Genomic DNA, 57,671 nt, shown 5'->3' with positions numbered 1-57,671 from the left:
CTGTTAAAAAGGGAATAATCAGTGGCTTCCAGCTTCGGTACTGTACGTCCAGCTGCAGTTTTACTCTGGTATGAAACTCTTCTGCAAAAGCGTCCGACATCTTTTCACAAAAGTCAGCCTTCTCCGCCAGGGTTAAGTCAAACACAGATAACCAGGCATCTATATTCTTAAGTGCGGCTAAAAATCTAATTTGCTGATCTTCCACAAAGGTTTCATCTTCTAAACAAGTAAGAAATAAAGAGCTGTCATGAAAAAAGAGTTCCTCACTATTTAATATTTCATCTTCACCGTAGCGCTCTATTTCTCTTTCATAAGTATCCATCTGCACTCTCCATACCGTTTCATCAGCAACACAGGGATGAAGCAGCTGATAAACATGTTTAACCGCATGTGCATACTGCAGCTCATTTGCACCATCCAGCAACAGCAAACGCAGGCGGAGATGATGATGCGGGTCAGTGTACCGTATGAAAAAGGCCTTACTGATAATTCCTTCTTTTAAGAGTAAACTGATCACCGGACTGATCACCTTTAAAAGGATATCATCTGCTACATAAGCACCGCAATATATTTTAAAATACAGCCATTCACTACCAGGTTCAAAGGTCCGTTTGACATTTTGTTTCTCAATAAGTTTTTTTGCCGGTCGTATGTGCCCGGGATTCTTTTTGTACAAAGGTAAAATGAATTGCTGTATAGTCGTTGCACCTTTTGTCTCATTCTCAATTGCCCCTCCATGTAACCATTCAACAAGTTTGACCAGTTTACAGGCTTTTATTTCGTTCAATAAAAGTGACAGGTAACTGTCGTTTAATGTATCGATAAACAGTTCATTATCTCCCTCTGTAAAAGAGACAAATCGTGGGATATGCCAGTTTTTTAAAAATGAGCGGATTACCGTTAAGGGATTTTCAGCCTGGATGATTTGATTGATCTGCGTTTCACGTAAAAACCAGCAAGCAGGATGTAAAATAAACTTTTTATAGCTCAAACGGGGTAAAAAGTATTTGGTATGAATATCTGTACCCCAGTTAATTTCAAAGCCCTGCATTCCCTGATGCTGAATCGATGCCAAAAATTTATAAACAGAGACTGTACTATTGTGATAATTATGTGCATTGGATAATCTTGGAATAACCCTTTTATCCTGTTTTTTTGACCTGAGGATAATTTCATCCTGCTGTACAGATACCAAAAGATCTTCGAGGGCTAACTGATTCTGTGCATCCAGGGTACTGGATGCGAGATAGGGGATCTCATACTTTGAAAGTACAGGCCTTCGCGCAATATTACCAACCCTTCCTTCAGGGATGTGTATGATTTCGGCAAAAATGACCTCTTTGTTTCTTTCTGCTTCCAGGTCTGCAATCTCTTCACATAGGTTTCGCATTTCGTCGCTCATGTACCCAAACCTGCCCAGCAATACATTGGCATGCGATCCGCCAACGCTTTGCAGCAAAGTATATCCCGTAGGGATTACAGTTCCCATTACTGCAAAATGATTGGCGAGCTGAGTGGATTTGTCAGTAAATTCTTCCAGATCCTTGTCGTTTATGAACAGCCCTTTCTCAAAAATTTCTGCACTTAACTGCGCAGTTTTATGTTGTAACCAGGGATGGCATTTCCCGGCAGCTGCTTTTCCGGAGGTCTTAGACAGCACATCCAATTGCTCTATTAATGAATTATGTATACTATTGCCAATGCCATCACCCGGGGGGAATCCGATGCCAAATTCAGCGTCCAATGCTTCCGCCAGTGGAATTTCCCTGCCGGCATATTTTTCTTTAAAAAGTGATTTAAAACGTACAATTTGAGTATCCTGTGCAGGATGAGTTGTAGCCAGTTTACTCAAAATACGGATAGCTTTATTCAGCTCTTTCAAATCTGTGTTTGGCAAATAACGATCAGGAATGAGGGCTTGCTTTAAATCCGCATGAAAAAGGTGGCCCTGCATCGGCTCAATGCCCATTTCGCCCAAAATATTTTCCAGAGCATTGATCTCTTCCAGTGGTAAAACACCTATAGGCAGCTGCTCAAACTGCTTAATTATAGCCGAAATAAGCACAAAAAGATCAACATATCTTCCTGCTTCAGCAACACCCCGCTGCATAAGCCTCTCTACTATCTGCTGCAGTCTTTCCAGCTCATCTGCTATCGTCAGTCCTAACCTTAACTCACTCGTTAAAAATTGCGTGTCTATAAGCCCTTTTACAAATGCTTTTGATTCTTCATATTCAACTTCCCCGGGCATCAAAGCAAAAATATTATCCATATTCAGCAGCCCTGTTTTGGATAGTTCGATAATTTCCTCCAGCACCTCTGTCCGCTCAATAGAACTTACCTGATACTGGCGTTTTTTACCTTCAATTGCCGATTCTAAAAAGCGGTATTGATTTGGAAGGGGATACCAGGAGTTGTTGATATGATAATGCAGGTGAGGCCATATTTCATGATCAGCTTCTATATGGCGGACGATCTGCTGTAACAGTCCTACATCTATCCTGACAATCCGTACTTTTATTTCTTCAATGGATGATTTGTCATTGATACCAATGCTGGCTACGTTGCATCCTGCATATATGCCATAAGGCGTACACCTTGTGCTCGCACGGAGGGCATATTTCTTCAGGGTCATCAACAGCCTGGTTTTTTTTAAAGGACTGACTATCCCGTTTTTAAAATCCAAAACGGTCTGATGTAGTTGTGGCGAGCTCCAATAAATACCTTCAATAAAAACAGGGTCTTCCAGCAGCTCCGAAACCAGGTCATCCAAGTTAATCGTCTTGCCCTCCGAGCGGAACAGGCGCTGATAGGAGTATAAGGGAGATCTGATAATAACTTTGCCAAAATCCTGATATATTGTTTCCTGCATATTGATAAACCCATTCCATTAATCACGCTCTCAGGCCAATAATACTAATAATAATTAGTATTAAAAATACCAAAGACACCTGAATTGTCATTTTAGTAAAAGATACTGCCAAAAATCCTTTGAAATATGCTCCGGTCGTTTAAAAGTATTTCTCCGTTTCCTTCCATGACCGGCACAATGGGAATTTCTTTGTTTTCTGAGGTAATTATTTTGTTACTGTTCAGTGTCACGTTAGCCTGATGCTCACTGCCAATCTGAACGGGAAGGATCGAGCTTACCCGGCCTTCCAGAAAACCATACTCGCTGCTTGGAAAATCATTCAGTTCTATTTTTACCGATTGTCCAACCTTCACATTTCCAGCCCCTTTATTTGCATATTTTATCCTGACTTCTACCCTGGATGCTTTAGGTACTACCCATATCAGCTGATCAAGCGTATTTTTTTCGTCTATTCCTTTTGAGATGTAGATTTTCCCTGCCATCGGTGTGATGGTTGCAATGCTTTTCCGGGTGTTTTTATCAAGGTGGGTCAGTAAGGTATCTCCAGGTACAACCTGATCACCTTCTTTTACGAAAAACTTAAATTCCTGACTCGCGTCTTCTTTTCTTACCGTTACTTTTCCCGGCTGTTCGGTGGCCTGTACCAATGCCTTAGCCGCCAAAGTATCCGGATAATGTATTAAATTGGATATAAACAAACCCAATACTGCAACTGCAAACAGAACAGTAATACCCCACTGTATGATCCATGAGGGCACACTGCCTACAATTTCTTCCATTTCATTGCTTCTTACTTCTAATGAGGAGTTATTTTCCGGCATGTTTTCTATAGTTTAAGCGTTACCTAATTCCAGTTGATTCTTAACCAGTTCAAAATAATATCCCTTTTGCATTGTTAACTTATCATGGTGTCCTTCTTCCACAATTTTGCCATCACGCATCACAATTATCTGGTCGGCATTTTTTACCGTACTTAGCCGGTGAGCAATTACCACCACCGTTCTCCCCTGGTAAAATTCATTTAAGTTTTCCATAATTATTTTTTCATTATTAGCATCCAAAGCGCTTGTCGCCTCATCAAAAAACAAATATTTGGGATCCTTATACACGGCCCGGGCTATAAACATCCGCTGTTTCTGGCCACCGCTTAAACCAGACCCGCTATTTCCTATGCGTGTATTAAAACCTAAAGGGAGTTTGGATATATGGGTATGTAAATTGGCCACACGCACTGCATCATATAGTTTTTCCTCAATAATGCGTTCTCCGTCTACTGCAATATTTCTTGCTATAGAATCAGAAAACACAAACCCATCCTGCATCACTGTTCCCGCATTTTGCCGCCACAGCTGGGCGGAAATATCTTGTAAATTCAATCCGTCAATTAAAATTTGCCCGTCCGACGGCGGATAAAATTTCAGCAGCAATTTCAGCAGGGTTGTTTTCCCACTGCCACTGGCGCCAACAATTGCCGTTACCTTACCCTTAGGGATATGCATACTGATATTATCCAGTACCAGCGGACTCTTTGGTGAGCCATACCTGAATGACAGATTTGCTATTGTAATGCCTTCACCCACATTTTTACGGATGTTTTTGGTAAAAATTTCATGGTTCAGGTAAACAGGGTCAGAATTGTTTTCCGATTCTCTCGGGAATTTATTCTCATTGTATCCAATCAGGTCTTCACTGGCTTCCTCATCCGGCTGACTATGAATTTCATTCAGCCTGTCCAGACTGATTTTTGCATCCTGAATGCTTTTTATAAATAATATAATCTGATTTAACGGGCTGTTCATTTGCCCCACGATATAAGAGATACTCAGCATTACCCCAATCGTGATTTGCTGGTCAATAACCAGGCGGGCAGCTAAATAACTAATCAGTATATTCTTCAGCTGTGTGAAAAAAGATGAGCCTATTTCCTGGTATTGCTCCAGTGCCAGACTCTTGATATTTACTTTAAAGAGTTTTGCCTGGATACGTTCCCATTCCCACCGGCGTGCTTTCTGACTATTATACAGTTTGATCTCCTGCATTCCGGTAATGATTTCGAATACACTGTTCTGATTCTCTCTTGACCGTTGAAAACGATTGTAATCGATATTTTTTCTTCGCTTTAGAAACATGGAAACCCAGAGCACTGATAAGATACTGCCGGCAGCAAAAACGAGTAACAGGCTAAAATTATAAATGGATAAGATAAAGGAAAAAACAAAAAGATTGATTACTGAAAACAGAGTGCTTAAAGTAGATCCTGTCAGGAATGATTCGATCCGGTGGTGGTCATTGATACGCTGAGAGATATCACCTATATTTTTTGATTCAAAAAAGTTAATAGGCAATTTCATCAGCTTGATCAGAAAATTAGAGATAATACTGATGCTGATACGCGTACTGATATGCAGCAATATCCAGTTCCTGATCAGATCAACTGCTATACCTCCCAAAAACAAAAGTAATTGAGACAGGAGTATCAGGTGAATAAAGCTTAAGTTTTTCCGGTTTACACCAAAGTCCACCAAACTTTGGGTAAGGAACGGAAAACACATGCTGATCAGACTGGCCAGCACCATGCCTAAAATCAGCTGAATGAAGTAGCGTTTATATGGTCTTAAATATTGCAGTAAAAATCCAAATCCGTTTTTTGTTTTTTGTACACCTTCCTCATTGCGATAAAAATCAGGCGTAGGCTCCATCAACAAGGCAATTCCTTTTTTATCTGCCGAACTGATCCAGCATTTCTCAAAAACATCTTTCTCCACCCGCACCAGGTTATGTCCGGGATCGGCTATCAGTACCTTCTCCACGCGACGGAAAAGGGATTTTTTTTCAATAGCATAGATCACTACAAAATGCTCCTGATTCCAGTGCAGCACACAAGGCAGGGGTACATGCTCTACCAGCTGCTCATAGGTAAGCTTCGCGACCAGTGTTTTAAAGCCTATCTTTTCAGCGGCCTCACTTAACCCCAATAAACTCACGCCATTTTTAGTGATATAGGAGTTTGCCCTGAGGTAATCCAGAGAATACTCTTCACCATAAAAAGAAGCAATCATTCGCAGACAGGTTGGACCACAATCCATGTAGTCCAATTGCTTATAGAATCTAAATTTTTTACTGAAAAATGCCATGGTTCAATGTCTTTGATTAAGCTGTTGAAGTTTTATGAACCAGTTGGCCAATGGGTGGCCACCGATCCGTCATCTTCGTTGTTTTTTCCGCCGGTAATATGCTCGCCATCAATTTCTTCTATACCTTTTCCGGTCAGATCTTTGGTAACGCCGAATTCCTTTAATTTTTCAATATCTACCAGTCCCTTTTTAAGGTCGTCAGGTTTGTTTTTGTCTTTCTTTTTCATGATTTGTGGGTTTTAAGTAGGAGTGGTATTGGTTAATAAATCGGTGGTTTTAAAAGAGCGGTCGTTTGCATTATCATATTCATAAATAGGAGGCTTATATTCTTTGAAGCCGCCGAAGAGCGTATTTGCATCATCTTTTTTTACTTCAAAATCGCTGCACTCTTCCAGAGTCGCCGGTTCTTTTTTGATAAAGAATCTGATTAAATTTTTCATATCTATTTATATTTTAGGTTAATAAATCTCATAAATTCCAATCCGGCCGGTGGTTTGGCCAATTAAATATTCAGGCATTTGCCACCAGCAATGCTTTTTCATTCTCTGTGATGCTGAAAGTGATATACTCATAAAGCACTCCAGATAACAGCCGGTCTACCTTACTCTTTTCAACAAAAAGCAGATTTGTATAATCAGGTTCATCCTTATTTACTATCGTTTCCTGCAGGAATGAAACCAGTGCGTCAATATGTTTATAGCGATAATCAGATGAGAGGCGGGCGAATTTTAGGGCCGACAAAGGTTCGGTAAATTTCCTCAGCCAGTAATCCAGTAAAACTGTATCGGTTTTAAATGTTCTGAGTAGGCGAATGAAAGTTTCTGTCATGACCTGCACAATCACTGCATATTGCAGGTCTGTTATAAGATATGCTTCTGAGATGCCATTCATCATCATGCCCGGCTTCCAGTGTGCGGCATGTTCATAAATGCCGAGCAGACAGTCAAGGCTTAAGCCAACTCCCTTTTCCGTCTCATTCAGCGAAAAATATATCCTGCTCAAATTATGCAGTTGTTGTATCTCAGATAAGTACATTAGCTGGTAGCCTTTCTTTTGCAGCAATTGGTTAGCCCCAATCAGCTTTTTTGTCGCCAGGATAGCAGTGGCATAATCTTTTGTTTTATAATTATAATAAGATAACCTGGGTTCACATAAGGCAGTAACCCATTCAGCAACAGCAGGATCCAGTTTCTCTCTGAGCGCACAACACTGTTGATACGCAACTGCTGCTGCTTCAGCATTATTTTGTTTGGCAAGCAGAAAGCAATGATCGTAGGCATCTGATGCCTCGGTATAGGCTCGCCGTTGTGCAGCATTAAAAATTGTTTCCAGAATAAAATCTCTGTAAAAAGGATAGGCTCCTTCTTTAAAAGAGGTTTGGTTGATTGGGTCTGACTTTTCCATAGCGGTATGAATTAGAGATTAACAGATCAGGCAACACTGTTCTGCAGTAGATTGATATATTTGTTTAAAACCACATTCTTCTTTCTTTGCTCATCAAAATCGTACATGCAATAATCCTGACCCTTGTGCTCTATCGCTTCCTGCGAGCAGCCTCCGTTACATATTGGCAGTATAGGACAGGTCAGGCAGGGTTTGTTTTTAAATTTGCTGTCCAGCCGGTCATAAAATTTCTGACTCCAGCTAATTGATCCGTCCTCATTCAGCATTCCTTCTTTTGCATCTGTCGAAAAGTTTCGGGCAGTACATTTGAATACTTCTCCGTTATAGTTGATCGTTGCATGGTTTTTTTTGTCGGCATAACAGGAATTCCTTAATCCGTCCGGCATGTCCATATCTGCGAATGTGGCTCTGAATCCATTGTTTCTAAAAAACCGGTGCAGTTCTCTTATTCTGCCCGTCAAGGTCACATCTGTTTCCTGCCATACTTTATGGAAAGAGATCAGCATATACTTTCTTGCGTCTTCCTCTAATGGTAAAAAATCGTACAGGATACTTTCAAGATTTTTTAAGTTCGATTTCGTATAATTTATTCTGATGGAAACATTCATTTTATTCCTGCATAAGGCAAAAACATTAGCCAGTATTTCATCATAAGACCCTCTTTTGGAACTTACAAACCGAACCGCATCATGTGTTTCCCTGTCCCCATCCAAAGTGATTTGAAAATTGGTGATATTAAAAGAAGGAAAATCAGCTATCATTTTCTCATTGATCAGGAATCCGTTTGTGGTAAAGCCTGTGCTGAACTTACAGCTGCGGTCCCTGAAGAACTCTTTCACATAATCCATTACAGGTACGATGACCTGATCATAATAGAGGAGTGGTTCTCCGCCAAACCATGAGATATTGAAAAACTTAATGTCCGGCATACTTTGCACTACATTACTGATATGTTTCTTGACATGCTCAATGGTTGGATTAGACATTTTGGAACCTTTCTCATGAGCCTCATAACAATACCAGCATTTGAAATTACAGTTCATGGTAGGATTAATGATCAGGTGATACTGACTTTCGTCTTCCATATCTACTTTCATCCGCATCATTTTCACCGATTCCAGTTCATCCCGCTCATTATCTACTATAAAGCCGTTTGTTACCAGGGCGGTATAAAATGTCGGATGATAGCCGATCAGATCATCAATATTATTTTCAGCCTTTGCTGACTCGATTAAATCGTTCAGCAGGGGATCCACTAATAAATAGCGGTTGCTAAAAGCATTATATAATACAACAGATTCATTATAGGGAACCACATTGTTAAATTGACTGAGTTTCATCTTTTGAAGAATTAATGGAGTGATTTATAATTGAAGGCTAAATTTGTTTTGAAAAAATGCGGCTATTCCAAAAACTGGCCGAGTAAATGAATTACACTTTTCAGTGAGGCCATTGCCCCGTAAACATCCTCTCCTCCAACCGCTTTGCCCTTTTCCGGCTCCAGCACATGGTATCCGTACGCTTTTAGCTTTGCTACATTTGCCTGGACAATGGGGTTAAACCACATGCGTTCATTCATCGAAGGCACAAAAAGAACGGGCGATGCAGCGGCTACAATGGCGGTGGAAATTAAATCATCACTGATACCATGCGCAGCCTTAGCCAGGATATTACTTGATGCCGGCATAATTACCGTCAGGTCCGCATCCTGGGTCAGCTTAATATGAGGTACCAGCAAATTATCTCCAAGATCATAAGTATCGGTAAACACCTCATTTCCTGAATATATCTTTAGCGCAAAGGGAGTAACAAACCGCGTTGCATTTTTTGAAACCATAACGGTTATCCTGCAATCCAGTTCCTTTCTCAGGTGCATAATAAATGATGGCATTGCCGCTGATGATACAGCCGCTGTTATCCCTATTGCTATGTTTTTCATATCATTGATTTATTCCTGTTTATCATTAAACTGATGCGCATGCGCTACACTAACTCTTCTGCGTTTTCCAGCGCATAACCTAATGCAATGGCGTAAACACAAGATTTATTCATGTTCTTTTCCTGCATCATTTCTTCAAATCTGGAGCTGGTCACCGCTGCGGTTGGCGAACCGTAAAAACCCAGTTCATTAGCCGCTAAAATGATATTCTGAGCAATATGCCCGGCCTCAATCATTATTGCCTTGTAGCCTACAGGATGTGCGTATTTCCACATCGTTCTATCAAAATTTGCTACCAGGAAGACTACTAATGCAGCTTCATCTATCCATAACTGTTCAGCCAGAATAGCTGCCGGCGTAGGTGAATTCTGATCGTTCACCAATCCAAGGGAATGTTCAACTGCAGAATAATGATACAGCCCATTCGGTAAGCCGCTTATATTCCGGCATTGCACATAGGCATCAAATGGATTTCTTCCTCCGCCGGAAGGGGTCATTTTAAAAGGCATTTCTCCCATAGGCCGGATGCTTTTAAACTTGAGGATACCCAGGCCAGCGTAAAGACAAGTTGTAAGGTCAACCTGCGACACAGGTCTTTCCACATCAAAATGCCTGATTGTTCTTCTGCGTTTGATGGTCTTAAATATGCCCTTGTCAAAATCCGGAACAGTGTAGGCATATACTTTATCGTATTTATTTTTATTGAGGGAGAAAAGTACCGGACTAGGATCTTCCACGGTTTTTTGCGCAATCTGATCCGCAAATTCCCTCATCCCTTCAGAATTTGGTGTCAGGAATTGTGTGTTTTTCAGTGCAAAGTGATACGCACCTGCCTTTAATCCCCAATCCCAGTTTTCTTGATAATGGACATCTTCTTCCTGGGTTTCTTCAGTAAGAATTACGCCACATACGATTAACTTATATATGATGTTGATAATATCTTCTTCAGTAATTTTACCATTCAGTACTTTTGCCAGGTGTTCTACATCAACCCAATGCTCCATGGCCAGTATAAGGCTAAATTCTTGCAGCGTTACACTTATAATTTTGTTCTTCAGAAAATTCTGGATACATATTTCCTCGTTCTGTATAGTTATATAAATTGATTGGGCCCTTCGGAATTTCATAAGATTGATAATTAATAAAAGCGAATAATTACTTTTTTTTACTGTTACGCCGAACACGTACAAATGATAATTAATAGGAGAGTCTAAATTTTATGTGTAGAATGGAAAGGGATTTGCAGATTCAACAAATCCCTTTCTTTTACCTGCCGGTCCCTGTTCATCAGGAACCAGAAACTGTAAGATTGCTTTAAGGTTTCATCACCAAAAAGCAATCTCCAGTCGGCTTTTTTAGCAAGCGATAACATTTACGTCAAGAAAAGGAGCAATTTCACTATTGTCTTTTATCTCAGAAAATCCACCGCTTATTTTGTCTAAACCTTCAGAGAAAGTAGGATCTTCTTTTAAGGTTTCAATAAGTTTAGTTAGCTTGTCTTTAGCTGTTTCTAATTCTTCGATTCTTTTTTGGTTGTTTTGGTCTTGTGACATGGTCTTAAGTTTAATAATTGAATGCCTACTCGTTTTACTGGTTTTCGGCTTCCCCATTTTTGTTGCAACAAATATTTTTATAATCTCCCGCGTTCATCCGCGTTACTGCTTTCCATTTTCTTTACGGTAAATGCTTTACCTAAATTGAAATTGTAGATCAGTGAAAGATTGATGGTCTGTGTCTGTCTTTTCTGCTCCAGTCGCCCGATATTGACGTTACTGTAATAGATATCTCCGTTTATTCTCAGGGTATTAAAAAGGTCATTCATGGCCACCTTTGCTATGAGTTTATTTTTAAGCATCTTTTTCTGTACACCAACATCCATTGTGAAGATGTGATCCAGTACATAATTCCCCATGATAATATGTGAGAAATACATCCCGTTGAGGTTAACACTAAACTGCTTTGGCAGTGTAAATACCTGGTTCATCTGCAGAGAGAATATGGTTTCTTTGATATCAATGTCCTGCAAGGTGATGCTTTGACGCTGCAGACTTAAATTGTTATTCCAGGCCCACCATCTGCTCAGCCCAAAGGGTGCGTATAACCTGATGCCTGCGTTTGTTCTTTTTCCAAAATTCTGACGCGTATAAATCGTGATCAGCGAATCAGCAGGTGATTGTATCGCATATTGTGCGATGATATCCTTTTGTTTGTCGTACGCGGCGGTAATGCTATATTTATTGCGTAAGGTAAAGCCAAGCTCCAGCGAATTGGTATAAGAAGGCGTTAAATATGGATTACCTCTGCCAATAGAATAATTGTCTGCATAAGTTTCATAAGGATTCAGGTCATTATAAGAGGGGCGTTCGATCCTTCTCCCATAATAAAAGTTAAGGTAATTGCTATTGTCCTTATTGGTACTGTGCTTTAGAAATACAGTTGGAAACAAATTGAAATAATTCCGTTTGGTATTTATATTCGAGGTGATCAGGTTACCCTCTGTACGGGTATTCTCGGCACGTAAGCCTAGTTGTATGCTGGTATTCAGCAAGCGTCCGCTGTAGTTCATATAACCTGCAGCTATATTTTCCTTATAATCATATAAGTAGTTTAATGCTGTTTTATTTACCCAGGTATTGTTTTCAAAGCTTTCATACACAGCACTGTTATCAATACGACTGGCGGTGAATTTTGCACCTATACTGAAGACATCCGTTTTATTGAATACTTTGCTGTATTTGGTGTCCATCGTATTGATTTTAGCCCTGCTTGGCGTCTGATTTCTAAAACTGGTGTCGCCCAGAAATACATTGTTACTGTTATAAAAGTTACTCTGTGCCGAGCTGAATACCTTCGCATCATTATCCGTATAATCATACAGAAACACCAGGCCTGATCCCGCACTATCTGTAGTGAGATGATAATTTAAACCGATATTATGGTAATCTCTTGAATTTGACCGCGGATAACTGCCATTTACACGCTGGTTGTTACGAATCGCCGGATAGGCAATATTGATATCGGAGCGATAAGGAGAGGTGCCATCCGTAAACGATCCGGTATAATCCAGTCCGATATATTGTTTACTGTTGATATCATAAATCCCGCCAACATGCACACGGTGAGCGGTAGCTTTATTGATTCTATCCGCCTGTGAGCGATAATATATGCTGTCATTGATAGTTCTTGACAAACGGGAGTCTTCGTAATCCTTTGTTTTATCAAAGGAATAACTTCCGAACAGTGCCAGTTTATCTTTCTTGAAATTCAATTGCAGTCCTTCGTTCGTACTTGCATACCTTCCCTGTGAATAGCCCGCATTCACACTGCCGCTGAATCCTGCAACCCGCTGTTTTTTCAGCACGATATTGATGAATCCTCCGCTGCCCTGTGCATCATATTCCGCAGGCGGATGGGCGATGATTTCTACAGATTGTATCTCATCAGACCGTAAGCCATTCAGGTAATTCGTTAAATCGTCACCGCTTAACTGCAGGATTTTGCCATTCACCATTACCCTTGTACCCGGATTGCCATTGATAGCTATCATGCCGTTATTTACAAACACACCAGGGGCGAGGTTCATCAGTTCCAATGAGGATTTTCCGGCGGCAAGTGCGTTATTTTCCACGTTCATCACTATCCGGTCTATTTTTTTGGTGATCATAGGGGCCTGAGCCGTTACCGCTACCAATGCCAGCTGATTTTCTTTTTCCTTTAAAACAATCGGCTCTACATTCATAGCGCCCTTCACGTTTATTTCTCTGGTAAAGTCATTGAATGAGGTGCAGCTTGCTTTGATGATATAAGTACCCGCGCTGTCGACCATTAATTTAAAGGAACCATCCTCACCGGTCATTTTTCCTGTGATGCGGTTATGGCTTGTTCCGTTTTGTTTAGTAACAAAGACCGAGGCGAAAGGAACCGGTCTGCCGCCTTCATCCGTTACCTTTCCGGTAATGGATAGAATCTGGGCTTTCCCGCTTTTTGTCAGGACCATACTAAATAAAAGGATTACCATATACTTCATAAAAATTTTCCTCCGGTGTTGATCAGAAATAAATTCTGTTTTCTTTATACATCGAATATCTATAGAGAAAAAATAAATTAAAATTTTATTCGACGATGGTCCGGGGAAAATACGACCAATGATAGGTCTGGTTCGACGAAGATATAAAGGAGAGCCGGCGCCGTTAACAATATCTCTTCGATTGTGTTAACTTGGCATTTAGAAAAAAACTAATCTATCATGAAATTAGTGAAAATTATCGCCTCCGGATTTATCCTGCTGATGGGTTCGCTTGCGCTTATCTTTTGTATTTTAGGCAAAGTTCATGATGATCACATCAGGAGACTGGGCTTTAAAACGGAGGCTGTTGTGGCATACCTTTAAAAAGAAGTCCGTAATAGCAATGAGGGGCGGCCAGGAAAGTCCCAAAGCAGCTATTGCGAGGCACAAAAATAAACATTATGCATTTTAATAAATCAAACCATATTGCAGTAACCGGTGCAGCAGTCTTAAGATTGAAGTGTGCGAACTTGCGCACCGCTTTTTTAGCCTTTGATATGCTATTCTGGCTGTTTATTCTAATAATGCTTTTTCAACTTGCTGCTCATAGCAGCATACCTGAGCTGAGTTCATTCGCGAAAAATACCAATGATTTTTTCGGAAATAATTCAAAGGCATTTATGGCAGGCCCAGCCATTATAGGAATTACCATACTGTATTTCATTTACGGCAAAAAAACGCTTACCTGGAATGATGGATTACAGATTGATGGCAAGCCTGTATTGCTAACTTCTTATGCTATCAGACAAATTATGGGTGGCACTCCAATACTCTATTTACAAGGCGAAAGCAGGCGTTATATAGTTTTCCCGGTTACCACCCAGCATGGCAGAAAATTCCCCGATGTGAAAATACTTAAAAGGGAAAATGCTGAAAATAGAAAGTTGGTAGAAATGCTCAAAATAAAACTTGTTGCGTCAGGGGTGGAGGAAAGGCGTTGTTGGTTTTTTACCTGGGATGTCCCTGTATCTTTCCTGATATTGATCTTTGTAATTGCCTTTTTAGTGGTTTAATCCAAAATGTTCAAGGTTAAAACTCCTGGATAATTTAATTTTAGCCGGATTAACCCGGAATCCTTAAGATCCCGGATTAGTAGCCCATACATTTATTTCCGGGATCATAGCAACCCCGTTTAAGGCAAGCGTAGATACGATTACCTGGGCAATTTCCAGTCCTTTCAACTTGGTTTCGGGTGCTGAAGACGTGTAGCCGATCTTTTCTGAAAACGAGGTAATTACCTCACTCGGATTGATCTGTGTAACCCTGATATTATATTTCCGGAGTTCTGCCCGCCAGCTGTTCGTCAGCCCGGTAATAGCTGCCTTGCTTGAGCTATAAGCAGAACCATTCGCAAAACCATTTACAGCCGCCATAGAAGCAATATTGATGATATTTCCTTCATTCTGCTGAATAAAATGTCTGGCTGCCAATTGTCCACATACAAATATGCTGCGGGTATTGGTGATCCAAATGTTTGTAAAGTCTTCTAAACTGGTGTCAAGTAAAGAACCGATATGACCTAATCCGGCATTGTTGATCAGTACATTCAGACCGCCCATTTTTTCAATCGCGAAGGTGAACATGGCTTCGATCTCTTCCACATTGTCTACATCCGCTTTAATACCAAATACGTCCAGTTCTGCCGCAGCAGATTTCACGGTATCTTCGTTTCGGCCACAAATCACTACACTTGCACCCTGAGCGCGTAATAATTTTGCAGTTTCATAGCCTATACCTGTAGTACCGCCCGTAATCAGGACTTTTGCTTGATCTATATTCATAATGAATCTTTAATAATCTTGTTCTGTATTAAAATGGTTTTAGCAGAGGATTTGTTTTTAATCAAGCTCAATTTTTTTGGCTACAACAATAATAGATTTGGCTTAATTCACCAGTTTCAATCTGCTGATCTTTGAAGTCTAAAATCTATAAAAATGAAAATTATAATTACAGGTTCCTTAGGACATATCAGTAGTCCATTGATCGCAACATTGGTTCAATCCGGACATACCATTACGGTGATTAGCAGTAATCCTGCAAAACAAAGCGAAATAGAAGCAAAGGGTGCATCCGCAGCCATAGGTTCATTACATGATGTTGAATTTTTAACGGAGACTTTTAAAGGAGCCGATGCTGTTTATACCATGGTGCCTCCGGGAAATTACATGGATCCGGATCTGGACTTATTAGCTTATTATATTGGTCTGGGTAACAAATATGCACAAGCCATTCTGAGTGCAAACGTAAAACGGGTAGTTAATCTAAGTACCATTGGAGGTAATCTGGCCGAAGGAAATGGAATTTTAGCCGGTGCCCATCAGGTGGAACGCATTCTGAATGCCTTGCCTGCCGATGTGGCGATCACACATATGCGTCCAAATTCTTTCTACTACAATTTGCTCGGATATATTCCGATGATCAAATCCATAGGTTTTATCGCGGCAAACTATGGTGGTGAAGATATCATTCCATGGGTATCGCCAATTGATATTGCTGCAGCCATTGCAGAGGAACTGACAACGCCATTTGAAGGCAGAAAAGCCCGTTCAGTAGCAAGTGAAGACCTTTCCGGGAATGACACGGCCAGCATCCTGGGCAAAGCGATAGGCAAACCGGATTTGAAATGGACAGTTATTTCTGATGAAGAAACGCTGAATGGTTTAGTAGCTATTGGGATGAATCCTGCAATTGCGGCTGGTTTAGTAGAGATGTATGCCGGACTCCATAGTGGTTTACTGGCGCAGGATTATTACCAGAACAAACCTGCAGTGATGGGCAAAGTAAAAATGACCGACTACGCCAAAGAATTTGCCGCTGCATTCAACGCATAATATTTATATTCGACCATGGCAAATACACAGTTCCATAAATTCAAAACGATCAGTGAGTTTCACCAGTTCAGGGGATTGCCCAAGCCGCAGCACCCGCTGATCAGTGTGATCAATTTGGCTGATGTAAAAAATATGCCTGAGGGTGAAAACAGTATTTTGCTGGATTTTTATTCCATAGCACTGAAAAGGAACTTCAATGCAAAAATGAAATATGGTCAGCAGGAATATGATTTCGATGAAGGTATCATGTTCTTTATCTCACCAGGTCAGATTTTTCGGATCGAAGTAGAAAAAGATAAAATAATGGATCAGTCGGGGTGGATGCTATTGGTACATCCCGACTTCCTCTGGAACACGCCATTAACTAAAATTATCGCTCAGAGCGAGTTCTTCAGTTATTCCGTACATGAGGCATTATTTCTGTCCGATAAAGAAGAAAATCAGATCGCAGCGATCATGCAGAACATTCAGCAGGAATACCATTCCAATATCGATCAGTTTAGCCAGAATGTGATGTTGGGACACCTGGAACTCATCCTTACCTATTCCCATCGATATTATAACCGCCAGTTCATTACCAGGAAGATTTCCAGTCATATGGTGATCAACCGCCTGGAAAATATATTGTCTACCTGTTTTGAAGAGGAGATGCTGAGTAAAAACGGATTGCCAACCGTTCAGTACATTGCAGAAACATTGAATATGTCGCCCAACTATTTAAGCGCCTTATTAAAGGCACTTACCGGACAAAGTACGCAACAGCATATTCATGATCAACTGATTAAAATAGCTAAAGAAAAATTATCCATTACCAGTTATTCTGTGAGTGAGATTGCTTATCAATTGGGTTTTGAGCATCCCCAGTCTTTTAATAAATTATTTAAGCGCTACACGGATATGACGCCCAATAGTTTCAGGAAATCTTTCAATTAGCGCTTATCTGGCCCAATTTTAAATTCCTTTATCATCGGACACTTCTTCTGATCCTGCTGAGCGATGACTGTGTGATCCCTAAATAAGAAGCTAAATAAGACAGCGGTATTCTGTTTGCTAAATTCGGAAAACTGGTAAAAAACCTGAGGTATCGCTCCCTGGCATTATCTGCCATCATCGGACTGATGCGGTTAACTTTATCCGTCATGCCTCTCGCCGTCATTTTTGCAACAATAGCATCCCAGCCGATGATCGTCATCGACAGTTCATCCAGTGCCGCCTTTGACAATGAGATATACCCGCAATCCGTCACAGCCTGAATATACTCGACTGCTGGTATGGCCAGGTTTAAGCTGTTCATGTCCGCAATAAAGTGATTTTCATCAAAGAAATACTTCGTTATTTCATCCCCTTTATTGTTATAATAACATATCCGCATAATTCCTTCGATCAGAAAAATAACCTCTGAGGTTATTTTTCCGGCTTCATGGTAATATTCATCTTTTTTTATCTGTTTTACAGCAGCTTTGCTCTTAATCAGGTCAATCTGTTGCTGGTTCAATTGCCCGAACTGCAATATGTAATCAATCATTTGTTCCATGAATCTATTTCATTTGGCTCATTAACATTTTATCAAATATGTTATCTGATAACACTTTTCTCAAAAATAACATTGGTTTCGCCATCGCGCCACCAACATACCGCGTTGCCGGACGTTTCGCTTCCACGCTTTTCCTGATCAGTTTAGCAATCACAAGCGGGTCTGCAGCATCCTTCTCCATAGTGGCATACATTTTTGTCATTGCTTTTGCCAGTTTTTCATAAACTGTATGTCCTGAAACGCGCATCAGGTCTTCCGAGCCTATCGCTGTCATTTCAGATCTGGTGCCACCCGGCTCTATAACAATTACATCGATCCCGAACTGTCTTACCTCATTTCGCAGTGAGTCACTTAAACCCTCTACCGCAAATTTACTCGCATGATACCAACATCCCATCGGTAAGCCAATTTTACCACCTACGGAGGATATATTGACAATCTTTCCGTATTTTCTTTTTCGCATTTCCGGCAGTACCAATTGTATCAGCCTTGCTGCACCAAACAGATTGATTTCCATCAGATTTTTTGCCTCGGTAAGCGGTACATCTTCCAGTGCGCCATAAGAGCCTAATCCGGCACTGTTGATCAGGATATCTAAGCTACCAGTTTCGCTCATAATTTTAGCTACACAGGCAGCAATACTTTCCTCCTTTGTCACATCCAGTTCTATCGGGTGTATGTGGTAATCCTTTAATACTTTTAATTTCTCGGTTCTGCGGGCCGCACCATAAACAGTGTAACCATTTTGAGCCAGATAGATTGCCGTTGCTTTGCCAATTCCTGACGATGCTCCTGTAACTAATACCGTTTTTGCCATTTTTTTAATCTTTTAATTATTGAATGATACAAATGTACCCCGGTATCAAATGTTAACATTTGCCATTTGGCAAAAACGATCCGATAGCTTCATCATTTATGCAGTTCAAAGATTTCCGGTTAATGCAGTACATTTCCCTTTCTTGTGAAGTATACTGTTATTTCTGTCCGGTTCGCTATATTTGGCCTAAGGGGTCAGCTGCCTATGTCTTTATGGAAAGGCTCCCTGATAAAATTGGAAGCCAACTGGATATGATCACTAAAACCTCCGCAATGGACAAATTATTTACCTCTTTATTATCAGCCCGCCGCGTATTCTTGCTGAGCTTCTTTTTGTGTAGTTTTTCACCCGCTTTCGCGCAGAAGAATATCCCGCGCATTTACTATGAGAATTTTAGTGTGCCTGTAGTGAAAGCAAACACAGCCATCTCCAAAACAATCAATTTTAAAAGTAATCCTGAAGCTTCTGCTTTTCGGACAAAAATTACGGAGGCATACCAACAAAAAGGAAATGTTTTTGCAGGTCATTTTAAAGTAGCTGTTTTCGGTTGCGGCGGTAGCTGTATAATGGGGTATGCAATAGATATGCTGACAGGTAACTTGTATGATTTGCCATTGGGCGAAGAGGGTTCATGCCTTTTTGCGGAAGACAGAGCACTTTATAAGGCAAACAGTAATCTTTTTGTGTCTGGTGTCTGCAAAGAAAATCCAGAGCGCAAAACCTTGTTTTACTTGGCATTTCTTTTTCAGCAGGATAACAAGCATCCGGACAAATGGACTTTTAAAAAGGTGCAGTCTAAGGAGTTTTTAGCGAGAAAGTAGTATTTTATCGTACTAAGTCCTATTTCATACAACAATCCCAGAAAAGTACATCAATCAAGATCATGAAGCCAACTGCAATAGCGAACAGTAATCCGGAGACCCATTGGCATGCCTTGAAAAATGACGGTGCTAAGGCGCTTGAGGAATTGTATCATCTCTATGCAAATCCACTTTATAATTACGGAGCTAAGTTTACTTCCGACAAAGAATTAATCAGAGACTGTATCCAGTCACTCTTTGTCACGTTATGGACAAGGAGAAGTTATCTTAAGCAGCCGGATAACGTAAAGAATTACCTTTTCAAGGCATTCCGGCTTTCCATATTCAAAAAAGCCAGCTTGTTAAATAAACATGAGCGCTATGAAGAAACTGAGCACTACCATTTCAACGCTGCAATCAATTTTGAAGAAAAGCTGATCAGGGAAGAGAACCAGTTAGCACTGCAGCAGCGTATACAGGCAAGCCTTGATCAGCTCAGTGCGAGGCAGCGGGAAGCTATCTTTCTGAAATTCTACGAAGGACTGAGTTACGAGGAAATAGCCGAAATAATGGGTATCTCAGTAAAAGGAAGTTATAAACTCATGGCGAGGGCTATTGACGGACTTCGTGAACAACTGGATATAAGCGACTTTTCTTTCCTGCTATTGTTACTGTACGCCAAATTTTTCAATTGATTACCAGGTGTTTAAAGATATTATTTAAATTCTTTAAAAATTTTGGGGTAAAATAGCAATCTGAAAGATAATAGGGTCAGTTACACATATGAAAAGAAAACCGAACCTTAATCCAGAAAACTATACTTTGCCTGACCTGCTTGATGACCCGGCATTTTTAGCCTGGCTACTGCATCCGGATGATCAGTCAAATGCCCATTGGGCAGATATGCAGCTCAGATATCCCAACCTCAGCTATCTGATAGCTGATGCAAGAAAACTGGTGCTGACTTTAAAGTTTCAGCAGGATACGATGGAACCTGCTGAATACATACAGCTATGGGAGGAGATCGCCGGGGAAACAGTGGCAAAACCAATAGTAAAATTATGGCGGTCGCTATGGTTTAAAGCTGTACTCGCTGCCGCAGTTACTTTGCTGGTCATCGGCACCGGATTTTATTTCTACTTGAACAGATCTATAGAAGTGGTGACCGCATATGGACAAACCCGTACGCTGGTGCTGCCGGATGGTTCCGAATTAATGCTGAATGCCAACAGCTCGCTCAGGTACAGGGGAAATTTCGGGAAAGCTAAATACAGGGAGGTTTGGCTCAAAGGTGAGGCTTTTTTTAAGGTGAACCATATCCATCGTCAGGGTAAGGTGTTTAAACAAGACATATTTGTGGTCCATGCGGACAAAGTTGATATCAAGGTGCTTGGCACAACATTCAATGTGAACGACAGGAGGGATAAGGTTACTGTTGCGCTGATTAACGGTAGAGTGAGTATGCAAATTGCAAATCAGCCCCTCCTTAATCTTAAGCCGGGAGACCTGGTAACATACGATCAAAAAAGAAATTTCATCCGGCAGGAACCGGGCAGCACAAAAGCGCAGGTGGCCTGGAAAGATGGTATTTTTATATTTGAAAAACTGCCTGCGGAAGAGCTCTTCAACAAATTACAGGATAAATATGGATATAAGGCCGTATTTAAGAGTCCGGTTGTCAAAGAGAAATTGATCTCCGGCAGTTTTAGTGCAGCTGATTTCGATCACCTTCTGGAAGGAATAAGTATGGCTTTAAATATTTCCATCACAAAAGACGAAAGCCTTCACCAGTTAATTATTGAAATCAAATAATAAACGCCACCCGCTTTCACTATGGTCTTTGTAAAGTATCTAAGTCTTACACTATTGCTCCTATTGCTGCTCCATATTGATCTGGTCAACAATGCCCTGGCCCAGCAGGAACCCGGACTACAGGCAGTACAGGTTAAAGATACCCTGGAACAGATTGGTAAAAGATACCAGGTAAATTTTATTTATGAAGCCAGTTTACTGTCGCATAAGGTTATCGTGCCAAACAGCAAAGTAATACCTCACAATAATCTTGAATTTATCCTTTCATCAATGCTGGCACCTATTGACATTAGTTATTACCGGATTGATGGTGGAAATTATGCTTTATTTAAGTCGCCCCGACTGACGCAAAAACAGCAGATCGCTGATCGTGCAGGCAAGGGGAGCGGGCAGCAGCTAGCCAGCTTTTCGGTCACCGGTTTTGTCCGTAATACCTCCGGCCAGGCGCTGGAATTCAGCAGCATTACGTTAATGGACAGTAATTCGCTATCCATCGTCACCATGGCAGATGAACTGGGCAAGTACCAATTCGAAAAACTGAACGAAGGGCGCTACCTGATCCATGCAACAAGGCTTGGTTATAAGGACAGCGGCTGGCAGTCGGTCCAGTTTTCAGGAGCTAAAAACCGCTTATTACATGATCTGGTCTTGACAGAAGATCCGGTACAACTGGAACAATTAGCTGTTCAGCCAGCCGGAAAATTGATCCGGTACCAGGCTGACAGGACTATCATTCATCTTTCCGGCGCTTTTCCAAATTCCAGTGCATCCATCAAAGATCTTTTAAACGTTTCACCCGGGGTAATCATCACCAATGATCTGATCAGTCTGAATGGAAAGCAAGGTACAACGGTCACGATCAATGGCAGCTCAGTTAAACTGACCCCCTTGCAAACGATCAATCTGATGGGCAGTATACCCCTCAGTTCCGTTTCTCAGGTAGAACTTATTCACGCTCCCTCTGCCAGATATGAGGCGCAAACCACAGGTGGAGTAATAAATATTAAAATGGCAGAAGCTGAAACTGATGGTCTCGAAGGGACCATCAGTTCTCAGTTCAGCATAGGAACCAGACCCAAATTTACTGAAAGTGCTGCGCTGAACTACAAGTCAGGAAAAATCAATATTTATAGTAATTATAGTTACCAAAACCAGCACAATGCACATCATTTTTCCAGCTTCAATACAATTGAAGGGATAAATCCTATCCATTTTCAGCAAGATGAAAAGGGTGAAACAAACGCGGTTGTCCATCAATCGCTGCTCGCTGTAACCTATCGGATCAACCAGGAGCATAGCCTGACCATGACCGGGACAGCGAATTTAGCTCATACGCAGACTAATTATTTAAGAAAGCTAATGCTCAGCGCAACCGATGGTGGATTAGCGGATTCAGCAATACACGCTAACAGCGCAGGAGATGAACGTGTGCGTAATTATGGACTCAATATCAATTCAAGTCATCATTTCGGTGGCGGAAAGCATTCACTGCAATTCAATGCCAGTTATGCCAGGTTCAGCTCCGGCAATCCGGTTAGCTACCAGAATTTTTACCGCAGTTCAGCTGATTCCTCACATGGGTCAGATGACCGGTTATTGAATCAAACGGATGTGGCACTGGAACTGGCCTCTGGCGGAATATCCTATACCTGGAAGATCAATGCGCAACATCTGTTCGAAGCTGGCGGCAAAATGGCCTATGCACATTCCAACAGCACAGTTTTGTTTAAGCAGGGAAAGTCATCTACGGACTTTTCTGCCAATTTTACGCTGACAAACATTTTCGAATACCAGGAAAGAATCAATGCCGGATATGTAGACTACAAAGGTACATTTGGCAGCAGTACCACATTTCAGGCGGGCCTCAGGGCAGAGCATACCAGGTACAGCGTAGGTACCACTTCTGTTATCTCGGGAGATGTAGTCAATAACCGTAACTATATCCAGCTTTTTCCTAACCTCATGCTCAGCCAGTATGTGGGGCGGCAACTGCTCACACTCACTTACCGTCGACAGGTCGGAAGGCCGGATTACCAGGATTTGAACCCTTTTATTACCTATTTTTCTCCCTATTCTTATGCGGTTGGAAATCAAAGTTTAAAACCAGAAACTACGCAATCCCTGGAATTAGGCTACCAATACGGTTCTGCCTGGCATCTTGGCCTGGCCTGCAGCCATACCAATGATTACATAGGCAATATCATATCCCTGGAAAACCGCAGCTTGTCTACCAGGGAGAACATTGGTAATTTTGGCCAATACCGCACGATGAATTTCTCGGCTGCCTATCAACAGGAACTGCTCCGCAGCTGGCAGCTTATTGCAAGCGGGAGGTTATTCCATGATAGGTACCAGAGCGTCTACCTGAACACCCGGCAGGCACTTACAGGTTTTTATTTGCATGTCATCAATAGCTACCAGGTTAATCCAAAACTCGCCTTGGAAATGGTAAACATTTACCAGTCCAGGCGGGCGCAGCTGACGGGGACTGACTTCGGCAGGTATCGGGCAGATGCCGCACTGCAATACAGTTTTGTAAAAAACAGGGCCAGCATCAGAATTGCGGTCAGTGATATCTTTAGTAGCTATCTCAACAATGGCTCCATGCAGTTTCAGCAACTCAAACGTACTTACCGCAATTGGGATGAGAACCGACGTTTCCTCTTTGGTCTCTCCTTTAATCTCAAAAACAGAGGAGTAAAGGCAACTCAGGTATTGCGCAATCAGGAAGAACTTAACCGCATCAAACCATAAATATGACAGCTCATAATTCCACACCCGTACCATCAAATGCTGAGAAAATGAAAAAAATGAAATACTTTTCGATTGCGCTCCTGTTATGTCTCGGCGCGATTGCTACATTGTATGTTTTACTGCATATGACAGACCTGAACACTATTGTAACTGCTGCAAAGATCATTCTCCTGCCTGCACTTTTGTGCCTGATTTCACTGGTGTTATTGCTGTTGGCCCTGTATTTTTTTCAGGCAGGAAGAAAAACGGGAGCCCCTAAAAGACATGTAAGATTTCTGTAATTTGCAATAGCATCCGGGATAAACCAGGAGCTCAGCTGACAAATCCAGCTCACACTGCATATAAAAATAGAACGATTAACTAACCAATGCTAAACACAAATTAATTAGATATGAAAAATAAAATACTGAATGCATGCAAATTACTCCTGGTGCTTTCTGTCGTGACGGTCGCCTGCAAGAAAGATGATAAGAAAGAAAAAGATGTGCTGACTGGGACATGGACAGAAACTCCGCCACAAACTTATAGTCAAACACTGCGCTTCGAATCGGATGCAAGATTTGCGATGGAGTACCTTCACCCCGATGGTGCCGCTAAAACTACCTTTAGGGGCAAATATGTAATTAAAGGAGACAGCCTTAAAATCAACATTCAGGAGATGCTCGAACTACAAAGTTCAGGAACGGTGGTGCGTACACCTGCTAATTCTGTGATGTTTGAAAAGGGGACTTTTAGTGTCAGGGATAACGTTTTAACAATTAACTATATCACTTATCCTGCGGACGCGCCGGTACAAACACAGTCAAAGTTTAAGGCAATTTTATCGCAGTAAGTCCTATTTATACATCAATCCCTAAAAAGTATACAAATCTCCCGAATTAGTCTTATCTGCTGTTAAGCATCCTGAGCGACCTTTGATTTATCAAACCATACAAACATGAATCAGACAATCTTAATTACAGGAGCAAGCAGCGGTTTAGGAAAAGCAACTGCAAAATTATTTCAATCAAAAGGCTGGAACGTTATCGCTACCATGCGGAAACCAGAGGAGGAAAAAGAACTGACCACATTGGAAAATGTTTTGGTCACGAGGCTGGATGTGCTTGATTTGCATACGATTGGCAGCGCAATAGCTGAAGGGTTACACCAGTTTGGGAAGATCGATGTGCTGGTAAACAATGCCGGATATGGTGCCTACGGTACTTTGGAATCTTTTTCGAGAGACAATATACTGCGCCAGTTCAATACCAATGTGATTGGCTTGCTGGATGTAACAAGGGCTTTACTTCCGCACTTCCGGGAAAATAATAGCGGTACCATCATTAACATTTCCTCCATTGGCGGCAAAATGACATTTCCTTTGGGCGCATTGTACCACGGGACAAAATTTGCGGTGGAGGGGATTTCCGAATCGCTTAAATATGAAGTTGAACAGTTCGGCGGAAAAATAAAATTGATTGAACCCGGTGCAATTGATACTGACTTTACGGGCCGCTCGCTTGACTTCAGCAATGATGAGTCCCTTACTGCATACCAGCCATTAATCGGAAAGGTAATGTCGGCCATGGAAGGACTATTTCATACCGCTTCACCCGCGGGTGTAATTGCGGGTGTGATATATGAAGCCGCTACTGACGGGATGAGCCAGCTCAGATATACCGCAGGTGAGGATGCAAAAGCGATGGTAGCGTTCCGCACGCAAGCTAACGATGAAACATTTTTCAAAGAGATCACCAGCCAGTTTAGCTTATAATCGCTGATGATCGTATAAATGGTGCTATTGCTTTGGTGATAGTTCCATTTATGCTGATATTTAACCAATCAAATCCTATTATGAGTACCTTTCTACATTTACATACCATTGCAGACGCAATCGAATTATTTCAGTTTGATCTTCCTGCTCAACATCCGTTAATTGCGGTGGTAGACTTTAGCAAGGTGAAAGGACATATCAGTGAGGAGACCAAAATCTCTGCCGACTATTACTGCATGATGTTTAAAGATACCAGGCACAACAATATCAAATATGGTCGCCAGGCGATCGATTTTCAGGACGGCAGTTTGATTTGTATGGCACCCAACCAGGTTCTTGTGATGGACGTTGACGAGGAAGCATCAGCTAACCTGTCGGGCTGGGGCTTGTTTTTTCATCCTGATCTGATCAGCGCTTCAGCATTGAATGATCACATGAAAGACTATACTTTCTTTTCCTACGAGACCACAGAATCTCTACATCTTTCGGAAAAAGAAAGGCACATCTTACAGGAATGTGTATCAAAAATTGAAAGTGAACTGCAGGAAAATATAGATGTATATAGTCAGTCCATTATTGTTTCCTCCCTGGAATTGCTTTTAAATTACTGCACCCGCTTTTACGGAAGACAGTTTATCACCAGGAAAAGCGCTAATAGCACGGTGGTGGGCCAAATTGAAAAGATTTTGAGAAACTATTACCAGGGTGATCAGCAGGATAAAGGTTTGCCCACTGTTAAATTTCTCGCAGCACAGGCAAATTTATCAGCCAGTTACCTGAGCGACTTACTCAAAAAAGAAACAGGCAAAAACGCACAGGAACATATTCATTTTTACCTAATTCAGGAAGGTAAAAACAGGCTGTTGAGTACTGAGAAATCAGTTGCTGAAATCGCCTATGAATTAGGTTTTGAGTATCCGCAATATTTCAACAAGTTGTTTAAGCAAAAAACAGGCAAAACACCCCTGGAATTCAGGAGTTTGAACTGATAACATCATATGGCTATTAATAGCCATATGATGTTATTGACAGAATCGTAAATTTGGGTTGTACTCATATCATTCTGGTCCCGATGAAAATTAAACTCACAATCCTGTTGCTGATCTTTGCCATACCCATATCGGCACAATCCAAAAAAGACAATCTGAATGCGTTCTTTTCAAGGCTATCCCTGAACGGACAGTTTAACGGGAATGTATTAATCGCTGAAAACGGGAAAATACAGTACGAAAAGTCTTTTGGTTATGCTGATTTCTCTACGCACAGGAAGAATACTGCTGAGACATCTTTTCCTGTAGCCTCTATTACTAAAACATTTACTTCCACCGCAATTTTACAGTTAAAACAGCAGGGCAAATTAAAACTGGAAGATCCTGTGTCAAAATTTCTGCCTGATTTTCCCTATAAGCAGGTCACCATTAAACAGTTGTTATCGCATACCGCCGGACTACCGATCATAGATTCACTATTTTTCTCTTTCATCCCCAATCATCCGGATACCGTTTTCACCAACAAGGATCTCATTCCTTCTTTCATTTCGAAAAAGGCGCCATTGATATTTAAACCTGGTGAAGACTTTTCCTATAATAATGTTAATTATAATATCCTCGCTTTGATTATTGAGCAGCTTTCAGGTTTATCATTTGCATCCTATCTTAAAAAATATATTTTCATCCCGGCAGGGATGACAAATACTTCCTTGTCTAACTTTTTAAGCCGGAATGACAAGAACCTTTTAAAAAGGTATAATTTCAAATATCCCTACAGCGATAAACCCCAATGGGCAGATACGCTGGCAGAATTCAAATTGATGTACCGCATTAATTTTCAGGGTCATGGTGATATGATCAGTACCACACATGATTTGCTGAAGTACGACATTGCGTTGTATAATGGTAAGCTGATTGATCGCGGGAATTTAAAAGAAGCATTCATTCCCATCAAGCTGAGTAATGGCAAAGATAATATACAGCGCTACGCATTAGGCTGGATTACCAGACAAGATACATCAATAGGTGAAATTGTTAAACATGATGGAGGATCACCCGGTTTGCGAACCATGTTGCTGAGAAATCCGGGCAGACATCAAACTATTATTATGTTTGATAATACTGCTAATAATGTGATACCAATTGCGGACAGCGCCCTGCTGATCTTAAATGGAAAAAATGTTCAAAAGCCTAAAATGAGCGGCTCCCGTAGTTATGGCATCATCATGGCGAACAATGGCATTAAAGCAGCGGAGCAATTGATGGAAAAAATAAAAAAAGATTCGCTGAATTATTATCTGAGCGAAGATGAGCTGAACGCTCTCGGTTATGCTTTCATGTTTGCCAATAGGGATCTAGAAGCAGAGACTGTATTTTACAAAATTACGCAGCTTTTTCGTTCAAGCTGGAATGCATATGACAGCTACGCAGAAATACTTTTGAAAGCTGGAAAAAAGCAGGAAGCAATTAAAATGTATCAAAAATCTATGCAGCTTAACCCTGCTAACGAAAATGGGAAGAAGGTTTTAGAACAGTTATTGCGACCATAAATTCTGGTTGTTCCGGCATTATCGTTTTCGTCACATTTTTCATCCGGTTCGTCACATTTATATTTACTGGCAGTATCTCCGATGTATATTGCCTGACATTTAAATGCTAATCATAACCGGAATCTTTTTCCATTAATTTGAAAATAATGAGACGATATTTATTGCTTTTGCTTTGTTGCTACTGCTGCACCGGATTATTCGGACAAACAGCGCCTGATACTACTCAGGCGGAATTCAGTATAAAAAATGTTCAGTTCAAAAGCGCCGGAGTTACACTCAAAGGTGCTGTTTTTATACCCAAACATACTTATGCGGCAGTGGTGCTTGTCCATGGCTCCGGTCAGGAAAGCAGGTCGCTGAAAATTGCATCGCTGCTCGCAGGAAAAGGCATTGCGGTATTAACCTATGACAAACGCGGAGTGGGGAAATCGGGTGGGGTATATGCCGGACCGGAAGTAGGCACCAACAATGTAGACGCTGCTAATCTGGATCTCCTGGCATCAGATGCAAGTGCTGCTGCTCAGCAACTGCAAAAACATTTGCCTGCACATCACTGTCCATTGGGTCTGCTGGGTTTTAGTCAGGCTGCCTGGGTAATTCCCATTGCTGCCATGAAAAATTCAAAGGTAAACTTCATGTTACTATTTAGCGGACCAGTTGCAACTACACTCGAACAACTGAGGTTTCAGTTTTACACGCAGGGAAATTCCAGATTCTGGGAAACGCATACCGAAACTGAGGCACGTGAACATATTAAAAATGATCCAGACAGGTACCAGTTTGCAGGTACTGATCCGCGTGATGCACTATCCAAACTTTCTATTCCCGGACTTTGGTTATACGGAGGGAAAGACATACAAGCGCCTGTGGGTATATCCATTGAACGCCTCGATGTGCTTAAGGCTCAGGGCAAACCCTACGAGCACCAGTTGTTTCCGGAATTAGGGCATAATTTAGGTTCATCGAAATCAATAGATCCTGTTAACTTCGCTATTCAGTGGATTGGAGACAAGTTTTTTCCTTAACCATTTGCGAACCGGCTCATCATACCATTTCAATGAGGCATAAGCCAACGCAATACTGCCTGTTAATATCAGCAATGCACAAGGCCACAACTCTACGATTGTTACGCCTTTGTGGTTACTGATCCAGGCAACGTAAAAATAAACCAATGGATAATGCACCATGTAAAGCGGGTAGGAGATATCACCCAGGAATTTGCAGATCCTGTTCTCCCTTTCGGTTTGCAGTACGCCACTGGCGCCAAGGTATACAATGCCAGGGAAAACAATGATAATGCAAACAGATTCATAGATCCCGTTCATCCAAAGATGTTCAGCACCGCCAATGCGTGGCATATAAAGTACAAGCGCTACTAAAAGGCTGCACCATAAAAAGGCATTTTTAATCCGGGTTGGCTTCGCAACGCGTGAAAGTAAGAGACCAGCGAAGAAGGGGAAAATGGTACGCGTTAGTCCGATCCTTACTTGTTCTGCGTTCAATGTCCAGCCACCACTCAGGTCGCCATTGGTGATGGCCAGTTGTGCCAGTGCAATAGCAGCGATGCCTGCTAAAATACTTAATGCTGTATTCGAAAACTTCCTGATCCAGAGCGCATAAAGGATATTTGCAATGTATTCGAAGAACAATGACCAGCCTACGCTATTCAATGGATGCATCTCTTCCCAGCCGCGGATATCCAGCGATAAGGGTACAGGCAATATCGTATACCCGATCAGCATCACCAGCAGCATTTTCCAGAGAGGTACGGTGTGAATGAGCGGCCATATTGTAGAATCCGTGAAATAGAATCCGATAGCGCCGAGGGTCATCCCCAAAATCACCATCGGTTGAAGACGCACGATACGGCGTTTGAAAAAATTGCCGGCAGTCATTTTCTGCCAGCGATCGTCGTAAGCATAACCCATCACAAATCCTGACAATAAAAAGAAAAAGTCTACCGCCAGGTAACCGTGATTGACAAGAATATCCAAATGTCCGGTGGCTAAAGGCTCGCTCAGGTGGAAGGTAACAACAATTATCGCTGCGACCCCGCGAAGGCCGTCTAATATAGGGTAGTGTGGCTTGGTGGCCAATTCATTATTCTGATCAGATCTCATGCAAAGGAATGTAATGACTGCAATTTGTTAAAAATAGTCAACATTCAGTTAAACGACCGGATATTAATCATTATCTTTCGATTCACCAGATAGTAAATAATTAATAACGTCACATGAAGAAACTTTTATTAATCCTGACATTCCCGCTGTTAATAATTGCTTGCCGTGGGCAGGACAACAGAATTCCGGCCTCTCTTGCCAAACAACCCTTGCAACTGGAAGATTTTGATTTTAATACCAAATTTTCTGCAATCTTACCGGAGGATACCAGGAGTAAAGAATACGCCGGCTATTATCAGGTTAAATCTGAGATGCTGGAAGTAGATACGATTTCAGACGGAGAGTTGATCGGCAGCGAAAAACCGGTAAGAATTGAATACCGGCAACGGAGTTTTTCAACTAGAGATGTGATGGCAAATTTTGGCAGCTATGAGTTTAATGCCATTAATTTCGCGACTACTTTAGATGGAAAGATCATGCTCATCAATGCGGTAGTCGGAAAAACTGAATTGAATGAAGCTAAGAGTTTGATGGAGACATTGGATAAAAAGTATGGCAAATCCACTAAAACGAAAGGGGAGTTTGTCGGTAAAAACTTTGACATTTATACCTGGCAGCTCAAAGACAGGATCATCAGGTATAGTCTCGTTTTAGATGATGAGGAAAACACGATGAAAATAGAAGTAGACGATCAAAAAATCAGCAACGGTAAAAAGGATCCGCACTATAAGGGATATCTTTTTGTGATCAAAAAAGAATATAAAGACAAAATATTTGATAACGTTAGCTCAGGCGACTTTGTGTTCCTGGACTAAAAACCAGCTATCCTCAAGATGAAAAAGCTCCTATCCCTGATCATTCTGGCAATGTTATTCTCCCGGGTCACTGCCCAGCCCTTTTCGCTTAAATCGACCGGTTCTACGAAAGCTTTCCGCCTGAACATCTACTATGGTACCGAAGGCAAGGGCGCATTCGTGCAATACCGTGGTCAGCCGGGCATCATCGCATTAAAATTGAAAAGCAGAGTGGTGCAAGGCAACGCAAAAGATAAAGCAGTACCCGCGAAAATCACTTATGTTTGGGACGAGCTTGTCGGTGGAAAAGTAACCGGCAGTTATGGTCTAACCCAGGAAGCTGAGAAACTGTCAAAAGTCTGGTATGTAAGGAATAAAGATGCTCAGCGTTTCCAGCTTGAAAATGCACCTGAGCAGGAGGGAGATGCTGCGAGGGATAAATACCTGCTGCATGGTGTGCTCATCTCTTTTTACCACAGTCCTGATGAGCTGCTCAGCTTCAGTTATCCTGATGGCAGCGCTCAAAGTCGTCAGCTGCCAGCGTTCGAACGTCCCGATCCCGTACGTCAGGGTGTCATTGCAGATTACAATTTCGATGGTTATGATGACGTTGCTTTCTCTATTCCCGACGCCGGTATGGGCGTATACCGAACCTTCAGCATTTACCTCTACAATCCAAAATCAAAACACTTTCAGCAACTGGCAGAACCGAATGATAGTAAGGCAAACTGCTCCGGATTCTGTGATGTTACCCTGGATCGGAAAAATAAGCTGCTGATGACATCCTGCAGAGGTGCTGCTACCTGGTGGAAAGATGCCTACCGTTTTACCGGCGGAAATAAACTGGTATGGCTGCGGTCAATTAAAAGCCAGTAGTTCGCCTAATCATATTTGTTTTTTAATTCAAATTTGTTTTCTTTGTGTTGACCAATATCACCATTTAACATAAAAATATGGAAAAGAATAACGCCCTCACGTTCACACTAACTATCGTCGCCATTATTTTAGGCGTGGTACTGTTCAAGCAGTTTGACTTCGAAACTTTGAAATTTAAGCACACGGGCTTAGCCGTTATTTATCTGATCGTTTTTATTGCCTCTGTTTTTATCCTGATCAAAAACTTTAGAAACAAATAAAAACAATCATCCATCGTCTCTCGAGATGATCTCATCACCGCCTGATAGTTCCTCCATACCGCTTACGAGTTTATTTTAACCATCGTACCATGAACTTTGGCTTCCAGGCCACCAGAAACATCTACCAATTTATCGGATTTAATCGTGTTCTGATCGGTACCTTCCACTGTGGTGATTTTTGACGTTCCTTTCAGTGTATCCTCACCATTCAGGTCTATCGCTTTTGCTTTGATATCAAGTGTCTGAGTCGGACTTCTTTGTTTGGCTTTTTCTTCCGCGCTGGCCGTTGCCGGTGCCGGAGCATCGGTATTTCCAATCGTTATTTTTGGGGCCTGTATGTCTACCAGCTGTGAAGCGTGTATATTAATTACCTCAGAATTCAGGCTGATGCTTGAAGCACTGGTAATCGATATGGAACCGGTTTTCTCATGAATTTTGATGATGTTACCCGCACTGGTTGATATTTTGATATGGTGTTTGGTATCGTTGAATAAAACCTGACTGCCGCTGCGGGTGGTGATGGCCTTCACATGGTTTTCCTGTATATGATGACTGTCGATGTTCTTGCCATGCGGTATGCTGCCCATTACAAACGGCCGGTTAGGATCATTGTACCTGAAACCGACAATCACCTGATCGCCCACCTCCGGATGAATAAAAAATCCACGGTTCTTCCTGCTGTCATTTCCGGAACCTGCATCTGCCGTTAACACGCGCAACCATTCTGTTCTGTCGCCCTTCTGCTGCTGCCATAAAAACTGTACCTGCACGCGACCCATCCCTTTAGGGTCCTGGTTAGACATCACTGTGGCCACCTGCGGCTCCGCCACCGGATACCTGACGTCTTTTACCGGAATTACGTTGCTCGCTGCCGGTATGGCCTCAAATGTGTTCCTGTAGCGGTGGTTGCCATCCAATTCATGCGTTACCGAAGTAATCATGTATTGTCCGTAATCTTCCGTCACAAAATCAAGGAGTTCTTTTTTGGAGATTTTTACATTTACTATTGTACCAATATTCACCCCTGCTGCATTTGATTTGGCCATCAGACCGACCAGACTTGCTGCGGCCGATTCTTTTCTGCGCTTCATCATTTCGTCTAATTCCGACTGACTCTGCGTTCTTGGTTTAAGCGGCATGTTCACCGGATCCGTGAACAAATCTTGTGACTTATTCAGCGCAAAAAGGCTGTCTGCATCCAGTCCGTCTACACTATCAGGCGCATCTCCTTTGTTCAGCTGATTCTCTGATGAATTATAAGAATACTGCGAAAAGGTTACCGGGCTTACTTTCATAGACCAGTTCATAGTGGAAATTTCTCTTCCATAAACCAGGTCAATCTGAGGCTGTTCGTCAGGTTTTCCGAATTTGGTGTTTACGCCATCGTAGTAAAACCATTCTCCGTATTCAGAAGACAGCCTGTTCAAAAATGAAAAAGTGCTTTCTTTATATTGAGACATGTAGGGGATAGGCGTGGTATATTTTGCTTTGACCTCCATTCGCAGGTCATTCGCCACTACTTTACTCGTCACCTCAGTCACAATCTCATTTAACGTTTTAGCCTTAAAAGAATTCAGATTTACCCCGTTATCCAATAAAATAGTAGGGCTGTAGCCCCTCAGTACCAAATCGCCATGCAGACCATCACTTTGGGAAAGCCCTATCTCGCAGATAATCGCACTAAATAATGTGCTGCGGCCAGATAAGGTTTCAGTTAGTGTAATGGAAATAGATTTACCAACCAGATTTCTGGATGTATCTGCTTTTCCGGAGCCTAAAATTTCAAAGGTATCATGATTAACATGCAATTCAAACCAATGATGTGCATTAAACGATTGTCTGATCATTAGATAAGAAAACGTATGAACGGGGGTTCCGTCGATATGTATCTCTGATATGATTTTGTCTTCCATAGTAGCGGTTCGTATTATAGCAGTTAAAATATTTTATCCCTTTTTATTCAGGAATTTAAGGTGTCGTTCTTTCAGCAGGGGAGTGTAGACTTTGTCCACAAAAGCGTCATCTATCTCCCCGTTACTCTTGTAATATCCTTTCAGCAACTCTTCCCGCGATAACTTTGAAAGTGTTTCCATAGGTACAGGAGTGCCCTCAGGCAGTTTCAGCCGTTCTCTCAGGTATACGTAATTCGGTAAAGATGAAAAATAGATCTTCCATTCTTTACCTTCCAGCGCAGCATACATCTGGTACACATAATCAATTTCTGCACCCTTAGCTTTATCCTGCATCAGGAGCAGCAGATAACATTTGTCCCTTTTTGTATTGAAGAAAACTGCGTCGTCAACCTTCCAGTTACATTCTTTCAGAATCTGCACCTCTTCAAGGCCTTCAGCAATCCATTGCTTAAGATCACTGTTAGCTGCAGCCATCACTTCTTTATAAGGCTGTGTATTTTTATCTTTTTCGAGTTGATCTGCAAACATGTTGATTTTGTTTTGTCCGTTTAAACAGCCTGTCATTGAAATGAAAACAATGATGAGCAGGTAAATTCTTAGTTGTGGTTTCATGCGCCTTTATTATAAATTCGCTATTAGTTTTTTTCCCTTGGCTTCACATAACCTCTGGATCCTTTTCTCAATTTGAATATCCAGCCGTAGTTCGCCACACTGTGACTGTCATATGGTCCTTTGGGGATGCCGTCAGGAATAAAAGTAGAGTTGCCTACACCCGGGATAGGTTCCTGAGGCGCTATTCTGTCCTGCTGGTACCAGGGATCGTCCGGGCCGCTACCATATTGCTGGCTTTCCTCAATATAACCCGGAATCTGCCCTTTACCCGGATTTTCCGGTGCCAGCGCATAAATTCTTTCCGGATTGTAACCAGATTCCTGCAGCACTTCCACCATTCCTAATGCATAAGCAAAACCCATACTATGACATACAATATCAATAGGAATACTTTTGATATCATACAGATTGAGGTCTGCATTGTCGCCCCAAAGCACTTTTCGGGAAGTCTTGTTTTTTATAGTCGAGTTTTTGATCTGCGTCAGTTGCGTAATAAGATTCAGGCCTGCTTTTCTGCCATGAAGCTTACGCATCGTAAAACCCATATTGTTTTTCGCTGTTAAGGTAGGCGCATCACCATCCGCATAAAAAGCGAACTGATCACCCAGTCTTTCCTGAAATTTATCATCAATATCATTCCAGTAGTCGTTCACATCATAACTTTTCACTTCATCATTGCGTCTCATTTCCCTGATGATATTGGCTACGGGCATAGACATGCGGTAACCATTCACAAAAACTACTATCGCGGGAACTTTATGGGCTATAGAATTTATTGGCGTAGCCACAGGAGATACAGGAAGCATCCCCGCTGCAGTCTGATACAATTCCATCATAAGAATATTGTATTAAAAGGTGAACAGATAGCTACGATCCGAGAATAAAAAAATGCTTTGAAAGCCATATTTCTTGTTTAAACCTGAATATATAGAATCCTGACCAAAAATCCTGCCGGAATTTTAATAATCAGGTAAGTATACGATATTTTAATTAACATAGTGTCAGCACTATTAAGAGGTCTGGGATAATTATTTCTCGCATGTAAAACCTGTATTGACGGTGCGTAATTTAGAACGGGAGGTTGCGGTCTTTAAAAAGTGCAATTAAATAAATTCAGCAGAACAACGAAACCCGAATAAACTAAATCAGGAGATACTTGTTATATAGTCACCTAATCACAATCCTATGAACAAACTAATCCTTACTGCTGGGATCGTAGTCGCTACCGCGATAGCCAGCTGCTCTAAAAACAATGATACTGGCGGTGATCCCGCACAGGATACAATAGTCACAGGCTCCCCGGTAGAAACACAGCCGGCCAATACAACATATAAACCTGCTTTTGCCGGACAAACCCGGATTGGCAGCGTGAAAACTAGCACGGCCTTTAGCGCAGATGTACTTACGTCCGGACTGGCAAGTCCATGGGGTGTAGTGAGTCTGCCCGACGGCAGATTGCTGGTTACCGAAAAGGAGGGGAGTATGCGCATTGTCACTAAAGCAGGAGTGGTGGGCCCAAAGATTACAGGGCTTCCGGCAGTTAACCCGGCCGGACAGGGTGGTTTACTCGGGCTTTCCTTAGATCCTGCTTTTGCGACCAACAGAATGGTATACTGGGTATATGCGGCAGCTGTTTCAGGTGGAAATATTACTGCCGTTGCCAAAGGCCGTTTAGCTGATAACGAAGCAACCATCGAATCTGCAACGGTAATTTATCGTTCCAATACGCCTAACAACAGCGCCCTCCATTATGGTGGAAGGGTGGTGTTCGATAAGACTGGTAATCTCCTTGTAAGCATAGGCGAAAGATCTGTGTTAGAGACGCGCCCACTGGCACAATCGGTATCCAGTAGTCTGGGAAAAGTAGTGCGGATAACCACAAGCGGTCAGCCTGCACCAGGAAATCCCGCATTTAACCAGGCAGGTGCCTTACCGGAATTGTATACCAGCGGACACAGAAATCCACAAGGTCTGGCTGTACATCCTGAAACAGGACAAATCTGGGAAAGTGAACATGGCCCGAGAGGAGGGGATGAGATTAACCCGCTGCAGGCAGGTACCAATTACGGATGGCCGGTCATTACTTATGGTATAGAATACAGTGGCGAAGCTATTGGTACACCGCCGATACAGCAGAAAGACGGACTGGCACAACCAGCCTATTACTGGGATCCTGTTGTATCGCCAAGTGGTATGACCTTTTATTCAGGCAACCGTATTGCTGAATGGAAAAACAATCTTTTCATCGGTTCGCTCAGCGGAATGCACATTGTTCGTTTAGTCATTAAAGACAATAAAGTACTGGGTGAAGAAAGATTGCTGGCAGGAGAACAACAACGTTTCAGAGATGTCACACAGGGTACCGACGGTGCTTTATATGCCGTTACTGACCAGGGACGTTTATACAGGATTGATAAAAAATAGTTAATTTGGTTTAGAATGAAAAGTCGGGTCGGTAAAATGACCCGGCTTTTTTAGTGGATTTCATGTCTATGTATTAAGCATACCTAATCGTTACTATGGTAAAAAGAATTATTATTATATGCGCAGTTTACGCCATATTTATTGCTGTTTTGACAAAGACTATAACTGTTGTTGACAATTCCTTTATCATTTTATTATTGATAGGAAGTTTCGCTTTTATTACTTTACTCCTCAGGGAAATTTGGAAAAAGTATTTTATTGGATTTAAACCGGCAAATCAGGTGATTAGTTACGGCAATTCTACCAGTCCCGCACTTGAAGAATGGAAGCAAATATCAAAAAAACCATTTCTGTTCGGACTGGAAAATAAAGTGGTAAGTGAGGACGAGTTTTTCTTTGATCAGGAGAACTTTTATGCTGTTAATCAGCATTCTCAAAAAGCTATTTATAAACTCAGTGATATTATTGAAGTCAGTAAAACTTCAATTCAAATAAATAACAGAAGTATCTGGCAAGTGAGGATCAAACAGCATAATGGCGAAGCACTTGTTTTTAAGTTTGCGCACAATTATACCTTGTGGAATAAAAACTTCCACTTGTTTTATAGCAAAATAGCGCAGATTAATCCATCTGCTATAAAATCAGCATGGAGTATGTGGACTATGTAATGTCAATGGTTGCAGGGCATAACAGCGGAGGCTGATGAATTCCAATAGCTATTAATTATGTGATCTAACTATTACTTACTTGTCAATGACCAATTATCCTATATACCTGGCTTTAATGGCGATCACGCTCGTCAGCCTGTATTTTTTAATCAAATGTTAACCTGTAGTGAATTAAGATGGGTACATTCAATCTCGAATTCACTACAGGATTACAGCTTAACGGTAAGTATAGATTCCATTCATCATGGCTATACCACAGGTTGTTTCAAAAGAATTACGCACAGTTTCCGGTGTGCGTGTTCCCCAGATGTTCCACATGAGTCCCTGAGAATTACGTATGGACCAGGCCTGAGCAGCATTCGTGTCAAGCCATGCCCCGTAATTACTCACCGTTCCCGTGTTTTTTACAAACAGGCAGGCCCAGCGGGCAAAAATACTTTTCATTCCCTGTGTATCAGGTATGCCATTCTCATCTTTCAGGATTCCTCCGGAAGTGTTACACATACTGCTTCTTGCGTAATCCATTGCTTTAAGGCCCATCGCCAGGTAATTCACAGCCGGATAGTCTGCACGCAACAAATCACAGGCGCCAATAAAAGTGCCCTGTGTATAGGAAAGAGCACCCTCGGTGATTGTTCCTGCTGCGTTGATGGCACCTTTCACTTCACCACTCGATGCATCATACAGTTTCAGCACCATCCAGTCCATAATCTGCTTTGCTTTGGTTCTGTACGTTACGTCGCCAGTCGCCTGATACAACAACATTGCACAGATCACAGCAGGCGCATTCACACAGGTATTTTTAGTTTGATTCGCTGTTGTCCACCATAATCCGCCGCCTAAAGACTGTGTATCCCAGGCCCGGTTCCACATCATGTTGAAATTGTTTTTGGCCATATCCAGCATGCCACCGTCATTCGTGATTTTAAAGGCCCTGATGCACATCAGTGCACCCCATACGATATCATCATTATAAATGTTGTTCGTCCACAATAAACCGTAGCCATCTCTCACGCCATTGTACAGGTAAGAAATTTTGTTTTTAAGGTCAGTGGATGGATTGATGTTATACGCATCAATCAAAGTTTCAATTGCTTCCTGCTGGGTCCAGAAATCCATGCGGCCGGTGTGGTTATCGTCCTTCCAATAATAAGCTTTGAATGACGATCCATAGGTGCCGTACTGATTGTAAAAGTGGTTATTGTATACCTGCATTGCCAGCAATGCTTCACTTTTAGCAGGTAGCACCGCGGCAGCCTGCAGGTTCGTGCCGGATTGTTTGGCTAATGTGGTCAATACTGCCGATTCCTGATCGGGTTGTTCCTTTTTACAGCCCGACAGACTGGTCATAGCTGCCAAGGCGACTATAGCTAAAAGGTTTTTGCTATTACCTGCGAATTTTGCATACTGCGGTAACAGGCAATGGAAATTGCTTTTTTTCTTGTTCATAAGATGAGAATATATCTGGTTAAATGCTGACCATTTTGGTCAATAGAAGGTAAGCAATTTTTTCCTGAAATTCATAACCTTACGATCGTGTTAATCAATTCCTTTCCTTGACAAATACTCGCACTTTTTAAACACTTTCTTTTTCAGCTTAGCTTCCAGGTCTTCACTTGCTGCTGCAGTGAGTCGGGCGAGCTGATTCGCAAATATGCTGAAGGAGGTCATTTTGTTAGTATTTTTTACTTTGCCCCGGAGCGAAAGGTCGGGCAGACTTAGATCCGTATCTTTTCTTAGCTTGCCCGGGAGGCACCTTACCACTATTTCCTGCTGTTCTTGTCGTATAACATGAGCTTGTAAATATCAAAGCTGCGAAGGCGAATATTAAAAAACTTCTTTTCATGCAATGAATGTAATGAATCTTTTTTGAGGAGAAGATCGAAATAGCTAATTTTTCGGCTCCGGAGAATTTAGAACGTATTCTCTGGTAACCTAATTTTTCTTTATTAATCGTATATTTAAAACCACTATGAAATACACACTCATTTTTTTAGCTCTGATCACACTGCACCTCAGCAGTTTTAGTCAAAATAAAAAGAAAAGAGCGCTGCCGCCGCCACCACCTCCTGCAGCACAGATCGTTGATCTGTTTCCAGACACGCTTTCCCTGCAGGAATATTCATCACCAAAGCTTTTCGAATGGAAAATGAATGCAGATATCACCCTGAAACCAGGTACTGTTTTTAAAGAACTGATTAAATTAACCTATGGGGTGAGCGAGGTAAATGGATTTTACAGTCAGGAACCGCTCACATTGAAGAAATCAAAAGCGGGCAGGGCAGCAATGGAAGCAAAAGTTCCAAAAATGATCACCAGCATCAATTATTACGATACAACCATTGCAAATGGTATCATCACCTTAAAAGAGCGTGGCAGGCTGGTGATGGCCTTAAAAATCATATATGCTAAAAGCAGAGAAGTTACCGGTTTGAAAGATATCAATAGCGGCGCCGTTTACCAGGCTGTTGCGTCGGACGAGATGCCTGTCGCAGTACCCGTTACAAATTAACCAGTTAATACCTAAGATTTTTCAGCAACACCATCGGAATAATTAAATGACCTCAATATTTTCATGCGAAATCTCCTGACCACTTTTTTCCTTTTCGGCTTCATCTTTCAGAGCAATTCCCAATCAGTCCCGCAAAAACTAGATACCCTCATCAGTGCTTACGCAAAGCTCAATCAGTTCAACGGCACTATTTTAATAATGAAGTCCGGCCAGACCATTTTTGAAAAGGCGTATGGATACCGCGATGCGGAAAAACAGATCAAGGCTACAACAAATGATATTTTTCAACTGGGTTCTCTTACTAAAAGTTTTACCGCCGTTCTGGTGATGAAACTGGTAGAGGGTAAAAAACTATCCTTAAACACCAGGATTACCACCTTTTTTCCCGGGGTGCATCCTGAAAAAGAGATCACTATTGCGCAGTTGCTCAGTCATACTTCTGGTATTCGAGAAGAGCTTCGCGATGCAAAATTTCGTGCTAAAGTGCTTTCCGGCAAAAGCATCAGTAAACAGGAAATGCTCGACTATTACGCTGCAGCACCTTTAGATTTTGAACCCGGGACTGCATTCGCTTACAGCAACTCCGGCTATAACTTACTGGGAATGGTAATTGAGCAGCTGACAGGAAAGTCATATGGAGCTGCCATGCAGCAATTTATTTTTAAGCCCCTGGGGATGAATAATAGTGGTTTTGATTACGCGCGACTGCAAAGCAGGTTAAAAACTAAAGGTTATTCCTACCTTTCTTCCACACGGATTGTGCCTGCAAAAGTATGGGATGCCAGCGGAACTTATTCTTCCGGCGGATTATACAGCAATACCAAAGACTTAGCTGTCTGGAATAAGGCACTCAAAGAAAACAAGCTGATTTCTGCCGCAGGCCTGATCAAATGTTATACGCCGGTAAAGGAAGATTATGGCTATGGCTGGTTTATAGATAGTCTGGAGCATAAAAAGATTGCCTATCATGCAGGTAATGTAGAAGGTTCAACAAGTTACTTTGCCCGGATCCCTGAAGATGATATCTGTATCATCATGCTGATTAACCAAACAAGTACAAACATTGAAACCATTGGTTCAAAAATCATTGCCCTGCTGTATGATAAAAAGTACAGCTTGCCCAAACCTAAACAGTCGCACGAACTTACAGCTGAACAGGCCGCCAAATATGTTGGGCAATATGATGTTTCTGATGATTACGTTACTGCAATTAGTTTAAAAGGCAACCAACTTTTCATTCAGACAAACAATCAGCCTCCGGTTAAGATGCTGGCAGAAAGTAGCAGCAGGTTCTTTATAGCGGATTCACATATGACCTTAACATTCAGCAGTACTGGTGACGGGAAGATTCAATTGAGTGTTCGTGATGGTTTGTGGAACGGTAGCGGAGATAAGAAAATTATTAACAACGCGCCTGAGTGACGCCACCGATAATGTAGAAATGAAATTTAATCCTTTTATCATCATCAAGCTGGTGCTTGTTATTTTTACCTGTGCAGGTGCAGGCCTTACTATCTTCATGATTATGCAGGAGGTGAAAATTGTTGGTGCTTACCTGGTCTCTGGACTTTTCATTTTAGTACCTGGTACCATACTCTATGGTTTACAATTTGGATTTAGGATTTCAGAGAAAACCAGAAGGAAACAAGCCGAAAGGCAGAAACGCATCACATCCAGCCACGCAGGACTTTCCTATCAAATGCCTCTTTTTGATGTTACTCTATTGATCGAATGGAAAACTATTGAAACGGTTATTTTTACTGACTATCAATCAGACGACCATGCACAATTCATTTTTCATCTGACACAGCCACCAATCCTGACAAGGGCGGCAAATCCCTGGTTTTTAAATAAAATTTTTCCCTTTACACCGGGCAATCCAAAGGAAATTAGCATAGAAGACGATTGTGCTGATTTTCATCAAATTCCTCAGATGCTCTATAAGTATTTAGACAATGTAAATCTGAGTGATTTGAACCAAAATGATAAAAAAGGAACATTGTTAAGCTCAAAAACAACCATTCACAACAATACGATTAAAACTGAGGAATTGTGGAAGCCAAATCCTGATTATAACAGACAACAACTGATTTTTGACAAATACAACCGGGCATTTGAACAAATAAAACAAAATTAGATAGAACAGATTAAGCAGTTACTCTCGATGCCACTGTATCTAAAATTTCGTTTATGATTTTTACACTGAACGTGTGCCTGCCTGTCAGCCACCTGTTGATTTCGTCTGGATTGATGTCTAAAGATACCGCAAGCTCTTCTACTGAAAGATTGTCATCGGCTATTGCCTTCCGGGCCTTCTCTGCTACATCAAGATTCAACTGTGCCAACTCTTCTATCGCGGGGTTCCCGTTTTCTGCCAGCCAGATAGCTGCAAAATCATTCTTTTCCATTTACGTTTTTTGTATTGTTTAGTAATTTGAGTGCATGCTGCACTTTTTTCATCCGGGCGGCAAAGCTAATCATATTACTTTTATTATCGCAAGCGGAATAGATGCTAAAAACCTGGTCCTCTCCAGGATCACCAGGAATGCTGAGATAAATATAGAAGCGCATGGGAAATCAGAATCGTAACTGGCTTAATAATAATACTTTAATTTTTGTTTTAATGCATTTACTTTTATATTTATTAAAACAAAATATCGCAGAACATAATTCAGCAGGAATTTATTGGAGAAACAGAAGGAGTGCTGCAAACTATGTATGTTGATTTTTAATTTGGTCATTATGAAAAAATTTCTGATTTGTATTTTGCTGTCTGGCTTATTTCTGACAGTATCCGGCCAGTATAAATTTACCCTGCTTGTAAACTCACAAACTTTGAGTGACACAGATATATTTTTGTATATTTTCAATAATAATGATTTTGAACCTGTCAAGATAGACACCATACGTCTGAAGAATGGTCATTACAGTCTGCAGGGGGAAGTGATGCAGCCCTGTAATTTCGCAGAATTTTCCGTCCGCTACAATGGTAAAGACATCTACAGAAGATTTGTGCTGGATGCCGGAATAAATAACGTCAGTTTGAATCTTCCCAGGCCACTATCCCGATTTTTATCCTTCCAGTCGGATGCAAGAGGCCATTTCATATTCAATGATCTGAACGATCTGTTTGAGGAGAACATTGCTTGCTATAAAACGCCGGCGCGTGTAAATGGCATGCTCAACTTGAACGCAGAACAATTTGGCCAGATCAATCTGAATCAGCTAAAAAGGCTGGAAGCTTATCCGGATGATTTTGGAAGTCTGATCAATTTATATAGAATGACCCGCACAGATGCCAATCCATCTTCCGCAAAGAATTACCTGGTCACTTTCGCAAAATTTAGCGATGAGCTTAAAAATTCTGAATTGGGACAGCGGTTGTATGCTGAAGAAACTGCTCTGATCAATTCTAAGTTTTCTGCCAGTGCAGGAAATGTTGTGAAAACTTTCACTGTTACTGATATTCATAACCAGTCCTTTAGCAACAGCTCCCTGAAAGGGCAACCTTATATCATCGTTTTTTCAGCCACATGGTGCGGCCCCTGTCAGCAGCAGCTGCCAGGATTAAAGACCTTGTATGAAAAGTACAGGAGTAAGGGATTGAAAGTTGTTTATTTCAACGATGACGACAACGTTACGAAGTGGAAAGATCATGTCGCAAAAAACAAACTCACGTGGATAAATGTGTCCGAACAAATGAAACCCAATGTTAGTAAAATTGCAAAATCATTTGGTGTATATGCTATACCGGCATGCCTGGTTATCGATAAAATGGGCAAAATCGTTTACAATTCGGATCAGTCTGATGTAGAGCTGACTGATATTGAAAGTTATATAAAAGAGGTGCTCATAAATTAAACATACTCAGATCAGCTGTAATTATCCAATGCAACCGCTACCATGGTGAAGTCATTTATCCTGTTATGGAATATGCTACGGATAAACATCCTAATGATAAAATTTAAATTATGAAATTAGCCACCGTATTTATTACCGTTATTGCTTTTATTACAGGATGTCAGTCCCAGCCCGAAAAACAAAATATTCCGGCTCCCGTTGTAAAAAAACATTTTCAAAATACACTGGCTGATAAAAAATTTCTTACCGAAGGATTGATAGGTCTTACCGCAGAAAAATCAGATTACCTGCTTAATGATTCGGCCGTAACGGTTGGATGGGTAGGAGATATCGTTAATTTTGTTGATTCTGTACATTTTGAAAGTGCTTATGTAGCCTGGTGCGGGAATGACTGTTTCACCAGGGTTTATGGCAGATACTATTTTGTTGACAGTTTGAAAGTAAGTTTTTATACGGATAGTATTACCCGGTCAGGTGAGTGCGAAGCGCCGACTGAATATACGAAAACGAGACCTCCACTAAATTTATATCTTGCAGAGACGCCTGAAGGCCGGCTACAGCTTAATCATAAACATTAATCCGCACTACGCATGAGGGAGGTTGTTTATAGGGATGATCTGTTAACGGTATTTAAATTTTATTCCGAAAATATGTTTTGAATTGAATTAATGAAAGCTCAGCAAAACACATTTAGGACCAGCGGATCTAAGATTTTGGATTTGTAATTACACAATATTGATATAATTCTATGTAGAATATTCCCCTAAACTGTTACAATGATTATGATCTTCAATAGTAATTAGTAGGCATTGCATTATACTTTTTGATAGAGTAATCTTAACAGAAAAATAAACCGAATGCAAGTATGTTCTTATTTATATAGTCTATATTTTTTTATTGTATTTGTATGTATTCCAAATGGGCAATGATATATTGAGACGTTGCACTTTCCCTTGAGACGGTTCCTAATGTTCTAAAAACGTTGTGTCTGACAACATAACCTTGTACAGTCATCACTTCATGATACATCCAATTTAAGTTTGCAGTAAAGTAAAAACCTGAGCCCTGAATACGATGCTCTCCTTTTTCCAAATAAGTAGAATTACCTGGAAAAGTTTCGGTTCCTGCAGTAAGAAAAATTGTACCCAACATTGGAGGGGATAATTGATTTAATGAAACATTAAATTCAAGCAAATGTGGGTAACTATTCTCCAGTGTGGTAAAATCAAAAGCATAACTCTTCCATCCGGATTCCCAAGAATCAAATGGCTTATTGTCGCTACCTAATACTGACATTTTTTTAAACGTTCCGCGGGCAATAGATTTACTATCGTCTATCTTTTTGGTAATAACTATCGAATCTGTAAATTCTTTACCAGATAATGCACTACGCTTTGCATCAAATTTTTTCAGTTCTTCATATGAAGAGAAATTACGAACAACTTCCGTTATACTGTTATCACTAGTGATATTTTCCTTTACTTCAATCGATTCCTTTGAACAGCTTTGGGAAAGAAAAATTGGGAAAATAAATAATGCAAAATACTTTTTGAAATTCATGTATTTGATTTAGAGAGTTAATTATTTTTAAATATAATAATTATTTACTTGTTAACAAAAATAAAAATGAGATAATATCTGCTAAGTTTTTGATAAAATCACAATGATGTTACTATTAATTGAATCGTAGTGATTTTATGTAAGTCTAATCATTTAAGTGTAAGAGCTAATCGTTTACATTTCAGCGTATTATTGGTGTAAAAATTATTGCAGATCAAAAAGATGTAAGAAAAACATTACATTTAGTGCTTTATTAAGTACTCCTAATTAAATCTCATGATATTACCTTTAAAATATGCAGCACTAATCATGTTTACTACATCTATTGTTTTGATGAATGAAAAACATGTTGCTGATCCAATTATTAGAATCAATGTCAGCCTTAGAATTGAAGATAATGAAAGAAAATTTAAGCCCATCATGAGTAAGGTAGCAATTTCTTATTACAAGTGTCATACAATTATTGAAGATCCACGACCAACAATCTCTATGTATTTTCAATCCGATAGCAGTTCTCATTCTTTCGAACATATTCGTTCATCAAAAACTATAAAAAGCAGATATTTCATATTTAAAAATAAGTCAACTCAAGGGTTAGCCTTTGACTCCCTGGCTCAAAAAAAGGGAACTCGATTTAATGTTGACACTATAATGAAAGAAAAAGCCTTTTCGAACGGCATGTTCTATAATTCATCAACCTATAATTTCTTAGAATCTATAATCAAACCTAAAGATGATTACACATCTGCGATTGAAATATTTTCCCGGGATTCTAAAGAAAACCTTGGGTCTAAGGACTCATTAATCTATCACTTCACTAATCAACTAAAAGATGTTCCGTATTCATTTTCACCAGCATTAGATCAGAATGAAAAAGGCAAAATTTATAAGATAGAAATTTTTTATTATGAAAAGTTTAAAAATGCGCTACACCAAAACTCCTTTCGCAAAATGAAAGCTGTTCTGGAAGTTTCAAGAGAAGAGGTGGAAGACGATTTGATCGTAAAATATTTTGATAAATATATAACTGAAACTTTCCCAAACAAAAAATAGGATCATTGGTCAATCCCATCCCTGGAAACAAGCTCCCCTGACTATGCTTACGCACAGACAAGGAAACCAGAAAACGGGCGTATTTTAAATGCCTCTTTTATTAAAACTCATTTTATCAATTAGGGAAGGCATAGAATGAATTCCCGTAGCGGTAAGACCATTCATTGCTGGGTGCGGTTGTGCTCGGAGAATAATAATGGCTGTAATACCAAACTTTGTTCATTTTCGCCTCCATAAAATAATCATAAAATTGCACTGTGCCGGCTACAGGTGAAGTATAGGCATAAAAAGCAATACCTTGCATGGCATAGCCTTCTACACCGCAGGGATTTTTTGCCGATAACATCGTTGCATTACGGGCAGCATTGTAATGCTGGTAAATAGGTACTGATCCGCCAAGAGGGGCGTTGTAAGCCTTGAAGGCCGGACCCTGATAAAGATAAATCCCACCAATAGAAGGCAGCTTTTCGGTAGAGTAAAGATGTCTCATCAACCTGTCGGCATAATAATGATATACCGGTATCGGGGCTGCAATCATTGTAACTTGTCTTGAAGTAATATATTCTTTGATGTAAGCTTTTACTGCTGCAGCTTTAACAGGATCGCTGATGAGTTCGTCTAAAGGTATCAGCCCGTCTGTTCCTATATCTACCAGTTGGGCATTTTTACTGTTAACGCTCTGTTGCCAGGCATTGATGTTCACTGTGTTGGAAACAGTTGATCCCAGCTGAAGATCTCCTGTAATAGGGATAGTGTTATCACCTCCTATAGTCTGGTATAACAGCCTTTGATTAGAATTGCTGCTGGCCAATGATTTGTTGGTGCCGGGCTCAACCGAAATGTCAAAGATCTCTTTGATGGACAGGGATATTCCCGCTGAAGCGGCAGACTTTCGGTCTGTGGCAGAGGTTTCTGACTGGTAGAGCGATTCGAAGCGTGCCCCTTCAATGATATGTGACAATACAGAAGTGCCGTACCTGGCTACAATTTCCTGGGGACTATCACTGGCGATATCTTCCTGGAACTCTTTCGTCAAATACTTCCTCAGTATGCTTGCCGAGGCATTATACTTCAATGAACGCTTTTGCAGGATCCTGTTATAGGAGGCATAAATGTATTTTGCAGAATAAGTGTTCGTTTCTGAGAAGTCGTGTGATACAGTAGATTTAAAAATCCAAAATCCAGCGCTGGCCTTGATGCGGCGCGAAACCTGTTCTGCGAAATCGACCATATTTTCACCTGCCTCCAGACGGTTATATTGATCCGAAATCTCATCAATAATCAGCCGGTTTGGGGCATCCTTAACTAAAGCTGCATTGTCTATTGCTATTCCTTTTATCCTGGAAGTTTCCAGGGGTTCAGTCATGTTCCATGTGCTGCCCAATTTCCCGGCGTTGATCTGTGCGGGGGACGTAGTTTCTTCTGTTACAACTGGCGTAGGTGAGGGAACATCAAGTCCCTTTTTACATGAACTGCAAATGATGGTCAGCAGAAGTAACAAAATCCGGCTGTATGCCTGAATTCTATAATTACTGCTGAATTGTACTCCTGTAGAACGACGGATTGGGTTGGTGGGTTGGCAGGTTTTCATTGTTTTTTTGTTTAGTCTTCTTATTTGTTCAATTCATGTTTTTCGCAATAATTCCTAAGGATTTTTGCGTAATTTGTGGTTCCAATCAAGTCTTGTTCGTTTTAATTTTGGGCATGAGTATTTAAAATGAATTCCCGGCTGACCAGGCAATGGCATTCACACTTAAAAGTTTAATAAAGTTGTCATGTAGAGCAAACCCGAGGCTGCTGAAGCAAATCTATAGTGACTAACTTGCATTTTTTCTCCCATTACCATTTCCATTATATATAAATTTTTGTACGGAATGTGAATAAATAAAATGTGAAATGTAAACCAGGATGCGATCCGATTCGCTAGCTTTAGAAACTCAATATAAGGAAGTTATGAAAGTTGAAAATCGTTACCTCAGAAAGGCATGGCAAATCATCCTCCGGAACTTTATTAAAAATCCAGGTGAATACCAGCAATATCTCTGGGAAGATTATGGTACGATTTTTCCAAATGGGGCTGTGCACGCTGAAGTAATTGAACGTGTCACTACGGGAGTTGATTTTGAAGATGAAGTAGAACGCTCATGGAGAGCTCAGGGCATTGACTATAAAGGCACGCCGGTAAAAGTAGGCTATGAGGATATCCTGCTGCTAAAAAATAGCAAGGAAGTGATTTCTTTAGCTATTGCACTGAAAGGTAAGATTCACGTGGAGAAATATCAAGGCAGGGTACATCTGAATGAAAATGAAAAGTGGAATGTTGCCCGTGTTTGCCAGGAATTAAATAATGCTCTTGGTAAAACCACAAAGGATAATAATGGTCTGGTCAGGACTTTCAGCCAGACTGGTGTAACCACCAAGGCAATGGCTAAGAAGCTCATCGCCTTTGCAAAAAAACTCACACAGGAAGATCCCGCAGCTACTAAGGCTGATGAAAAAGTAATGGAGGCTATTGAAGCTGAATTCTTAAAGGAATACCCGGAGACAGCGAGCGTCATAGGCGATTTTAACTTTTATGAGGGCATCGTTAAAAGACATCATGCACTATGGAATCCGGGCGACCGGCTACGCAATTTCAAAGGTTCCCGATGGCTCTGTTTCCAGCGTACCGATGGATGCCATAGCAGCAGCTCGGATTATGGAATTTCAATCAGTCCGCTCGAAATCCGCTATGAAAGAGAAAACAATAAAAGCCAGTATGGTGTGTTCATGCAGAGCCGTTACCATTCGGATCAGTCTGGCGATACACAAACTTATCAATATACAGGAATGGTGACAGATGTTGTGAGCACCAATTCGCTGGTCTTTGAACTCTGGAGAGACCAGAAAGACCGGAGCCCTGAATCTGTTTCCTATATCGTGCTCACCCTAACCTCTGAAGCTAATCCGGATGTGCTTATTGGATTCCATATGTATTATTCTGTTTATTCCAGTCGCTATGTAACCAAAAGTGTGCTGTTTCAGCATTTCGATGACTCTAATATTAAATTTGATTTAAACCCTGAAGAGCGGAAACTTCCGGCTGAACAACTTTTCCCTAAACTGAGCCATGATTACAATCCCGATGACGATCAGAAGGAGTTTAAAGAAATTCCCTTACTGATCAGACGTTTCCTGGCCAGAAGAGATCTTAACCGCCTTACACAGCCGAGTACACGTATCTCTTCTTTGGAAGAGGGTGAAAACTCCCTTGCGAAGTGGATGGATTCCAGAAACGGTATAGACGCTCATCCTATTCTGGATGCCTGCCAGGGTAATTATAGCATTTATTACTTCTACGGAGATCAGATTGCGGAGAAAGCAGATACAGACGAGATTTTTCAGAAGGTGCGGAAGGACCGGTTAACCATCAGTTATGATGAGAATCTGGCTGCATTCAAAGCCCTGTTTTACCATGAGCGAACAAGAAATGCTACCTATACAGGAAAAGTAGGTTTAAATATGCAGACGATTGAGATTAATGTAGAAGATAACGGTGATGATAAATACAATTCTACCGAACTCAACATGGTATTTATATCCTTTACAATACCTGCCCATGATAAAGGGGTTTTTGCTGATGAATTCAAAGGTAAGAAATCATTGGAAGGCTTAATTGCCGGTTGTAACGATAATGAAAACACGCCTATTGCACTGATTGCGATGATTATAAAGGAAGTAGATGAAGATTTGCAGGCAGATTTACATTCCACTAAAACTGATAGTAAAGAGCGGAAAGATGAGGTGGCAGATTTTTTAAGACTCAACAGGAGCCAGCTGAGTATCAAACTAAAATCCTATGAAAATAGAACTGCCAGTCGTTTCGATCATCTTGTTAAGTTGTATGAAGACAAAGGTTATGACAGCCGCCGGGATGGTAACAAAAGAATCATTTATGAACTAGAAAGCGGAAAGACAGTTGACCAATCTGAGCCAAATGTGTCCCCATTTGCTTATGTTTTAAGCAGAGATTTATTTATTCGGCAATTGCCTGATCTCAATAAAAAGTAAGATTTGCCCAATGTTAGCTTCCTGACCATTAATTGCCTTAAATTTCAACTTTAAGGTAATTAATGGTTCAACTAAAGACTCATCGCGGAAACGATCTTAATAAGTGCCTGTTTGTCTTTTCCGGGTGTCCAATAATCGGTATGACCGCCCGGATAACACCATAATGATTTGCGGTCAATTTTAATATCAGCTATTCCAGTCCCAAAAACACGCTGAGCAGGACCGCCCACAAAATCCGAAGTGTAATAAATATTGGTCCAGCGAACCATGGCGAAAAGTGCGCCGTGATGAGGAACCTCTATGCATTTGTTGGTCTGTTTGCCATTCAGTTCCATATCCCCAAGGTAATATATCTTCTGGTCCTTTGTATCTATTTCAGGCGGGCATACCGGAATCTCGCGCTGCTCGATGAGCTTTTTAATTGGCACTTTGTTGACCATAAAGTAGTCCAGTGAATTGACTGCTGCCCCCAGGGTGATGAAGTCTGTAATCAACCATGGATTTTCCAATGCCCGGGCTTCCTTCCAATAGGAGTGCTGGGCATCAGTGAAAGTACTAAAATTGCCCGCAATAGTGTTTGGGTTGACTGAGAAGTTATTGACTTTATCCAGCATAGGCTGTCCATTAGTTGGTAAAGTATTATATTGAGTGTTGTATTCAGTCCATAGTAGTCTCAAAAGATCATATGCCACTACCGAACCCAGACTGTGCGCAACGACGATGATCCGTTCCGGTCGGGTGCGGTTATTTACAGCATGCAGTTTTTTCAGAAAATTTATGCCCTGCTGACGGATTTCGCTGCGGTCTTTGATGTTATTAGGTTCCGGCGTCATGTAACGGGCCACATCCCCAAGTGAGTTCAAAAATGAATTCTTTAAGAAAGCAGTTACAAACCCAATAACAAAGGATACGATGCTACCACCAAAGAAAGCAATTAGCGCTTTTTGGATAGCCGACAGATCGAAGGACTGTGCAACCAGTAAGGAAAGTGCAATTCCCAGTACAAAGATGCCCCAAATGGTCCACCAGATCTTTTGGAGATGCCGGGGGACTCTACTTACTTTTACAAATACGACCTGTTTTAACCAGGCAGACATATTTCCAAAAGTGGTACCGCGCATATTGTGCGCCCAGTAAAACTCATAAAAATCTGTAATAGGGCGGGCGGCTTTATAATTGCTCTCCATACTTAGGCGCACCGTCTCATAGATATCGCCAATGCTGTCCGGCTTGCTACGGACTTTAACATTTACCTCGCTGGGATCGTTCTGCTCCATTTGCCATTTCACCCCGTCCACAAAACTACGTAGGGTATCTGTCGGCCGTTGTTCGCCCATCCCATGGATAACGATCACAGCCTGTCTTTTGATTTTAGTCATGAATTGATGTTATAAGAATTCACTAAATCTAGTTCACCGCTTTAAATACCCTGTTTCCATTTTTATTTATCCTGGAAGCAATCAGTCCCGAAGCCAGCATCTCATCCAGATAGTCCTTTAATTCGCTCTTTTGGATGCCCGTATCTTTGGAGATCCCCGTAGAAGTTCTGTATATATAACGGGAATTGAGCAGGGCCCGAAGGATCGATTGGTAAGTCGTCGTCTTTGGATCAGGTGTATCAAGCTGCAATGCTTCGTGACCAATTGTTTCCTCAGCATCATCCGTTTCTGTTACTGACTGTTCGATTTCTTTCGTTGTCTTTTTGGCTTCATCAGCTGTCTTTTTTGCATCTTTGGCCACTTCTTCCGCTTTGGTAATCCGTCCGTAAACATCCTCAATAAAGCGTTTTGAATAGATGGCTCCGGCAAGGCAGAATCCGCCGATCACGAAATAGTTGAGGTTAGGGTAGGGAGGTGTTTTTACCGGCTCCAGCAGTTTGCTGCCAATAAGACTAAGGAAAAGCGGGATCAATGCTGAAGCCCCTAATCCAAGAAAAACCGACTTCAAAAAAATATACTGGTTACTGAATTCTTCTTCCTTTACGTGTACCATAAAGTAATTGATGATTCCGCCAAGCAAACCGGCAATAATGATGGTGAGGATGAGTGTAGAATGATCTAACATGCTGATTGATTTTTTATTGATAATTAAAAACTGCTGCAATTTCCTGTTCGCTCGCCAAATCCTTATTGCTGGTCTGTTCTACATAAGTATCCATTTGAATGAGCTGTGTAAAGTCGAGCCCCGTTTCTTCGGCCAGTTTTGCTATCGGATACTGATAAAGTTTGAATTCCTGGTTGTTGTGGATGTCAAGTTGTTCGAACCTGATGTCTTTCACCAGTCTGGACTGGGAGAGCAAGAAGGCAGTGGCCCTGATTTCACCCGTATTGGTGGGCCAGAGGATGATTTTGTAAAAATCCATGGGAACCTGCACACCCCGGAATACGGGGTCGTCATACCGAAAAACCGGACCATTGAATACACTGATCTTATTCGTTAAAGGACCTTCATTAATAGCGCCGCTTTCCAGCACTTCGAGTTCAAGCCTTCCCCAAAGTCCTTTCCTGGAACTCTGGTTAAGCGTTCCAATCTGCGGACAAGCATTGGTGTGCATACACGTCAGATCAGCATTGCGTTTTGCCTCATCTGCATCCTTTCCCCAGTCGGCATCTTCTCTACGGCTCATGTGGCCTTTATCAAAACCGCTGTTACGGTAATAGGTATCATCCAGCTGAATAGCAAAGTCCAGCCTGTTGTCGCGGATCCAGTTATCTTTTCTTTTGTAGTTGTCCAGTCTAAGCTTCAAACTTCCATCTACATTTATTGCGCTGATTGCCGGCATCTTACGCACAGAATGGTGGCGGACACTATAATGATGATATTTTAGCTCTGATGATTCACTGCCATTTGGAATAGCAATGAATTTTTTAAGTATTGAATTGGGTTCTGGTAATGGAATTTCTGTACCCAGGAATTTAGAGATATAACCTCTACATCCAGAATAATCCATAATCTGCTCCAGTTTTTTGATCTCCAATAAGGAGAGTTCATCCACCTGTTCTGGTGCAACCTGTGATAAGCCATTTAATTTAACTCCATTTCTTGACAGGTTTAGGCTGATGTTGGTTCCCGCATCCAGCAGGTTGGACGGAATGCTGATCTGGATATCATTACTATCTGCCTTTAAGAGGTTTGTATTAGCAGTAGTAACAGGCACACTATCTTCAATCTCTGGAGACTTTATCACAGGAGTGGATTCGCGAACGGTTTCATTCTTGGTTTTAAGCTGCGCAACAAGCTCATGCGTTGGATAAACATTGAAAATATCTTCCAGAATTACACTAATTCTAATGCCTTCATTCGAGATCCAGTTGATTTTACTTTCCTGGATCTTGCCTCCAATATAAGGTACAGGATTACCGTATTTATCAATGTATTCACCCTTGTCATTTTTATCCGCTACCCCCGAATGATGTAGTGCAACTACTTGCCACTGGTCGTTAAATACAGGTCCGCCACTGCTGCCCTGGGCAGTATCTGCCTCATAAAGGATCGTGGTAGCCGTTCTCTTTGTAAACAGGTTTTCGCGGATAGAAAGCTGTTTGAAGTCTCCGTCCGGATGGTGAATAATATTCAGTGATTCCTTCTTTTCTTCCCCAAGTTTCCCTTTTTCCGGATCGAGATACAGATAACTGATTTTAGACAGATTTGTGCCGGAATCCCGTGATACAGTACTTACAGCAACAAGGCAATAATCAAGATCCCTGTTTGAATAAAAGAAGTCTTCAGGTCGGAAAGAAAAGATAGTTGCTGTTTTTTCCTTGCCGGTAATATCAAATTCATAACCAAACTGCACCTCAGAATTCTGTGCATCCGTTGCGTTTTGGAATACATGCCAGTTGGTGAGCATCAGTCTGGGAGATACCATAAAACCAGTGGCATATCCAGCCAGGTTGCTGCCTTTTCTAACCAGGATTCTTCCAACCTTTTCCTTCGCATCCATTAGCAGTTCCACAAAATTGCTATATACAGAGTCATTTTTTCCAATAGCCCGTTCATAAGCAAAATCAGTTGGTTCAGGAGCCTTGTATTCCAGCGTCATCTTACGGTTGGCCGCCTGAAGATCTGTATCGGGATTAGCCTGGGGTATGGGATCAGGATTAATCATCAGGCCTTCCATAGCCAGGATATCATTCGGCAGTCCGTTTTCTGTACTTAAAGACTGGGATTTTTGGATGTCAGCGAACCTGAGTTCTGATTCTTTTAACTGTTCTTCTGATAAAAACATATCTCCTTAAATTTTAGATTGTTAATTTAATACCAAAGGTTTACGCTGGAATATATATGGGACTTAAAATGGTTTTGTAAATCTGAGCAGGATGTCCCAAGATGGAATGGCTAATGAAATCGGGGGATTTATTTTTGTATTGTTCTAATAAATTTATCTAATATATTTTTGCTTGTCAATACCCAATATTAGGTATTTGGCTATTATGTAGTTTAAAAGCGACTGTTTGAGTTGGATGATTGGTACTTATAAAAATTGCCATTAAATTTTCAGCCCTAACAATATAATTTAGCTATGATAGATTGGCCAAATGATCGTTAAGGTATAAGAACATCAGTCAGAAGCTACTATTTTGTTTAAATACCTACTTTTAGGTATTGCTAATCAGTTTATTGGAGTTTAAATTGATCTTATGAAAAAGATTATACTCGAATTAGGGGACACTGAGTATGGTGAGTTATCAACCATCATCAATAAACATGCAGGAGCTACTTTGTTAGCGGCCTTTACTAAATCGGTAGAGACAAATAACTACGACGCTTTTATAAAAGAAAAAGTTTGCGTTGCAATAGATAAAGTAAGTATTTTAAGTCTTGCCGAGGTAATTGCATTAGCCGACGATCCTACAACTCAAAGCCTGAAATTTGATTTCAGATTGGGAAAGGAAAGTAAACGTAGTTTGCGGGGCTATTTTCAGCAAATTTTATTAACTCTAAAACCTGAAAGTAATTCAAGTTTCACAAACACGGAATGTGAGGCTTTGGAGACTTTTTCATCATGTATTGAACTTATTAAAGTCAAGCTATGAAGACAAAAATAATAATTGTTTTTTGTATCTTATCTATACCCTTTTTGGCTCTGACACAGGACAAATCTAAAATTAGTATCAGAAAATCGCTTCAGTCTATATCCGAAACAGCGGAGGCTGCCTCGATAATTTATACAAAGGCAAAGGACTCTGCAAATTCTTCATGGGCGGCCAATATCGGGATTGGTTATGATATTCGTGACAAGGAGGTTACGATAACACCTTATGTTGAATATCATAAAAATACACTTGTTACCAAGAAGCAAGATAGCAGAGAATTGGGTGTAGCCTTTAGATGGGATATGGGAACAGAGTCTTTACGTAAAGTGATACCAATTCTACTTGCTTCAGGAAAGTACAATGAGGATCAGGAAAAGGATAATAAATCTTTAAGGACAAGTCTGGCATTTACTTTAAAACCGGGAGGTAAGTTGGTTGATAAATGGAAAAAAAAATCCCCTAATCAAGATATTGATTTTTTATGGAATTTATTTAACCTTAACTATTCACCATATTTGGGCCTTGAGAGCGAGAATAGGATTAGTGCAGATAAGCCTGAAGCCAAGGGTCATATTTATCGCTGGTATTTTAGAATCAATTCCATTCTTGGCCTTTTGCCCAAATCCACTTTGATGAGAGGACATTTTGAATTTGCAGTCGATTATCAATATAGAAGGGACTTTGCCAAAAGTGTTCAGGAGATTTCCACAAGGAAGCATGAATATTTCACTGCTTCAATAAACTTCAACCTTTATAAAGAGGGGGATAAAAAGGCACAATTGGGTTTCGATTATATTAAGGGTGAAGATCCTACTCAGAATTTTCTATCTCAGTCTTACCATGCACTTAGCCTCAAGGCGAAATTTTAACCTTTTTCAAGTATTTAATGTGCATTTATATTGCAGGCAAGTTTCGTCATTGCAGTACAGACGAAATGAATGTGCTCGTAGAGCTGTTAGACGGTTCGTATAAACGATTGGGAAAAAATAGATTATTAAGTAGCATTCATTAGTGTATGTATAATAGAGAAATTTAATATTATGTCTCACTTGTTTTTATTCTATTTAAGTTATATTTGATTGTAAACGCTCAACAATGTTTCAACACTATTCAAGCATCGTAACAAAGGTTTTCGAGGCGAATGCCTTTAAAAAAGCCTATTTCTGGCTGATCTTTATTATTAGTATTGTGTTTTTGATTTTGGGAAAAGTTGATGTTTTCGGGATTAGGACTGACTGGAAAAGTCTGTTTACTACTGTCGGAACAATTTTACTGACATCAGGCATTTTTGCATCATTATTAAAGACTATCCAATATTTAGGTATTATAAAAGATGAGCTTGCCAAAATAATATATGATGTAGACTATTTAAAAAATAGGAATGATTTAGAAAATTATTGGTCTATGGTCAATAATGTGATGTTTGGGGACAAATTTAAGGATATAAGTGAAGCGATTCAGAAGGACATAAAGAAAGTCTACCTCCCAAACAATCTAGAGCGTTACTACAAGGATTATCATTTTGATATCAAGATTGAAAGAAACAAAAATAATCCCGACTTTATCGAGGTGACGCAAATCGTAACTTTTGAAGTCATTACGAGTGAAGCTTCAGATGGAAAGAAATTAACTTACCGAAATCGTTTAATTCATCCTCAAATGTAACCCCTCCTAAAA

57 protein-coding genes (1 of these 57 running past the window's edge) are annotated in these 57,671 nt (G+C 40.9%); 30 read left to right on the top strand and 27 right to left on the bottom strand.

Annotation, left to right across the window (positions count from 1 at the left end; genetic code table 11):
* The 12 genes from OQX62_RS14335 to OQX62_RS14280 form a co-directional block, all read right to left on the bottom strand.
* Nucleotides 1-2,872, bottom strand: partial view of a lantibiotic dehydratase gene (locus tag OQX62_RS14335; RefSeq protein WP_265832235.1) — the 5' portion only. It extends 203 nt beyond the left edge of the window; only the first 2,872 of its 3,075 coding nucleotides appear in the window; it begins with the start codon at nt 2,870-2,872; its stop codon lies beyond the left edge, outside the window.
* A gap of 92 nt (nt 2,873-2,964) precedes the next feature.
* Nucleotides 2,965-3,693: an HlyD family efflux transporter periplasmic adaptor subunit gene (locus OQX62_RS14330; protein WP_265832234.1), complete on the bottom strand. Its 729-nt coding sequence runs from the start codon at nt 3,691-3,693 to the stop codon at nt 2,965-2,967.
* A 12-nt stretch (nt 3,694-3,705) separates the two neighbouring features.
* Nucleotides 3,706-6,006 (bottom strand): peptidase domain-containing ABC transporter, encoded by a 2,301-nt coding sequence (locus tag OQX62_RS14325; protein ID WP_265832233.1) that lies wholly within the window; start codon nt 6,004-6,006, stop codon nt 3,706-3,708.
* 32 nt (nt 6,007-6,038) lie between these two features.
* Nucleotides 6,039-6,233 carry a hypothetical protein gene (locus OQX62_RS14320; RefSeq protein ID WP_265832232.1) on the bottom strand — a complete coding sequence of 65 codons (195 nt, stop codon included), beginning with the start codon at nt 6,231-6,233 and terminating at the stop codon, nt 6,039-6,041.
* A gap of 12 nt (nt 6,234-6,245) precedes the next feature.
* Entirely contained in the window at nt 6,246-6,446 is a 201-nt protein-coding gene (locus OQX62_RS14315) for a hypothetical protein (RefSeq protein ID WP_265832231.1), read from the bottom strand.
* Nucleotides 6,447-6,516: 70 nt separating this feature from the next.
* Entirely contained in the window at nt 6,517-7,410 is an 894-nt protein-coding gene (locus tag OQX62_RS14310; protein WP_265832230.1) for a hypothetical protein, read from the bottom strand.
* Nucleotides 7,411-7,436: 26 nt separating this feature from the next.
* The gene (locus OQX62_RS14305) at nt 7,437-8,750 is read right to left on the bottom strand and encodes a radical SAM/SPASM domain-containing protein (protein ID WP_265832229.1); all 1,314 of its coding nucleotides are present in this window, start codon (nt 8,748-8,750) and stop codon (nt 7,437-7,439) included.
* 62 nt (nt 8,751-8,812) lie between these two features.
* A complete protein-coding gene (locus OQX62_RS14300) occupies nt 8,813-9,349 on the bottom strand; it encodes a flavoprotein (protein ID WP_265832228.1) in 537 nt (178 codons plus the stop codon).
* Between the two features lie 44 nt (nt 9,350-9,393).
* Nucleotides 9,394-10,476 (bottom strand): SagB/ThcOx family dehydrogenase, encoded by a 1,083-nt coding sequence (locus OQX62_RS14295; protein WP_265832227.1) that lies wholly within the window; start codon nt 10,474-10,476, stop codon nt 9,394-9,396.
* A gap of 83 nt (nt 10,477-10,559) precedes the next feature.
* On the bottom strand, nt 10,560-10,721 hold the full coding sequence (locus OQX62_RS14290; RefSeq protein ID WP_265832226.1) for a hypothetical protein: 162 nt from the start codon (nt 10,719-10,721) through the stop codon (nt 10,560-10,562).
* Complete coding sequence (locus OQX62_RS14285) at nt 10,705-10,902, bottom strand: hypothetical protein (RefSeq protein WP_265832225.1); 198 nt, start codon at nt 10,900-10,902, stop codon at nt 10,705-10,707. Before OQX62_RS14285 ends, OQX62_RS14290 begins: the two co-directional genes overlap by 17 nt.
* A gap of 77 nt (nt 10,903-10,979) precedes the next feature.
* Nucleotides 10,980-13,376 (bottom strand): outer membrane beta-barrel family protein, encoded by a 2,397-nt coding sequence (locus tag OQX62_RS14280; protein WP_265832224.1) that lies wholly within the window; start codon nt 13,374-13,376, stop codon nt 10,980-10,982.
* Between the two features lie 219 nt (nt 13,377-13,595).
* Here OQX62_RS14280 and OQX62_RS14275 point away from each other — a divergent pair, with 219 nt between their 5' ends.
* Both OQX62_RS14275 and OQX62_RS14270 read left to right on the top strand, forming a co-directional pair.
* The gene (locus OQX62_RS14275; protein ID WP_265832223.1) at nt 13,596-13,739 is read left to right on the top strand and encodes a hypothetical protein; all 144 of its coding nucleotides are present in this window, start codon (nt 13,596-13,598) and stop codon (nt 13,737-13,739) included.
* 200 nt (nt 13,740-13,939) lie between these two features.
* The gene (locus tag OQX62_RS14270; RefSeq protein ID WP_265832222.1) at nt 13,940-14,428 is read left to right on the top strand and encodes a hypothetical protein; all 489 of its coding nucleotides are present in this window, start codon (nt 13,940-13,942) and stop codon (nt 14,426-14,428) included.
* Nucleotides 14,429-14,491: 63 nt separating this feature from the next.
* On the opposite strand, the gene OQX62_RS14265 is transcribed toward OQX62_RS14270, so the two are convergent.
* Nucleotides 14,492-15,196 (bottom strand): SDR family oxidoreductase, encoded by a 705-nt coding sequence (locus OQX62_RS14265; protein WP_265832221.1) that lies wholly within the window; start codon nt 15,194-15,196, stop codon nt 14,492-14,494.
* Between the two features lie 153 nt (nt 15,197-15,349).
* On the opposite strand from OQX62_RS14265, the gene OQX62_RS14260 reads away from it, so the two are divergent.
* Nucleotides 15,350-16,246 (top strand): NAD(P)H-binding protein, encoded by an 897-nt coding sequence (locus tag OQX62_RS14260; RefSeq protein ID WP_265832220.1) that lies wholly within the window; start codon nt 15,350-15,352, stop codon nt 16,244-16,246.
* Nucleotides 16,247-16,261: 15 nt separating this feature from the next.
* The gene (locus OQX62_RS14255) at nt 16,262-17,179 is read left to right on the top strand and encodes a helix-turn-helix domain-containing protein (protein ID WP_265832219.1); all 918 of its coding nucleotides are present in this window, start codon (nt 16,262-16,264) and stop codon (nt 17,177-17,179) included.
* A gap of 31 nt (nt 17,180-17,210) precedes the next feature.
* On the opposite strand, the gene OQX62_RS14250 is transcribed toward OQX62_RS14255, so the two are convergent.
* Nucleotides 17,211-17,780 carry a Crp/Fnr family transcriptional regulator gene (locus OQX62_RS14250; RefSeq protein ID WP_265832218.1) on the bottom strand — a complete coding sequence of 190 codons (570 nt, stop codon included), beginning with the start codon at nt 17,778-17,780 and terminating at the stop codon, nt 17,211-17,213.
* Nucleotides 17,781-17,784: 4 nt separating this feature from the next.
* Nucleotides 17,785-18,597 carry an oxidoreductase gene (locus tag OQX62_RS14245; protein WP_265832217.1) on the bottom strand — a complete coding sequence of 271 codons (813 nt, stop codon included), beginning with the start codon at nt 18,595-18,597 and terminating at the stop codon, nt 17,785-17,787.
* A gap of 272 nt (nt 18,598-18,869) precedes the next feature.
* Here OQX62_RS14245 and OQX62_RS14240 point away from each other — a divergent pair, with 272 nt between their 5' ends.
* From OQX62_RS14240 to OQX62_RS14195, 10 genes are all read left to right on the top strand, one after another.
* Nucleotides 18,870-19,418 carry a hypothetical protein gene (locus OQX62_RS14240; protein ID WP_265832216.1) on the top strand — a complete coding sequence of 183 codons (549 nt, stop codon included), beginning with the start codon at nt 18,870-18,872 and terminating at the stop codon, nt 19,416-19,418.
* 62 nt (nt 19,419-19,480) lie between these two features.
* A complete protein-coding gene (locus OQX62_RS14235; RefSeq protein WP_265832215.1) occupies nt 19,481-20,092 on the top strand; it encodes an RNA polymerase sigma factor in 612 nt (203 codons plus the stop codon).
* A gap of 88 nt (nt 20,093-20,180) precedes the next feature.
* A complete protein-coding gene (locus OQX62_RS14230) occupies nt 20,181-21,209 on the top strand; it encodes a FecR domain-containing protein (protein ID WP_265832214.1) in 1,029 nt (342 codons plus the stop codon).
* A gap of 21 nt (nt 21,210-21,230) precedes the next feature.
* Nucleotides 21,231-23,963: a TonB-dependent receptor domain-containing protein gene (locus OQX62_RS14225; protein ID WP_265832213.1), complete on the top strand. Its 2,733-nt coding sequence runs from the start codon at nt 21,231-21,233 to the stop codon at nt 23,961-23,963.
* Nucleotides 23,964-24,010: 47 nt separating this feature from the next.
* Nucleotides 24,011-24,244 (top strand): hypothetical protein, encoded by a 234-nt coding sequence (locus tag OQX62_RS14220; protein ID WP_265832212.1) that lies wholly within the window; start codon nt 24,011-24,013, stop codon nt 24,242-24,244.
* Nucleotides 24,245-24,354: 110 nt separating this feature from the next.
* Nucleotides 24,355-24,795 (top strand): hypothetical protein, encoded by a 441-nt coding sequence (locus OQX62_RS14215; protein ID WP_265832211.1) that lies wholly within the window; start codon nt 24,355-24,357, stop codon nt 24,793-24,795.
* A 105-nt stretch (nt 24,796-24,900) separates the two neighbouring features.
* Nucleotides 24,901-25,716: an SDR family oxidoreductase gene (locus tag OQX62_RS14210; RefSeq protein WP_265832210.1), complete on the top strand. Its 816-nt coding sequence runs from the start codon at nt 24,901-24,903 to the stop codon at nt 25,714-25,716.
* 80 nt (nt 25,717-25,796) lie between these two features.
* Nucleotides 25,797-26,705, top strand: a complete 909-nt coding sequence (locus tag OQX62_RS14205) for a helix-turn-helix domain-containing protein (RefSeq protein WP_265832209.1) — start codon at nt 25,797-25,799, stop codon at nt 26,703-26,705.
* A gap of 83 nt (nt 26,706-26,788) precedes the next feature.
* Nucleotides 26,789-28,255 (top strand): beta-lactamase family protein, encoded by a 1,467-nt coding sequence (locus tag OQX62_RS14200; protein WP_265832208.1) that lies wholly within the window; start codon nt 26,789-26,791, stop codon nt 28,253-28,255.
* A gap of 146 nt (nt 28,256-28,401) precedes the next feature.
* On the top strand, nt 28,402-29,280 hold the full coding sequence (locus OQX62_RS14195; RefSeq protein WP_265832207.1) for an alpha/beta hydrolase family protein: 879 nt from the start codon (nt 28,402-28,404) through the stop codon (nt 29,278-29,280).
* Here OQX62_RS14195 and OQX62_RS14190 read toward each other — a convergent pair.
* Nucleotides 29,224-30,375: an acyltransferase family protein gene (locus OQX62_RS14190; protein WP_265832206.1), complete on the bottom strand. Its 1,152-nt coding sequence runs from the start codon at nt 30,373-30,375 to the stop codon at nt 29,224-29,226. The two genes, OQX62_RS14195 and OQX62_RS14190, sit on opposite strands and share 57 nt — an antisense overlap.
* A gap of 113 nt (nt 30,376-30,488) precedes the next feature.
* Between OQX62_RS14190 and OQX62_RS14185 the strand changes: the two genes are divergently transcribed.
* The 3 genes from OQX62_RS14185 to OQX62_RS14175 all read left to right on the top strand — a co-directional run bounded on the left by OQX62_RS14185 (nt 30,489) and on the right by OQX62_RS14175 (nt 32,305).
* Nucleotides 30,489-31,190: a hypothetical protein gene (locus OQX62_RS14185; RefSeq protein ID WP_265832205.1), complete on the top strand. Its 702-nt coding sequence runs from the start codon at nt 30,489-30,491 to the stop codon at nt 31,188-31,190.
* Between the two features lie 18 nt (nt 31,191-31,208).
* A complete protein-coding gene (locus OQX62_RS14180) occupies nt 31,209-32,045 on the top strand; it encodes an XAC2610-related protein (RefSeq protein ID WP_265832204.1) in 837 nt (278 codons plus the stop codon).
* 77 nt (nt 32,046-32,122) lie between these two features.
* A complete protein-coding gene (locus OQX62_RS14175) occupies nt 32,123-32,305 on the top strand; it encodes a hypothetical protein (protein ID WP_265832203.1) in 183 nt (60 codons plus the stop codon).
* A gap of 62 nt (nt 32,306-32,367) precedes the next feature.
* Here OQX62_RS14175 and OQX62_RS14170 read toward each other — a convergent pair whose 3' ends face one another.
* From OQX62_RS14170 to OQX62_RS14160, 3 genes are read right to left on the bottom strand one after another with little or no spacing between them, the layout of a single operon-like run.
* Nucleotides 32,368-34,218 carry a type VI secretion system Vgr family protein gene (locus tag OQX62_RS14170; protein WP_265832202.1) on the bottom strand — a complete coding sequence of 617 codons (1,851 nt, stop codon included), beginning with the start codon at nt 34,216-34,218 and terminating at the stop codon, nt 32,368-32,370.
* Nucleotides 34,219-34,251: 33 nt separating this feature from the next.
* Complete coding sequence (locus tag OQX62_RS14165) at nt 34,252-34,830, bottom strand: hypothetical protein (protein WP_265832201.1); 579 nt, start codon at nt 34,828-34,830, stop codon at nt 34,252-34,254.
* Between the two features lie 23 nt (nt 34,831-34,853).
* Entirely contained in the window at nt 34,854-35,666 is an 813-nt protein-coding gene (locus OQX62_RS14160) for a hypothetical protein (RefSeq protein WP_265832200.1), read from the bottom strand.
* 349 nt (nt 35,667-36,015) lie between these two features.
* Between OQX62_RS14160 and OQX62_RS14155 the strand changes: the two genes are divergently transcribed.
* Both OQX62_RS14155 and OQX62_RS14150 read left to right on the top strand, forming a co-directional pair.
* Nucleotides 36,016-37,254: a PQQ-dependent sugar dehydrogenase gene (locus tag OQX62_RS14155; protein ID WP_265832199.1), complete on the top strand. Its 1,239-nt coding sequence runs from the start codon at nt 36,016-36,018 to the stop codon at nt 37,252-37,254.
* 149 nt (nt 37,255-37,403) lie between these two features.
* Nucleotides 37,404-37,922 (top strand): hypothetical protein, encoded by a 519-nt coding sequence (locus OQX62_RS14150; RefSeq protein WP_265832198.1) that lies wholly within the window; start codon nt 37,404-37,406, stop codon nt 37,920-37,922.
* Nucleotides 37,923-38,138: 216 nt separating this feature from the next.
* On the opposite strand, the gene OQX62_RS14145 is transcribed toward OQX62_RS14150, so the two are convergent.
* Nucleotides 38,139-39,371, bottom strand: a complete 1,233-nt coding sequence (locus OQX62_RS14145) for a glycoside hydrolase family 76 protein (RefSeq protein WP_265832197.1) — start codon at nt 39,369-39,371, stop codon at nt 38,139-38,141.
* Between the two features lie 90 nt (nt 39,372-39,461).
* Nucleotides 39,462-39,593, bottom strand: coding sequence for a hypothetical protein (locus OQX62_RS14140; protein ID WP_265832196.1), 132 nt, complete (start codon nt 39,591-39,593; stop codon nt 39,462-39,464).
* A gap of 301 nt (nt 39,594-39,894) precedes the next feature.
* On the opposite strand from OQX62_RS14140, the gene OQX62_RS14135 reads away from it, so the two are divergent.
* From OQX62_RS14135 to OQX62_RS14125, 3 genes are all read left to right on the top strand, one after another.
* Nucleotides 39,895-40,434: a hypothetical protein gene (locus OQX62_RS14135; protein WP_265832195.1), complete on the top strand. Its 540-nt coding sequence runs from the start codon at nt 39,895-39,897 to the stop codon at nt 40,432-40,434.
* Nucleotides 40,435-40,497: 63 nt separating this feature from the next.
* Nucleotides 40,498-41,856 carry a serine hydrolase domain-containing protein gene (locus OQX62_RS14130; protein WP_265832194.1) on the top strand — a complete coding sequence of 453 codons (1,359 nt, stop codon included), beginning with the start codon at nt 40,498-40,500 and terminating at the stop codon, nt 41,854-41,856.
* A gap of 19 nt (nt 41,857-41,875) precedes the next feature.
* The gene (locus OQX62_RS14125; protein WP_265832193.1) at nt 41,876-42,571 is read left to right on the top strand and encodes a hypothetical protein; all 696 of its coding nucleotides are present in this window, start codon (nt 41,876-41,878) and stop codon (nt 42,569-42,571) included.
* A 10-nt stretch (nt 42,572-42,581) separates the two neighbouring features.
* Here the strand turns inward: OQX62_RS14125 and OQX62_RS14120 are convergent, their stop codons facing one another.
* On the bottom strand, nt 42,582-42,842 hold the full coding sequence (locus tag OQX62_RS14120; protein WP_265832192.1) for a helix-turn-helix transcriptional regulator: 261 nt from the start codon (nt 42,840-42,842) through the stop codon (nt 42,582-42,584).
* A 34-nt stretch (nt 42,843-42,876) separates the two neighbouring features.
* Between OQX62_RS14120 and OQX62_RS14115 the strand changes: the two genes are divergently transcribed.
* The 3 genes from OQX62_RS14115 (at nt 42,877) to OQX62_RS14105 (ending at nt 44,873) form a co-directional block, all read left to right on the top strand.
* Complete coding sequence (locus OQX62_RS14115; protein ID WP_265832191.1) at nt 42,877-43,023, top strand: hypothetical protein; 147 nt, start codon at nt 42,877-42,879, stop codon at nt 43,021-43,023.
* A 153-nt stretch (nt 43,024-43,176) separates the two neighbouring features.
* Nucleotides 43,177-44,295, top strand: a complete 1,119-nt coding sequence (locus OQX62_RS14110; RefSeq protein ID WP_265832190.1) for a TlpA disulfide reductase family protein — start codon at nt 43,177-43,179, stop codon at nt 44,293-44,295.
* Nucleotides 44,296-44,405: 110 nt separating this feature from the next.
* Nucleotides 44,406-44,873, top strand: a complete 468-nt coding sequence (locus tag OQX62_RS14105; RefSeq protein ID WP_265832189.1) for a hypothetical protein — start codon at nt 44,406-44,408, stop codon at nt 44,871-44,873.
* Nucleotides 44,874-45,189: 316 nt separating this feature from the next.
* Here OQX62_RS14105 and OQX62_RS14100 read toward each other — a convergent pair whose 3' ends face one another.
* Entirely contained in the window at nt 45,190-45,855 is a 666-nt protein-coding gene (locus tag OQX62_RS14100) for a hypothetical protein (RefSeq protein ID WP_265832188.1), read from the bottom strand.
* 276 nt (nt 45,856-46,131) lie between these two features.
* Here OQX62_RS14100 and OQX62_RS14095 point away from each other — a divergent pair, with 276 nt between their 5' ends.
* Nucleotides 46,132-46,908 carry a hypothetical protein gene (locus OQX62_RS14095; protein ID WP_265832187.1) on the top strand — a complete coding sequence of 259 codons (777 nt, stop codon included), beginning with the start codon at nt 46,132-46,134 and terminating at the stop codon, nt 46,906-46,908.
* Nucleotides 46,909-47,023: 115 nt separating this feature from the next.
* Here the strand turns inward: OQX62_RS14095 and OQX62_RS14090 are convergent, their stop codons facing one another.
* Nucleotides 47,024-48,499 carry a hypothetical protein gene (locus OQX62_RS14090; protein ID WP_265832186.1) on the bottom strand — a complete coding sequence of 492 codons (1,476 nt, stop codon included), beginning with the start codon at nt 48,497-48,499 and terminating at the stop codon, nt 47,024-47,026.
* Between the two features lie 362 nt (nt 48,500-48,861).
* On the opposite strand from OQX62_RS14090, the gene OQX62_RS14085 reads away from it, so the two are divergent.
* A complete protein-coding gene (locus OQX62_RS14085; protein WP_265832185.1) occupies nt 48,862-50,958 on the top strand; it encodes a hypothetical protein in 2,097 nt (698 codons plus the stop codon).
* 71 nt (nt 50,959-51,029) lie between these two features.
* Here the strand turns inward: OQX62_RS14085 and OQX62_RS14080 are convergent, their stop codons facing one another.
* Genes OQX62_RS14080 through OQX62_RS14070 form a run of 3 tightly spaced genes read right to left on the bottom strand, consistent with a single transcriptional unit; the run spans nt 51,030 to nt 55,186 of the window.
* The gene (locus OQX62_RS14080) at nt 51,030-52,337 is read right to left on the bottom strand and encodes a hypothetical protein (protein WP_265832184.1); all 1,308 of its coding nucleotides are present in this window, start codon (nt 52,335-52,337) and stop codon (nt 51,030-51,032) included.
* 28 nt (nt 52,338-52,365) lie between these two features.
* Nucleotides 52,366-53,022, bottom strand: coding sequence for a YEATS-associated helix-containing protein (locus OQX62_RS14075; protein WP_265832183.1), 657 nt, complete (start codon nt 53,020-53,022; stop codon nt 52,366-52,368).
* 13 nt (nt 53,023-53,035) lie between these two features.
* The gene (locus OQX62_RS14070; RefSeq protein WP_265832182.1) at nt 53,036-55,186 is read right to left on the bottom strand and encodes a DNA/RNA non-specific endonuclease; all 2,151 of its coding nucleotides are present in this window, start codon (nt 55,184-55,186) and stop codon (nt 53,036-53,038) included.
* Between the two features lie 412 nt (nt 55,187-55,598).
* Here OQX62_RS14070 and OQX62_RS14065 point away from each other — a divergent pair, with 412 nt between their 5' ends.
* The 3 genes from OQX62_RS14065 (at nt 55,599) to OQX62_RS14055 (ending at nt 57,659) form a co-directional block, all read left to right on the top strand.
* Nucleotides 55,599-55,994, top strand: a complete 396-nt coding sequence (locus OQX62_RS14065) for a hypothetical protein (protein WP_265832181.1) — start codon at nt 55,599-55,601, stop codon at nt 55,992-55,994.
* Nucleotides 55,991-56,863 (top strand): hypothetical protein, encoded by an 873-nt coding sequence (locus OQX62_RS14060; RefSeq protein WP_265832180.1) that lies wholly within the window; start codon nt 55,991-55,993, stop codon nt 56,861-56,863. The genes OQX62_RS14065 and OQX62_RS14060 overlap by 4 nt, the downstream gene beginning before the upstream one ends.
* A gap of 226 nt (nt 56,864-57,089) precedes the next feature.
* Nucleotides 57,090-57,659, top strand: coding sequence for a hypothetical protein (locus OQX62_RS14055; RefSeq protein WP_265832179.1), 570 nt, complete (start codon nt 57,090-57,092; stop codon nt 57,657-57,659).
* The last annotated feature ends 12 nt before the right edge of the window (nt 57,660-57,671 follow it).

The organism is Pedobacter sp. MR2016-24 (assembly GCF_026239655.1).
Lineage (GTDB): Bacteria > Bacteroidota > Bacteroidia > Sphingobacteriales > Sphingobacteriaceae > Pedobacter.
This window is presented reverse-complemented; position numbering and strand designations above follow the sequence as displayed.

What these genes read in the sequence shown, in the direction of transcription:
- OQX62_RS14330 (WP_265832234.1), bottom strand. Translation starts at nt 3,693, where the DNA reads ATGCCGGAAAATAACTCCTCATTAGAAGTAAGAAGCAATGAAATGGAA.
- OQX62_RS14325 (WP_265832233.1), bottom strand. Translation starts at nt 6,006, where the DNA reads ATGGCATTTTTCAGTAAAAAATTTAGATTCTATAAGCAATTGGACTAC.
- OQX62_RS14320 (WP_265832232.1), bottom strand. Translation starts at nt 6,233, where the DNA reads ATGAAAAAGAAAGACAAAAACAAACCTGACGACCTTAAAAAGGGACTG.
- OQX62_RS14315 (WP_265832231.1), bottom strand. Translation starts at nt 6,446, where the DNA reads ATGAAAAATTTAATCAGATTCTTTATCAAAAAAGAACCGGCGACTCTG.
- OQX62_RS14310 (WP_265832230.1), bottom strand. Translation starts at nt 7,410, where the DNA reads ATGGAAAAGTCAGACCCAATCAACCAAACCTCTTTTAAAGAAGGAGCC.
- OQX62_RS14305 (WP_265832229.1), bottom strand. Translation starts at nt 8,750, where the DNA reads ATGAAACTCAGTCAATTTAACAATGTGGTTCCCTATAATGAATCTGTT.
- OQX62_RS14300 (WP_265832228.1), bottom strand. Translation starts at nt 9,349, where the DNA reads ATGAAAAACATAGCAATAGGGATAACAGCGGCTGTATCATCAGCGGCA.
- OQX62_RS14295 (WP_265832227.1), bottom strand. Translation starts at nt 10,476, where the DNA reads ATGAAATTCCGAAGGGCCCAATCAATTTATATAACTATACAGAACGAG.
- OQX62_RS14290 (WP_265832226.1), bottom strand. Translation starts at nt 10,721, where the DNA reads ATGTTATCGCTTGCTAAAAAAGCCGACTGGAGATTGCTTTTTGGTGAT.
- OQX62_RS14285 (WP_265832225.1), bottom strand. Translation starts at nt 10,902, where the DNA reads ATGTCACAAGACCAAAACAACCAAAAAAGAATCGAAGAATTAGAAACA.
- OQX62_RS14280 (WP_265832224.1), bottom strand. Translation starts at nt 13,376, where the DNA reads ATGAAGTATATGGTAATCCTTTTATTTAGTATGGTCCTGACAAAAAGC.
- OQX62_RS14275 (WP_265832223.1), top strand. Translation starts at nt 13,596, where the DNA reads ATGAAATTAGTGAAAATTATCGCCTCCGGATTTATCCTGCTGATGGGT.
- OQX62_RS14270 (WP_265832222.1), top strand. Translation starts at nt 13,940, where the DNA reads ATGCTTTTTCAACTTGCTGCTCATAGCAGCATACCTGAGCTGAGTTCA.
- OQX62_RS14265 (WP_265832221.1), bottom strand. Translation starts at nt 15,196, where the DNA reads ATGAATATAGATCAAGCAAAAGTCCTGATTACGGGCGGTACTACAGGT.
- OQX62_RS14260 (WP_265832220.1), top strand. Translation starts at nt 15,350, where the DNA reads ATGAAAATTATAATTACAGGTTCCTTAGGACATATCAGTAGTCCATTG.
- OQX62_RS14255 (WP_265832219.1), top strand. Translation starts at nt 16,262, where the DNA reads ATGGCAAATACACAGTTCCATAAATTCAAAACGATCAGTGAGTTTCAC.
- OQX62_RS14250 (WP_265832218.1), bottom strand. Translation starts at nt 17,780, where the DNA reads ATGGAACAAATGATTGATTACATATTGCAGTTCGGGCAATTGAACCAG.
- OQX62_RS14245 (WP_265832217.1), bottom strand. Translation starts at nt 18,597, where the DNA reads ATGGCAAAAACGGTATTAGTTACAGGAGCATCGTCAGGAATTGGCAAA.
- OQX62_RS14240 (WP_265832216.1), top strand. Translation starts at nt 18,870, where the DNA reads ATGGACAAATTATTTACCTCTTTATTATCAGCCCGCCGCGTATTCTTG.
- OQX62_RS14235 (WP_265832215.1), top strand. Translation starts at nt 19,481, where the DNA reads ATGAAGCCAACTGCAATAGCGAACAGTAATCCGGAGACCCATTGGCAT.
- OQX62_RS14230 (WP_265832214.1), top strand. Translation starts at nt 20,181, where the DNA reads ATGAAAAGAAAACCGAACCTTAATCCAGAAAACTATACTTTGCCTGAC.
- OQX62_RS14225 (WP_265832213.1), top strand. Translation starts at nt 21,231, where the DNA reads ATGGTCTTTGTAAAGTATCTAAGTCTTACACTATTGCTCCTATTGCTG.
- OQX62_RS14220 (WP_265832212.1), top strand. Translation starts at nt 24,011, where the DNA reads ATGAAAAAAATGAAATACTTTTCGATTGCGCTCCTGTTATGTCTCGGC.
- OQX62_RS14215 (WP_265832211.1), top strand. Translation starts at nt 24,355, where the DNA reads ATGAAAAATAAAATACTGAATGCATGCAAATTACTCCTGGTGCTTTCT.
- OQX62_RS14210 (WP_265832210.1), top strand. Translation starts at nt 24,901, where the DNA reads ATGAATCAGACAATCTTAATTACAGGAGCAAGCAGCGGTTTAGGAAAA.
- OQX62_RS14205 (WP_265832209.1), top strand. Translation starts at nt 25,797, where the DNA reads ATGAGTACCTTTCTACATTTACATACCATTGCAGACGCAATCGAATTA.
- OQX62_RS14200 (WP_265832208.1), top strand. Translation starts at nt 26,789, where the DNA reads ATGAAAATTAAACTCACAATCCTGTTGCTGATCTTTGCCATACCCATA.
- OQX62_RS14195 (WP_265832207.1), top strand. Translation starts at nt 28,402, where the DNA reads ATGAGACGATATTTATTGCTTTTGCTTTGTTGCTACTGCTGCACCGGA.
- OQX62_RS14190 (WP_265832206.1), bottom strand. Translation starts at nt 30,375, where the DNA reads ATGAGATCTGATCAGAATAATGAATTGGCCACCAAGCCACACTACCCT.
- OQX62_RS14185 (WP_265832205.1), top strand. Translation starts at nt 30,489, where the DNA reads ATGAAGAAACTTTTATTAATCCTGACATTCCCGCTGTTAATAATTGCT.
- OQX62_RS14180 (WP_265832204.1), top strand. Translation starts at nt 31,209, where the DNA reads ATGAAAAAGCTCCTATCCCTGATCATTCTGGCAATGTTATTCTCCCGG.
- OQX62_RS14175 (WP_265832203.1), top strand. Translation starts at nt 32,123, where the DNA reads ATGGAAAAGAATAACGCCCTCACGTTCACACTAACTATCGTCGCCATT.
- OQX62_RS14170 (WP_265832202.1), bottom strand. Translation starts at nt 34,218, where the DNA reads ATGGAAGACAAAATCATATCAGAGATACATATCGACGGAACCCCCGTT.
- OQX62_RS14165 (WP_265832201.1), bottom strand. Translation starts at nt 34,830, where the DNA reads ATGAAACCACAACTAAGAATTTACCTGCTCATCATTGTTTTCATTTCA.
- OQX62_RS14160 (WP_265832200.1), bottom strand. Translation starts at nt 35,666, where the DNA reads ATGATGGAATTGTATCAGACTGCAGCGGGGATGCTTCCTGTATCTCCT.
- OQX62_RS14155 (WP_265832199.1), top strand. Translation starts at nt 36,016, where the DNA reads ATGAACAAACTAATCCTTACTGCTGGGATCGTAGTCGCTACCGCGATA.
- OQX62_RS14145 (WP_265832197.1), bottom strand. Translation starts at nt 39,371, where the DNA reads ATGAACAAGAAAAAAAGCAATTTCCATTGCCTGTTACCGCAGTATGCA.
- OQX62_RS14140 (WP_265832196.1), bottom strand. Translation starts at nt 39,593, where the DNA reads ATGACCTCCTTCAGCATATTTGCGAATCAGCTCGCCCGACTCACTGCA.
- OQX62_RS14135 (WP_265832195.1), top strand. Translation starts at nt 39,895, where the DNA reads ATGAAATACACACTCATTTTTTTAGCTCTGATCACACTGCACCTCAGC.
- OQX62_RS14130 (WP_265832194.1), top strand. Translation starts at nt 40,498, where the DNA reads ATGCGAAATCTCCTGACCACTTTTTTCCTTTTCGGCTTCATCTTTCAG.
- OQX62_RS14125 (WP_265832193.1), top strand. Translation starts at nt 41,876, where the DNA reads ATGAAATTTAATCCTTTTATCATCATCAAGCTGGTGCTTGTTATTTTT.
- OQX62_RS14120 (WP_265832192.1), bottom strand. Translation starts at nt 42,842, where the DNA reads ATGGAAAAGAATGATTTTGCAGCTATCTGGCTGGCAGAAAACGGGAAC.
- OQX62_RS14115 (WP_265832191.1), top strand. Translation starts at nt 42,877, where the DNA reads ATGCTGCACTTTTTTCATCCGGGCGGCAAAGCTAATCATATTACTTTT.
- OQX62_RS14110 (WP_265832190.1), top strand. Translation starts at nt 43,177, where the DNA reads ATGAAAAAATTTCTGATTTGTATTTTGCTGTCTGGCTTATTTCTGACA.
- OQX62_RS14105 (WP_265832189.1), top strand. Translation starts at nt 44,406, where the DNA reads ATGAAATTAGCCACCGTATTTATTACCGTTATTGCTTTTATTACAGGA.
- OQX62_RS14100 (WP_265832188.1), bottom strand. Translation starts at nt 45,855, where the DNA reads ATGAATTTCAAAAAGTATTTTGCATTATTTATTTTCCCAATTTTTCTT.
- OQX62_RS14095 (WP_265832187.1), top strand. Translation starts at nt 46,132, where the DNA reads ATGATATTACCTTTAAAATATGCAGCACTAATCATGTTTACTACATCT.
- OQX62_RS14090 (WP_265832186.1), bottom strand. Translation starts at nt 48,499, where the DNA reads ATGAAAACCTGCCAACCCACCAACCCAATCCGTCGTTCTACAGGAGTA.
- OQX62_RS14085 (WP_265832185.1), top strand. Translation starts at nt 48,862, where the DNA reads ATGAAAGTTGAAAATCGTTACCTCAGAAAGGCATGGCAAATCATCCTC.
- OQX62_RS14080 (WP_265832184.1), bottom strand. Translation starts at nt 52,337, where the DNA reads ATGACTAAAATCAAAAGACAGGCTGTGATCGTTATCCATGGGATGGGC.
- OQX62_RS14075 (WP_265832183.1), bottom strand. Translation starts at nt 53,022, where the DNA reads ATGTTAGATCATTCTACACTCATCCTCACCATCATTATTGCCGGTTTG.
- OQX62_RS14070 (WP_265832182.1), bottom strand. Translation starts at nt 55,186, where the DNA reads ATGTTTTTATCAGAAGAACAGTTAAAAGAATCAGAACTCAGGTTCGCT.
- OQX62_RS14065 (WP_265832181.1), top strand. Translation starts at nt 55,599, where the DNA reads ATGAAAAAGATTATACTCGAATTAGGGGACACTGAGTATGGTGAGTTA.
- OQX62_RS14060 (WP_265832180.1), top strand. Translation starts at nt 55,991, where the DNA reads ATGAAGACAAAAATAATAATTGTTTTTTGTATCTTATCTATACCCTTT.
- OQX62_RS14055 (WP_265832179.1), top strand. Translation starts at nt 57,090, where the DNA reads ATGTTTCAACACTATTCAAGCATCGTAACAAAGGTTTTCGAGGCGAAT.